Raw genomic sequence first — 57,671 nt, 5'->3', positions numbered from 1 at the left:
GTCTCACCATGGATACCACCGCCAGTAACTTTGCCAATGCCCAGAGCGATGCCTCTAAGGAGGATATTGCTGCCGGACTCATCCACATGGTGCTACAGTCTATCGGTTCTGCCGCATGGCTTGCCTCATTAGGCAGCGATATACGCGATTTCGTGCTCATTGGCAACCTCTCCCTGCTTCCGCAGTGCAAAGAGGTGTTCCCTGCCTTGGAAACGCTCTATAACATCCGTTTCCACATCCCCAAGTATTCGCAGTACTGCACTGCTATCGGTGCCGCCCTCGATTACACCACCAAACGCTAATAGATATATGGAACAGAAAAGAGTAACCCCTGAGCGTATTACAGAACTCGCCGAGAACGAAGTGTTTGTATTTGGTAGCAATCTGGCAGGTGCACATGGCGGTGGCGCGGCCCTGTTGGCCTATCGTAAGTTTGGTGCCATCTGGGGCCAGGGCGTAGGTCTGCAAGGTCAGAGCTATGGCATCCCCACCATGCATGGTGGTGTTGATGTTATCAAACCCTATGTCGATGAGTTCATCGAGTTTGCTAAGACCCGTCCCGACCTCACCTTCTTAGTTACCCGTGTCGGTTGTGGCATCGCCGGCTTCACTAACGAGGAAATATCACCCCTCTTCGCCAAGGCCCACGATGTAGAGAACATCGTCCTCCCCGCAGGGTGGTAATACGGTGTTTTGTGAAATCAGGAAAAGTCAAGCCAAAAATAGGTACCCTCCGCATGAGCTAGCTCGATTCATGAATCGAGCTAGCTCAATCGATGATTTGAGTTAACTCACGGTTTTTGGGGGCATTTGAAAGTATCTATTATGGCTCTGGGGGCTGTACAGGTTCTGAGGCTATCATAGGCTCATATTCATAGTCAGGATATTTTACTTCCTGATGTACCACTTGTAAGATAGGGGCGTCGAGGGTGTTTTCAATAGATACAAGCGTCTCTATCGTAAAATTATGAGTACCGCGCATCCACTTGCTGATTTCAGCCTCTTTCTTACCGAGCATCATAGCCAAGTCTTTCTGCTTAAGCCCCATTGCTTCGAGTATCTCATGAATGCGGTCCACAATTTGGAACGAGAGTTCTACTTTCTGACGTACCGCAGGATTAACCTGCTTACGTCTCGCTTCAATAATACTACTTTTCTTCATCTCGCGAAAAAATATAATAACCTCGGTGCGAAGATAAGAACTATTTTCGAAAGGACCAAATAATTAACTTAGAAATTAAGTTGCCGTCGTAATTTTTTTTCTCCCCGCCCCCTTTGTCATGTCATCCCTCTCACCATTGGTTTTAGTAATGTACCTATGTACCAATGTACCAGAAATCCATTTTTTTTATCTAAATCCTTTTCTATTTCAGAAAAAGTTGTATCTTTGCAAACGAATAAAGTGATATTAATATGTTAGAGCTTCAAGATTGTATCAACAAGTTAGCAGATTTCAAGAGCGCATTCGCACAGAAATTTGGCATAACAAAACTCGGCATTTTTGGTTCTGTAGCCAGGAAAGAGAATACCGAGAATAGCGATATTGATATCGTGGTCGAAGTGCAGAAGCCGTCATTGCAGTTGATGTATGAGCTTAAAGAAGCCTTGAAGCAACTATTCAATTGCGAGGTAGATCTGGTAAGATTCCGCGATTCGCTACGTCCTCTCTTTAAGTCTAACATTGAAAGAGATGCTATCTATGTCTGATAATCAACTAACCATCCACGACAGACTCGAAGATGTTCTGGAATCCATCAACCTTATACAAGAATGGAGTGATGGAAGAAATACTGTAAATGATTTTATGTCGTCATCTACAGGAGTTATGGCATTTAATGCCTGTGTTATGAGGCTCCAAGTAATAGGCGAGCACATTGGCAAACTCCTTAAGAGCGAAGATAAACCACTAGACTCATTCCCCTCAATCCCTTGGAATGCCATATATGGATTACGTAATATTATATCTCATGAATACGCTAACATCGACGAAGATATAATCGTATCCGTTATCAATGACGATCTACAACCATTGAAGGATGCTATAGAGCAATTGATGCAAAAGTATTAATCATTAATGTATCTCCCATAACCTCGTCATTACTCCCCAATCAATGGGTAATGGCGTTTTTTAATATGCTTTATCCACAAGCCTTGTGAAATACAACTTTTTTCTTTAAATCCTTTTCTATTCAAGAAAAAGTTGTATATTTGCACCATCGATAACTAAGAGTCATATAATAGTATGAATTTGAAAAAGTATCTATTTGTTGTAATTTTGATTGTTTTATCAATTAATCAAGTTCTTTCTCAGAATTCTAATGTACTTTCTAGAAAGAGTACTGAAATAGAAAAACTTGAATCAGTTATCGTTAAATCAGCAGTTTATTTAGATAAAGGCGATTATTATAGGGCCATCGAGGGACTAAAGGAATCAATTGAATTGTCCAAACATATTAATTCTGGATTCCATTTTGGTTTTTCAATAAAACTTTTAGCACAATGTCATTTTGGCCTTGGAAATTATACTCAGGCTTTAGAGTATAATAAAATAGCGTTGTCTACTTTCGAGTATAATGCTAAAGATTCAATCTACAGAAGTGTTCTAATTAATATTTCAGATTGTTACAACAAATTAGGTGAGTACGATAAGGCGTTATTAGTAATGCAGGATTATTTTTCACTATTAAAGAATCAATATGGAGAATATATGGATAAGGATAAATATAATAGTGAGTATTATCCTAGTCTTCTTTCTCTGTCTTCCTGTTATTATTATTTGGGAGATTATTATAAATCCATAATGATATTAGAGGAATTATCAGAATACGAAGTTAAAAGAAATAGCGGTATAAGTGAAACTTACGCATATACATTGGAAAATATATCCATGGATTATCTTAGACTTGGTAGATTAAGAGACGCACTTTATTATGAAGAGAATGCATTAGATATAATTGTAAAATTGTATGGTTATAATGATATTCGATGTGCAAAAATGATGTATTATCTGGGCCATTTATATAATGTTTTGGGCAATAATGAAAAAGCAAGAGAACTTATAAAAAAGTCAATTCGAATAATAAAAAACGAAATGGGTGAGTTTAATATAGATCATATTTCAGCATTGAGGGCCCTGTCGTTAACTTATGCGGATTTAAAAAAAAGAATTGAAACGCTAGAAGAAATTCAAGGGATTTTGCGAGAAGGAAATATCAATGATTATGAATCGTATGTATATACATATAGGAATTTGGCAAATACTTATGCAGAACTGGGAGAAAAAGAAATGTTTTATGATATTGAACAAAGGGTTCATTTTAATAAGAAAATTCAGGATTATTTCCAAAAGAATAAAAGAGCATATGCGGACTACATGCAATCAATCTTTGATAGTTATTTGAAATTGGGAGATTATTCAAAAGCTATAAATGTTGGTAAACAAACTTGGGATATATATAAAATATTGTACGGAGATGATATTACGAGTTATTCTACATTTATACTAGAATTGTTTATTTGTTACGTAAAATTAAAAGATTACGTTAACGCTGTAAAAATAATCAAGGATAATAATGTTTTTAATAAGATTAAAGAAGATTTGTTGTCTAGTATAGATTTACTTCCATATTGCCATAGAGTAAATTATTGGAATAGTAGTTTGCGTAATGTTTTTTGCAATTTCCTGCCGTTATTAGCCTATTCTGGTGAAGAAGATTATTTTATTACGCAAGCATATGATAATTCCGCTCTATTCGCTAAAGGTTTTATGTTAAATACAGAAATGAATATGTCTAATATGATTGATAATCATGGTGATAAAATGTTAAAAGAATTGTATTATTCATATTTGTTAAATAGGTCAAAGGTTGTTCGAGCTTATGATAAGCATGTAAAGGATTCTCTTTCAACATTGATAACAAATCAAGAAGATCAAATATGGCAAACACTGAAGAAACAACATCTGACAAAAAGAACGAATGTTACATGGAAAGACATACAGAAAAGGCTTACCAAGTATGATGTCGCAATTGAATTCTTGTCTTTTTTTGATGATAATTTTAAACAATATAATGTAGCACTATTGTTGAAAAAAGATTATGTGTTGCCCAAAATTTTTGCACTTGGTGACTTCCAAAAAATGAAACTATATTCAATAAGCAATAAAAATGATTCACTTTATGAGTTAGTCTGGCAGCCAATGGAAAAGGAGTTAAAAGACATAAAGAATATTTATTTTTCTCCTGCGGGGCAAATATATAATTGTCCTATTGAATATTTGGTCGATAAAAACGGGACATATATGTGTGATAAATATAATATATATAGATTGTCTTCAACTAAAATGATATTAGCCCCTGCTGCTAAACGTAACTATAAGAAATCTGTCTTGTATGGGGGGCTAGACTATAATTATGATACTATTCCTACATTTCAAAAGAATTGCGATGTAGAGGATATCTACTTTCCACCTATTGAAAGAGGGTTACTCGATTCTTTATCAAATAGAAGTGGTTTTGAATCATTACCAAATACTTCAATTGAGATATCTGAAATATCTAAGTTACTATCTTATTCTAATGTTGATTGTATAACGTATATGGGGATGAATGGCTTAGAAGAATCTTTTAAGAAACTTTCTGGCTCTTTATTAGATATTATACATCTTTCAACACACGGTATGTATATAGAGAATAGTGCAGACTCGGTATATTTGAATAATAAGAATCTAAAATTTGTAGATGAAACATTATATATTTCTCCAGAGGATGCAGCACTAGCTCGTTCTTTTCTTGTTATGTCACGGGGTAATATGTTACCTCAGCATTATAAAATTCCGCATGGTGTTGATGATGGAATTTTAACAGCTCAAGAAATATCTAATATAGACTTAAAAAATGTTGACTTGGTTGTTCTGTCTGCATGCCAAACAGCTTTGGGCGATATTGATTATGATGGAGTTTATGGTCTGCAAAGAGGATTTAAAAAAGCTGGTGCCAATACGATTCTTATGAGTCTAGACAAAGTTGATGATGAAGCGACTCGAATTCTTATGGTTGAGTTCTATAGAAACCTAATGTCAGGAAAGTCAAAGTACCAATCACTCAAAGACGCTCAGAGGCATCTACGCCAAATTGATAACGGCAAATATGACAAATATGAGTATTGGGCTTCGTTTATACTATTAGACGGCTTATGATTGTAAACTCTTCACACATAAGTATTACGATGTTACCAGATTATTCGTAAATTACGATATTATTATTATCACATCAGAGTCCACAAATGTCCAGCAATCAATATGAAATAAAGTTATTAGGATGAGAAAATATTCTTTATTAGTTATCGTTGCTTTATGTATGCATTGCATAGCACAAACTATCGTAAATCCTGTTTTTGATAGAAGTGACACTCCATCTTTTTATATCAAAAAGATAGAGATAACAAAGGATACCACATTTATAACGTGTTCATTTTATGCTGAAGCAGGGTTATGGGCAAGCATATCAAAAGAAACATATTTGCGTGACTCAAAGTCCCACAGGATATTCCCGATACAGAGATGTGAAGGTTTGCCATATGCTCCAGAAGAGAGAATCTTTACTCAAAATGAAAGTTGTGAACTGCTTTTTTGTTTCCCTTCGATAGCGGGGGGGGAACAATTTGATTTTATAGAAAGCGAAGACGAAAGAGGATTTAATATATATGGTATTTGCCTAAAAAAACAAATTAAAACTTCCTATTCAGATACGGAACTAAGGCATCTTTCAGAAATGGCATCGGCATATTATTCTTCTAATGCCACCGAAAAGGCTATGCAATTAAAAGAATACGCTACATCATTAAACAATCTCATAAGTTATAATGTAAGTAAGGGCAATTTTTCGGAGGCAATTCGTCTGGGGACAGTAGAGGCAAGAATAAAAGAGAAAGTATTTGGCAAAGAAGACTCAAGCTATATAGGATCCTTAGAAAACCTTACTGCCTTCAATATTGCTAAAGATAACTATGTAGAGGCGATACGGTTAAAAACGGAATTATCAAATGTGCTGAAAGAAACTATAGGAACGGACAATAATGCTTATGCTACATCTTTAGGTGAACTCGCCTCGTTTTATGCTCATATAGGCAACTATCTTGAGGCTAAGCGACTAGGAGCAGAGGTTGTTGAAATCTATAAAAAGTTTTTAGGGGCCAATCATATTCAATATGCAATAGCATTAGACAATTTGTCTGTATTTTATGCATATCTTGGTAACTATTCAGAGTCAATAGCTTTAGGAAAAGAATCATTGAAAATCAAAAGGGACGTTCTCGGTACCGAAAATTTTGACTATGCCCAATCTTTAAATAACCTCGCTAGTTATTATTCAAACATTGGTGATTATTCAGAATCAATAATGCTAGGGAAAGAAGCTGTGGATATTAAAAAAAATGTTCTTGGTATTGAGCATCCTGAATATGCTTTGTCTTTGAGAAATCTTGCACTATTTTATTCTGAGGTTGGTGACTATACAGAAGCTCTTAAACTTGGGAGAGAAGTTTTAGATATTAGGAGAAAGGTTCTTGGTAAAGCCCATCCTGACTATGCGAGATCGTTACATGATTTGGCCGTAGTTTTTTCGTGTATCGGCAATGATGGCGAAGCGCTACGATTGTTGGCAGAAGCAACAAAGATAAGAAAAAACATTCTTGGTGCAAATCATCCCGATTATGCATTTTCGTTAAATGATCTTGCTTTATGTTACGCACGTACAGGTTACTATGCGGAAGGCATAAATAATGCGAAAGAAGCTTTGGAAATTAGAAAGATGTTTTTAGGTACAGAGCATCCAGACTATGCAAGCTCGTTAAATGATCTTGCAGAGTGTTATTTGCGAGGAGGCAATTTTGACGAGGCTGTAAAAACAGAAAAAGCAGCAGTAGAACTGAGAAAGAATATTTTAGGGTCTGCCAATCCTTATTACACAAGATCATTACTTAACCTAACAATATATTATTTTTATCATGGGGACTTTTTGAAAGCTTACAATTGTGCTACCCAATATATTGAGGGCTCTAAATCGTTAATACATAATAATTTTAGCGAATTGTCTTCGCATTTCCAAGAGACATTATGGAAGAGTAGTTATGCATATCCATTTGTTTGCGTATTACCTAGTGTTTTCTACAAAATCAGGCACAAAGAATCTGCTTCGGAGTTATATGACAATGCATGTCTATTTGCCAAAGGTTTACTTCTGAATACTAGTTTAGAAATGCGCAGATTAATACTCGAAGGTGGCGATTCTGTTATAATAAACAAGTACAATGCTCTTTCTTCTAATATCAACCTTTACAACAAACTTATTGAAAAGCCAATAAAAGAACGCTTTATGAATGCCGATTCTTTGAACAGAGTTATAGAACAACAGGAGATTGAACTTGCTCGAGAATCAAAAGTATATGGTGATTACGCACACAATTTAACCATAAGTTGGAAAGATGTGCAGAGTAAACTTGGAGATAATGACATTGCTGTTGAGTTTTTAGATTTCCCCGTTTTGAATTCAGATAGCACAGTGTATGTGGCTCTTACCTTGAAAAGAGAGTATGATTGTCCTCACATTGTGGTGCTATTTGAAAAAAAACAGCTTAAAGCTATACCAGGGAATTCCTATTATACTCAATCTGACGTTTCTGATTTAATCTGGAAACCGCTAGTGGAAGAACTTAATGGCGTTAAGAATATCTACTTTGCGCCATCGGGAGAAATACATAGGATTGGTATAGAAAACCTTCCTTTCAACAAATCAAAGACTATGAGCGATGTTTATTCACTTCATCGTTTATCTTCGACAAGACAGCTTGCTGTTATTCAGGATGAGTCCCAAGGACAGAATACTATTCTTTATGGAGGTATAAACTATGATGAGAAGTCATATGCTGTTACAACAGATTCATCCTCTACAAAGAAAACAGATTTAAGATCTGCTTTTACTTATAGGGCTAATGTAGATTCGTTATCATTAAGGAACTCCTATGATTATCTTGAGGGTACAAAGAAAGAGGCAGACCTAATAGCAGAAGGCTTGAAGCTGCGTAATGTACCTTATCATTATTATAGTGGCACGGATGCCACAGAAGAGTCCGTCAAGAACTTGAATGGTACATATCCAAAGGTGATTCATATTGCCACTCATGGTTTCTACATAACCGAAGAAGAGGCTAATAAATTGAAATTTGCTCGTTCTGAAAGAGAAGAGTCGATAGGAAATGATCATAAGATTGCTCAGCAAGAATATAAGCCTATGACTCGCTCTGGTTTGCTGTTTTCTGGTTGTAATCATATCATTCGGCACGAGCAAATTCCTGATGGAGAGGAGGATGGTATCTTAACTGCGCAAGAAATTTCTACTTTAGACCTGCGAGGTCTGGACCTCGTTGTTCTTTCTGCCTGCCAAACTGGTCTTGGCGATATTGTTTCCGGAGAAGGAGTGTTCGGTCTACAAAGAGGATTCAAGATGGCAGGTGCTAAGACTATTGTTATGAGTTTATGGAATGTAAATGATGAATCCACAATGAAGATGATGACCAGCTTCTATCGCCACTATCTTGAAGGCATGTCGAAAGAAGAAGCATTTCGTGTTGCACAAGATGAATTGAGGAAGACTTGTCTTTCAAAGCAGGAGCGACCTGATTGGGCAGCATTTATAATGTTGGATGGCTTGAATTAAAAAAACAGAGGCAGGTTAACCTGCCTCTGACGACTTACTTTTTCGTAACCATATCATAACACTCTTAATAACGACTTCCACATCTTTTGAAATGCTGGCATAAAAGTCTGGAGTCTATAGCCATCCCAATTGATATAAGATGTAGCCTCTGTAGGCTAAGTCAGCAAGTGCAAAAAGCACATCGTGGTGGCGGATTACGAAACACCCAATCTTTGATAAACTAGACTGAGCTTTTCTAAAAAACTCAGCCTATAAAAAGTTTTTAAAAAACATAGTTATAATTTGTGTTTGTTAGATAATAAGTCTGATTAAGAGGACTCGAACCTCTCGGATGCTAACCCGGCAAGCCTGCTAACTGAGTGCAAAGTTATGAAAATCTTTCTTTTGTTGTACTTCTATCCGTAATTATTTAATTTCTTTTAGGATAACATGAGCGTGACACGTAGACTGCTTCAGATTGCGAAAGGATTATGGGACACGTTTGCCTAAGGCAATTCAGCCAGCACCATTGGAAAGTGCTGGCTGTTTAAGTTCATTCTTTTGGTTTGTGATGCCAAACATTACTACATTCAGGATCTGAACAACTGTAGACTTCGATGTACTCTCCTTCTGATCCTACATAAGAGTTATTTTTTGCCATTGGCATCCCGCATTGCGGACATTTTTTCTCTTTCATAATTATTTTTTTTGTTAGGCTTTCCTCAAGCCATTGTTAAACATAAACAGTTATTTTCGATTGGCTCAGAGGCTCGGTTAGAACCGATAATAAAAGGAGAATGAGATTATTCTCGTGTGCAAAGTTATGAAGAAATCTCATTCATTGTACTTCCATCCCCTACTTTTTAATTTCTTTTAGGAGTTCCTGTGCTTTGGTAGCGATAGGAGTATCTGGATTATCCTTCTCCAACTTTTCCAGAACAGGGATTGCCTTTTCTATCTGATCATCCTTGATATACGCCAGTGCAAGATTCATTGCAATATCGTTGGCATAGAAAGTATATGTGGCATCAATATCCAGACTGGCATAGATGGGCTCCAGTTCCTCTATGACCTTACTCATATTACGCTGCTCCTTTATATTATTAAATAAGGCGTATAGATGAGCAACGGCAATAGAATCGACATCACCACGAGAATAATCACTCATGCTATACTCAGAATAGTATGGTGATACGATAGCGGATAGTTCGTTGTATCGTTTATCTTTAGAGTAACCAAAGAAGATGGCAAAAACTGCAGCGATAGATGTTGCCCACCACAGAAGCGTACGAACCTTATCCTTTACGTTATTCTGGATAAGCACTCGCTCTTTTTCAGCCTCTTGGGTTCGGATGCCTTTGATGAGAGATAACGTAGCCAACACTTGTGCACGAAGCTCTGGATCAGCTTTTATCTCCTGTTTTAAAGCGGATTCTTCCTCTTCTGTCATCATACCACGAACGAAAGCATCAATGCGATCGTCAATAGTCTGCTGCATTATATCATTAATCTTATCCATAAATCTTCCCTTTTAGTTCGTTATACTTATCTCTGAACTTCTTTACACACTTATACTTCTGCGCCTTCACTGAATTGGCATCAGAAAAACCAAACATATCTGCAATGGTTGACGTAGAAAGGTCGTTCCAATAATAGCCTTGGAGTATATTCTTACAAGTATCTGTCATAGATGCTATGATATTATTAACAAGCAGCTCCATACGAATCTTTCTATCCTCTTCCTCTGTATCCATACAGAAACCATAGAGTTCGTCTATCTTATCATCTCGAACAATATTTCCATTTGAAATTCTGCTTTCATCTACTAGCGGAACAACCTTGCTACTCTTGCCTAAGAATTTTAAGGTCTGATTAATACAAACCTTCATGAAATAGGTGCCAAGAGAACTTGTAAGGTTCGAGAGTTTCCCATCACGTATATTCAGGTACAAAGCCATTGAGGATTCCTGAAAGATATCGTCAATATCATCATCCGATACTGAGTAATTCTTTCTCAGATATGTAAGAATCTTACCTTTCTCGCCAGAGATAAAACGATTCAAATCCTGATTCTTCAATGATACTATTTCCGCCATATTAGAAACTTGTTTCTGTTACCAGGTTCTGATTATTAGGCCAGTGCCCACTATTCATAATAGATGTTTTGACGTAGCTTAAGAACTCATTCGCATTAGTGGATATAGGTTTAGCCAGAAGTGCTTGAGCAATATTATACGAAAGCGGCCCATACCGCTTATCCTTCACCTTGATCTCCATGTTTACCTGCTCAGGGCGACATGCTTCAAGATACATAACGTGCGACATTTTAGCGGATGTCTCAACCTTATAATGTGACGTTTTCTGCCCAGTTGGCTTGAAAACCTTATTTGTATAAGTAAAGCCGACCTTGGTGCCACGAACAGTTTCGTCGTTTGCTCTGGATGATGTGCCAGCATGGCAAGCATCTATTACAACATAGAGAAAGCCTTGGGGACCAATCCTAGTTCTCAGTTTCTTAATATAAACGTTCAACTGATCATCCAACAAATGCTTTTTCCCCTCATATACACCTTTCTTATATAGTTTATAGGCATCTATCGGAACAATGGCTTCATCCCAACCATCAGCCTCATCGCCATTAAGATCCTCTACAGGCTGCCCATGGGTAGAGAAATGAAGATATACTATATCACCCTTCTTGGTCTGGTTAGTAAAGGTGGCTAGTTTCGAGGTAATATTCTGATATGTTGCCTGTTCATCAAGAAGCGTGGTTAAATAAAAACCTTGTTTTTTCAGAATGGGGGCCAAAAGATTGACATCTTCTGTACCATTTATGTTATTCCACTGATAACCTGTTAAAACTGTATCATAGTGAGACGCTCCCACCATGAAAGCCCTCTTCCGCTGGGCGTTTCCAGCGATTGCGACTGCAAGAAACAGGCCAATTATCAGTAGTAATTTACGCATTATAAAGAATATTTTTCGGCAAATATACAATTTTTTTTTTTGAATAAGCGGTTACCTTTTAGTTTTTTCGAGTATAAAGAGGCAAAGAAACAAAAAAGTAGTAACAATTTAAAAAACAAAACATTATGAAACGAGTAATTTTACATTCAAAGAAAGTGATCAGAAATCATTGGTTTATCATCTGTATCGCAGGAGCAGTGTCTTTCGTATACGGGATTATCGCTTTCCTGGCATTTCTTATCTACTCTATGAATTTCACAGAAGATCCAGTAGATGTAAACGATATAATGGAAGAGTTTACTGAAGAGGAACTGGGAATAGTATTATCAGATACTATGGACGAAAATGTCTCAGACGAAGAGTATTTCACTCTTTTAGCAAGATATCAGTCATACTTCTGCCCCAAGAAAGTGGATCGAGTTACGACATGGGTAGGTTCTGAGGTAACAGAAGACTCGTATATTATGAGCTACGAAATAAAGAAAGAGATTGATGGATTCAGTGCTGACAAACTGAAAGACAATATTCTGAAAGAGATTAATCCCAACTGTGTACAGACCATACGTTTGGTTCGCTCAGGCAAGAATATGGTATTCAGATATACTAATACTAGCACCTACGATTCTTTTGATATCGTAATCACTCCAAACGACCTCAAAGCTTAGAAAGAAGAAAAAAGTAATAACAATTAAAAATTATAAGATTATGACACTATTTAGTTTATTCAACAGCAAGAAGGTTGCTAACAGCGACTTAGATCCTGTAAACATTGACAAAGAACAGGATGTGAATGATGAGGAGCAGAGCCCAATGGAGGAGACAAAGGACGAGGATAAGAAAAACCTCATTACAATCACCTGGGGAACAGGGATGCCTATCGACGTAATCTTTAACTTCATCCACAAGAACTTTGAGGAAGAAGGGTTCCAGGATGCTCTCGTAAACACGGACATCGCTTATCGTGACACTAAGGAAAAGATTATCCGCTACGATCTCGAGATGCTATTTACAAGAATAACATTACGCTACAAGAGTGATATCAGGATGGTTGATTCCAAAATGGACAATGCTCGTGAAGCCTTTGCTCTAGGTGCAGTCGCAAAATTAGATTCGTTGAAGCGTACCTACGAAGAGCATCTGGCCGAGATAGAGGACATGAAAGAACTTCTGGATGCTGACGATCCCAAAATGACAACTATGATTGAATCATATCGTAGAGGATTTATGAAGGGTGTAACAGCTGCTACTTTAAATTTCATTGAAAACAAATAAAAACAGAAAGATTATGAAAACGTTAACAAACATAGGATGTTTCCTGATTGGTTGGAACAAGGAAATATTGAACGAGTGTGGTGAGGCTAGCCATCGTCAATTTAGAAAATTGCTTTCTGCCATCTGTATAATGATGGCGCTCTGGGGGACTATAGGATATTGCTTTGCTGAAAGATATATCAATATTGAATCGACAACACTTAAAGTTATGGTTTCAATGATGTTTATGCTCATAGTGCTTTGTGTGGAGCGTGTGATTATCCTAACAGTTGGTAAGGCTCGACTTATGACATTAATGAGAGTAATGCTTGCTTTATGCATGGCTGTTCTGGGATCGTGTATCTTCGACCAGATAATCTTCAGTAATGATATCCGCCAAGCAATACAGGAACGGAGAGAAGATGTTATCAAAGAAACCATCCTAAAGCGAATGTCAATATTTGATAATGACGAAAAACGTATTACTCAGGAAATGGATTCGCTGAACAAAGCAACCATTGCATTAGGCGAAGAACTGATGAAAAAGCCAACAATTAAGAGTGTAAACGTTTCGACTCAGGAACAGGTTGTTGGTGTGGATGAAAACGGTAATCCTAAAAAAGCTCGCATAAGAAACACAGAGATTGTAAATGTCGCTAATCCGTTGGCAGAACAGCTTAAGTCCAATAATAGCCAAATTGAGATATATCAGAACCAACTAGAACAGTTACGCCAGGACAAAAAAGATATTGCCAAGAAGGTGACAGAGGAAGTAAGCATGCGCCCATTGGGATTCATCGAAGAATTAGAAGCAACTCTGTCTGTGGTTTCCAAGAGCGTTGTTTCGCTAGTATTCTACATCGTTCTCTTCTGCTTCTTGACATTTCTGGAGTTATTTGTTCTTACAATAAAGATGGGGGACACGAAGTGCGATTACGATCTGATTGTTGAGAATCAGCTGAGATTAAAGAGGACTCTAATGGACCAGACTTCGCAAAGTCTGATTACTAAGAGAGTAGCATAGTATTAACAATTTAAATCATTACAATTATGGCAAGAGATTTTTATGACGATTCTTATGAGTGCGAAGGTTACGAGTGGACAGAAGAAGATTCATGGGACGCTCTGACAGATGGTATGTACGGCGATATGCCAAGTAACCCTTGGGACTATGATGCGATGATGGATGCCATGGGATTCTAAAACCGCTGAAAATGGAAAATGAGATTAAACAACTGGTTTCAAAAGAATTGGAGCGTTTTCACTGCTCCATTCTTTTGGACGAAGTTAGGGAGAGGGTACGCAAACTAAAGGCGTATGGCATAGATGATACGGAAATCGCTGCAGCTATGAACGAGGAAGAACTATTCCCTCAACTAATTGTGACAGAAGATTACAAGATCGTATTAGCAGGCGAAAAGCCAATTGAGGTGGATATGGAGCCTCTGGTAAAGGCTGTATACCTACTGTTCCTCTCGCATCCAGAAGGGATAATTCTGAAATATCTTCCTGATTATCGCAAAGAATTAACCGAGTTATATCTGCTGTTGCGCCCACATGGTTTAACAGACAGAGTCAAGAAGAGTATTTTAGATGTGACAAATTCCACCCAAAACTCAATAAATGAGAAATGTACAAGGATAAGAAAAGTCTTTTCAACTCTTCTACCAAGAAGTGTAGCCAGATACTATGCTATATCAGGCAAACGTGGAGAAGCCAAGAAAATTGACCTAGTTAGAGCCAATGTGATATGGAAATGCAAATTGCCTAGTTCACAAGGCTTGTGATTAACAAATGCTTGATTGAACCGAAATAATAGATTAACTTTGCAAACAAAAGATGGAGGATTCTTTATGATTCATGTTGTTATATGGCTGATTATTTTTGCCATTTATTACTTCTATCATGTCTATAAGGCAAGCGTAGAAGAGAAAGAGGCTGAGGAAGAACAGTTCTTCCATGATTTGATGAATGACGAACAAAACAAAGAGGATGATATTTCTATCGCTGAATTGGTGTTGACAACGTTGCGTAAGATAGGATGTACTCCTGAGACTGAAAAACGTAATAGTTTGAACTATGCATATTTTACGTATCAAGGCGAAAAATTTACTATAGAGAGTAATGATAAATGTTTCTTCATCACTATCTATGATACCTGGTGGCATAGCATATCTATATATAGCGATGTTGAAGATATAGCAAATCTTCATAAGACAATCAATATGGTAAATCAGTATGTAAACTGTACATTAGTATATACCACTAACAAAGAGATAGAGGAGATAGGCGTGCATAGCAAAAGAACGGTATTATTTGTTAAAGAGATACCTGAAATTGACAAATACCTGTTATGTATACTGAACGATTTCTTCAAGGCTCAGAGATTGGCTATGACAGAATTAGAGAAATGTAAAGTAATAGAAAACAAAATAAAAAAAAATATGAGAAAGAAGGTATACATCATTGGGATGATAGTGTTGGTATTGATTGTCATAGCTGAAGGTTTTGTGATTTATAATCTATACGCTTTCATTAAAAAGGAGGAGAATATGTATGCTCATTATGAGAAAGAATACATAAAGCGACTTAGCGATGAATTAAAACTTGAACGTAAGGGGCTAAGGCATGATACCAGAGGTGGAGATTTCTGTCCTGCCTGCGATAGTAAGGATGTTGCAGAAATCCGATATGGCTTATATGATTCGAAGAATGATGTGTGGAAGGAGGAAATAGAAAGTGGAAAAGTGGTTTTGGGAGGCTGTATGGTTGGTGAAGATTCTAAACGATTCTACTGCAATGATTGTGGATATAAGTGGGGAGCGTTAGAGCTGAATGAGGCACAATAAAATCTTTTTGCTTAATATAAATATTGTATTATGGGAATTATTTCGTATTTTTGCAAACGTAAAGGAGAAAAGAACATGGAACAAGTGAGAATGTTAGGTGCACTGGTGGGCGATATCGTGGGATCAGTTTATGAGTTCAACAACACGAAGAGGACTGATTTTAAGTTACTCTGCGACGAAAACGTTTTTACAGACGATTCTGTAATGACGTTAGCTGTGGCTAAGTGGCTACTGGAAGACGAGACTCATACCATACATTATTTAATATACTGTATGCAGGAGTTAGGCAAAAGATACTCCAATGCTGGTTATGGAGCGCGTTTTGGATGGTGGCTTGAAGAAGACGATCCTCAGCCTTACAATAGCTGGGGTAATGGCGCTGGTATGCGCGTGAGTCCAGTGGGACTTTATGCAAAGACGCTCGATGAAGCTCTTGCACTTGCAGCATTAACGGCATCAGTAACGCATAATCATCCAGAAGGAGTGAAAGGAGCGCAGGCTATTGCAACAAGCGTGTTTCTATGTAAACAAGGAAAAACGAAACAGGAAATAAAGGAGTATATAGAAAAGACATTTGACTACAATCTTAATCGTACCATAGCAGAGATTCGTCCACGATATGAGTTTGATGTTTCGTGTCAGGGCAGTGTGCCTGAAGCTATCATTGCATTCCTTGAGGGCAATTCGTTCGAAGAAGTAATTCGTTTGGCAATCTCGCTTGGTGGTGATTCTGATACGATCGGAGCAATGGCTGGTGCCATCGCAGCCTGCATGTATCCGATACCAGATGATATCGCAAAACGATGCAATGATATTTTGACGGATGACCTCAGAGAGATTAAGGACAAGTTTATAACAATGATAGAAGAGAGATGAAGAAGTATTTGTGGTTAACTATTGCTGTTGTGGGCGTTGTATTGATGGTGATGTCATGCTCAACGAGAGACCATAAGGCTGGTTCGCAAGTGACTCAGGAGAAAGAGATGATTACCTGGGAGAAGTTGGATACGTTTGTATTTGACAATCCTGCTTATAAGGTGCTGTATCCTGATAATTTCGTGCCAGATAGCTCGCTTCTGGATAATCGTAACATGAGATTTGACTATTCGTTTGCTGGGTATGAAGTGTTTTTGAAATGTTTCTCTTATCCGAATGATGCCAATATGACTGACAGTGCGGCGGTAGAGTTTTCTGTGGGCTTAAGAAAGATAAATGAGGACTCGATCACTTTGGTAGATAAACATCCAGGTTACTTTTATCTGGAAGGAATGGATGGATATTATAAATTCTACGAGCAGTATGTAGTAGATAAAAATTATATCTGTGTACTGGGATTATTCTATTCGCCTGAACTTGGGGAAGAAAAGGTAAAAAACCTAAAGGCGCTGGTACATGAGTGGAGCCCTAAATAAGAAACGTCGCAGACTTAGGATAATGCTTATAACGATAGCAGTTATTGCCTCACTCATTATCGTAAAGATGCTATGGGTGGCGTGTGCCACTAGCGGGCTTGGTGATTGGGATAGTGAAAGGAAGGATATTATCCGCAGGGCGAATTATCTGACAGAGAGGGTGGCAACTTCACCACAACAACTGTTGAATGAGATGCCTAGTGGTATTGGTGAACAGTTTCGGGGGGAGTGGGCCTTATATACATGCTCGATGACATCTGCTGCGTTGGCTAATATTGCCTTGCTGTATCCTCAGAATAAAGAGGTGTCGCTGAAGTTCATAGACAAGATTATTGATATCGCCTTGTCGGAAGATATTCGAGAATACGATGCATTGCGCTGGAGCGAGGATCCGATGGATGGAATCTATGGCGACCTGAGTCACATATCTTATTATAGTCATTTGGCATGGATGATTAGTAGGTATAAGGAAATTGGGGGAGACAATAAGTATGATATGGAGTACCACACTCTATGCAAAGCGATGAACCGCAGAATTCGTGAGAGCTATTATCTGAATCTTCCTACTTATCCTGGAGAGTGTGTCTATGTGCCAGATATGCTTGTAGCGATTGTGGCGCTTAACTATTATGCGAAGCAGAATGGCGGGAAATATTCAGAAACGGTGAAGCTGTGGATAGAGAGGGCTAAACGAGAGTGGACAGACAAAGAGACTGGGATGTTGGCGTCGTTTATGGAAGTGAATGGTGACAGCTTGAAGATTGCACCCCCGATTAAGGGTTCATATTCTGCACTTAACTGCTACTATCTGTCCCTGGTTGACAGGGAGTTTGCCAAGGAGCAATATGAACTACTGAAGAGGCACTTCAAACAGACATTCCCTGTTACGGGAATCAAGGAATATCACGACCATAGTTGCTGGTTTGGTGTGGATATTGATGCGGGGCCTGTCATTATGAATCTTAGTCCATCGGGTACTGGTTTTGCAATAGGATGTGCCACAAGTCTGGGTGATATGGAATTCCGCAACCAACTGCTAAAGACTGCAGAAATTGGTGGTAGTACCGTAAGTTGGCTTGGCCAGAACCACTACCTAATCGCTAACATTGCCTTAGTTGGCGAAGCCATAATATTGGCAATGAGAACTACTCAACAGAAATAATTAATCTTCGCAAGGCTTGCGAGGGGGGGATTATTAGCAGGTTTGAGATTTTATTTGTATCTTTGCGGCAGAAATAGTTTTAGGCATGGGTGAAGAGATATTAGACTTTGGTCCTGTAAAGGATACGATGCAGGGCATCATCAAGGTGATTGGTGTTGGCGGAGGTGGTTGTAATGCTGTAAGCAATATGTATAAAGAGGGCATTACAGGAGTGACATATGCCGTATGTAATACTGATAGCCAATCGTTGTCACGCTATCCTGTACCAGTAAAAATCTTGCTTGGTGAGAGTGGTCTTGGTGCTGGCGGAAATCCTACTGTTGGCAAAAAAGAAGCAGAAAGCAATATTAACGATATTGTAAAGTTACTTAGCGATGGCACTAAAATGGTGTTTGTAACTGCAGGAATGGGTGGCGGAACTGGTACTGGTGCAGCACCTGTAGTGGCTGGTGTAGCTAAGGATATGGGGCTACTCACGGTAGGCGTGGTTACAATACCATTCAGTTTTGAGAAGAAACGTAAGATCATCAAAGCTCTGAAGGGTGTCGATGAGTTGCGAAAGAATGTAGATGCATTGCTGATAGTGAACAATGAGCGCCTTTGCGACGTATATGCTGATTCTGAACTTTCTGTAAAAGAGGCGTTCCTGAGGGCTGATGGCATTTTGATGAATGCTGTAAAAGGTATCTCGGAACTGATTACATTGCCAAGTGATGGAGGTATCAAGAGTGACTTCCGCGATGTAGAAACAACCATGCGAGATGGTGGTGGTGCCATCATGGCCATGGGGCGTGCGAGTGGTGAAAAGCGTGTGCAGAGGGCTATCGTCGATGCGCTTGATTCGCCTTTGCTATATGGAAATGACATAGGTAAGGCAAAACGCATACTGTTCAATATCTATGCAAGTGATGAGCGTCCGATATTCGTGAAAGAGTTGCAGGAGATAGACGATTTCTTCGACCAACTTGATCCTAACATTGAAGTGATTTGGGGTACGGCTACTGACGATACTCTTGGCGAGGATGCAAAGGTTACGATACTGGCAACAGGTTTGGAGGATGATTTCAGTAATGAGGTGAAGAAAGAAGTACACCACGATGAAGATGATTACTATGAAAGTCTGATATCAGGCTTGTATAAGCCCAAGAAGAACACTATTGGTGAGGTGATAGCTGTAGAACAGAAGATTCCATTTGAGGTAGAGCAGGCACCTGAGCCAGAACCAGCACCTACACCTGAACCAATAGTGGTTGTTGAACCAGAGCCAGAAACTGAGCCTTACAAGCTAACGGCGCTTGATGGGTTTAAAAGCTGGCTTAAAAAGGTGATGAAAGAAGTTTCAGAATGAGTGAGCTGATGGCACCTGAGCAGACTGTCCAAGAGATTAAGCGACTTGTGAGGCAGTTGCAAGCAGAGGGTAGGAGTGACCTTCTGCTTAAGGCTATTGGTGTGCCATTACTTGAAGAGCTACGCATCGAGGCTGCTAAGAGTAAACTAAGCAGACTCGTCATCACAGAAGATTATCGCTTTATTTTAGCTGATTATCATAAAGAGGTAGAACTACAACCAGTGCACAAGGCGGTGTATCTGTTGTTCTTGGCTCATCCTGAGGGTATCGAATTTAAGCGATTGGCTGATTATCGCGAAGAGCTAACTAAGTATTATACTGCTACTGCCAAAGGGGCGGATCGGGATAAGATTATTGAAGGTGTGGATCATTTGGTGAATCCACTGGATAATGCGATTAATGAGAAGTGCTCGCGTATTAAAAAGACGTTCTTGGATATGATGGATGAATACACTGCCAGCTACTACATTATCAGTAGTCACACGCAGAAACACTTTGAAGGTTCAACTCGTATCTGGTATGAACGCCTGAAGATTATCACCCTGCCCAGGGAGTTGGTCATCTCTACCGCACGGTGGGGTTGAGATTGCGGCGGGTGAAGAAGGCACGGGTAGCAAGGAAGAAAGTGGTGACACCAGTAGCGTTGATAAGCACCACGGTCCAGAAGGCTGCGCTGTAGCTGATAAGCTCGGAAACGATACCGCCTACGAGGATGCCGAGCCCCATGCCTATGTCCCACGAGATAAGAATGGTGCTGTTGGCGGTGCCACGCTGGTTGTTAGTGGCTACGTTGATGGTCATATTCTGGAAGGCGGGCCACATGTGTCCGTTGCCTAAGCCAATCAACAAAGCAGAGCCGTAATAGCCAAGCATGATAGGGACATGCTGATGGGGGAACAGGGTGGGCATCAGGATAAAGAGGGTGTAGCCTACTAATGAGATGACCATGCCTGTGGCGGCATTGTGGGTGACGCGGCCATTGCGGAGCGCCTTGCCGCCTTGCAAGCGTGATAGGATGAGACCTACCGAACAGAGCATGAAGTAGGTGCCGGTGCCGCCGGTGATACCCATCACCTCCTTGCCGTAGATGGCGAGGTAGTTGCTGAGAACACCGAAACTGAAACCGAAGGCTACCATGTTGAGGCCGAGCAGCCAGCCACGAGTCAGGAAGAATCGGTCGAGCGATAAAGCGGATTTCTCGCGTACAATCTCCTTCTTAGGCAGTTTCACCGTTGAGTCGATGAGCCAGCCGAGGCATGCCACGATGAGGGCGAGCCAGAATAGGAACTCGAAACTATCGGTGAGCTGATAGATAAAGATACCGATGGTGGGCGCAATAGCCATGGCGAGATTGTTGCTCAGCCCGTAATAGCCGATGCCTTCGGTGCGGCGACTGCTTGGTAGCACATCGATGGCCACCGTAGAATTAGATACGGTGAGGGCACCGAAGGGACCGCCATGCAGCGTGCGGACAATGGTGAACAACAGTAGGGTAGAGGCTGCCAGATAGCCGGCAAAGAAGATAGCGAAGGCTCCGAAGCTGATCATCAGCACCGTTTTGCGAGGGAATGAGTCGACCACATAGCCGCTGAACGGACGGAACAGCAGGGCGGTGATAGTATAGCCTGACAGCACCAGTCCGATGACGTCCTTGGTGGCACCGAAGTGTTCGCTCAGATAGAGTGGCAACAGCGGTGTGAGCACGTAGAAGGCGAAAAACAACGTGAAGTTGGCCGCCATTACCTTGCAGTAATTCCTATTCCAAAGTTTCTCCATTGTGGGTGCAAAGGTACGATTAAGCGAGCATAAAACAAAAGAACTAACGTTAACGAAGTATAATGCGACTTAACTTTTGACCTCTGTATACGTCTAACATCAAAAATAGCACTATCAACTATAAGTATGAAACGAACTGTATTACTATCCGCCATGGCGATGCTGATGTCATCGGCCGTGATGGCACAGAACAGAGAAGTGAAAGTGGGCGACGTGACGATGACCATCAACCCCGAGAAGGGTGCGAAGATACTGTCGCTCAAGTATCAGGACAAGGAAGTGATTTCCCAGTTGCGCTGGCCGGAATCGTTCGGCAGCACCTTCTGGACCAGTCCGCAGAAGGAGTGGTACTGGCCGCCTGTACCCGAAATTGACAAGGGTAACTACGAGGTGGTAGAGAAGGACGGACACCTGGTGATGACCAGTCCTGTATCCGAGAAACTCAAGTACCGCATCCGTAAGGACTTCAGTACCGATGCGAAGGATGGCGCCATTGTGATAACCTATTCGATTATCAACGAGAGCGACGAGGAACGCAAGGTAGCTCCATGGGAGATTACCCGTGTGCCCAACGAGGGCGTCATTTTCTTTGATGCTCCATTAGAGAGTATCACGCCTGCCGGGCTGCTGAAGTTTGAACAGAAGGATGGCGTGGTATGCTATCAGGCCGATGAAGCGCCCGAGAACCGAAAGATAAACGCTGATGGTAAGGGATGGCTGAGTTACAAGAACAACGGGCTGGTGCTGACCAAGAAGTTTGCCGATCTGCAAGCCGGACAGCCTGCACCCAACGAAGCTGAGATTCAGGTTTACGTGAACCGTGGCAAGACGTATATAGAAATCGAGAGCCAAGGTGCATACACAACCTTGGCTCCCGGTGAATCGCTTGATTGGACGGTTCGCTGGTATCTGAAACCGGCTAAATAACGTGTAGTCCGAGGAATACCATCAGGCCGTTCATCAATATCCAGAAGATAGCGAACGGCATGGTCTTACGCATAATGTCGCCATCCTGCCCCTCCATATCACATGCTGCGGTAGCGATGGCGATACTTTGTGGAGACAGCAGCTTACCTCCCTCACTACCGGCACAGTTGGCAGCAGCCAGCCAGTTGGTTTCGTTACCACTCACACCGAAGAATTGGGCATCGTTGACCAGCCCTAACTGACCAGCGGCAGCAGCCTGCAGCTTGCCGAACAGAATGTTGGCCGATGTAGCCGAGCCTGTGACGAAGGTGCCGATAGAACCGATGAGTGGGGCGAAGAATGGGAAAGCTACACCCGTCAAAGCTACCAGACCAGTGGCGATGGCCAGCGTCATACCGGTATTGTTCATCAGCATGGCCAGTGCTACCAGACAGCAGATGGTGATAGCTGTCTTCTGCAGGTTGATGGTGGTTTTGGCCAGCATCTTCATCAGCTTGCCGAAACTCAGTCCCTGAATCAGACCGCCAATCATGGCGCCGAGGAATATCATCAGTCCGGCATTCGATAGCCAGCCGAACGAGAAGGTGTTGCCAATCACGGGGATATCAAACTTGGTGACCAGCGTGGATTTGAGCAACTCGTTCATAGCTGGTACAATCTTACTTGAAATCAGGATGAAGAAGATAATCAGACCGTACACACTCCAAGCTTTCAGCGTCTTGGCGATGCCGAACTTCTTCTTCTCAATATGTACCTCGTCGTTAGGATTCTCATCACGGATAAACAGCTTGTTGTAGATGAGCATGGCGATGATAGCCGCTACCGAACCTAAGATGGCTGGTGTTTCGGGACCTAAGAAGTGGGCACAGCAGAACTGTACGAGGATAGAGAATGTGCCTACAAACAGTGCCAGCGTGATATTCTTCATCACCTTGGTGCGGTCGGTCATCATCAGGATAAGGAACGGCGTGATGTAGAACATCAGCGAGAGCTGCAGGATGATAAAGGTGGCCACCTCGCACAGCATCTCGGGCGAAGCGGTTCCATCGGCTACCTGATTGGCCAGAGTGGTGGCAGGCAGACCTACGGCACCGAAACCTACGGCTACCGTATTGGCTACCAGACAGATAACGGCTGAGAACATCGGCTTGAAGCCCAATCCGATCAGAATGGCAGCGGGAATTGCCACGGCTGTTCCGAATCCGGCCATACCTTCGAGCACTCCGCCAAAGCCCCATGTGAGCAACAGTACCAGCAGACCCTTGTCGCTGGTCAGTTGGATAAACTGGGTCTTGATGGTCTCAATTTCCTTGGTCTCCACCAGAATATTATAGCTGAAAATCGCACAGATGATAATCAGGATAATGGGGAAACAAGCCTTGAGACAGCCCTCGACCACTGACCAGAAGGTGATGCCATAGATGGATGTGCCCGAGTATTTTTCAGGAACGATGCCCATCGACGGAGCAACAAGTACTGCCAGCAGGATGGTTACTATCAGTGTGATTAACGCGCTCTTCCAGCCTGACATCTTGAGACCCATCATTAATACGAAGAGCAGAATAATAGGGATAACAGATACAATTGCTGCCATAGGTTTTAGTTATTCGTTTTAAATATATAAGTTCTGCGGACAAATATACGAAATATTCTTAAATCATATTCAATATTTTAGTGAAAAAATCAAAAATGGCCTTCGATTGTTGGTATGCAGTTGCGAATTTCGATAGGAATGGTCTCTGTTTCTACTTTGTGAGGCGTCACTTTCAGTCTGACAACACAGCCTTTGGTGTTGAGTGGTTTGGATAGGTCGAAGATGAAATTGCCGATGCTGTAGTATATCTTTTTGCCTTGGAACTCCTCGATGCTCTGCAGGGTGTGGGTGTGATGACAGATCAGCGCATCGGCACCGGCACGTATCAGCTGGTGGGCATCCCACCGCTGTCGGTTGATGGGGTTCAGCGTATGTTCGCCGCCCCAGTGTAGCGAAACGATGATGACGGCAGTCGAGTCGGATTGGCGCAAGCGGTGTACCCGATTGAGCAGCGAGTCCATCGGTTCCTGACTCACGCAGGGCTTGTCGGGCAGATAGGCGTAGTTTTCGAGTGCCAGACGGAGCGAGGATATCAGCCATACTTTGCGTGGACTCGATGCCAGCAGAACGGGTTCTGCGGCCTCTGACATGTTGCGACCGGCACCTATCGGCACCATGCCGGTCTCAATGATGTGGCGGCGGGTGTCCATCAGGCCCTCGCGTCCTTGGTCGATACTGTGGTTGTTGGCCAGGTTCAGGTGGGTGATGCCATGCTGGTGGAGGGCTTCGAGCCATTCGGGTTCGCTACGGAAGATGAATAGTTTCTGTACGGGAGCAATCCGTTTGGTTGTCGGACACTCCAGATTGCCCACCACCACCTGTGACGACTGGAACAAGGAGTCGATGCTTTTGGAAAACAGATGGTCGATGCCTTTTCTCTCAATCACTCGTCGCACCCCGCGGTCGAGCAGGATGTCGCCTGTGAATACGATGCTAAGTGTGTCGGCACCCAAGGCCGGTACACTCAGTATACTAACAACCAGAGCTATAAAATACCTCTTCATTGGGTTGTGGCTTCTTGTTGAGTGGCACGATGATACGTTTCATCCATTCGGGTGTACCCTTGCGTGGGTTCTTTCCCAGTTGCTGTTGCCACTCCTCGTCGGTCAGACGAGGCTCGTTGATGGGCTGGATAAACTCGCGATAACTCAGCACTGCGCCACGAGTCAGATACAAATAGCCGCCAATCTCCACCACGACGTAGATTTCGTCGGCATCGCCTACTCCCTCGAAGAGGATGGATTTCTTGTCGTTGTTGTCGGCATTGGCTGTATATACATCGGCTACGATTGCCACCTTGCGGTCGGCTCCCTCTATATCGGTCCAGCCGTACAGCTCATGATCGGGCGAGCGGAGCAGTTCAAGTGAGATATTCTCGAAGACGGCGCCGATATAGCCTATCTGGTCGTACTCCTCGTCGGTGAGTTCCTGACCAGCCAGTTCCTTCTCGCTTGCACGTAGCAGGAAAGTCACTTCGTCGCTGATACGTTCGGTTACGGTTTGTATCTTCTCCGTCATCATGTGCTGATCCTCCAGTAGCTTAGCGGTATTCTTTAACAGGTCGGCGGCTTTCTGCCAGAACTTGACGTTGGGTTCCACGTAGCCCTTGACGACAGGATCGGGCACATTTTCGCCACCACCGCATTCGGCACCCATTGGCTGTTTGGCGTAGAGGATTGCGTCGTGTTTCAGCTCTGCCCACGAGGCCAAGGCGGCATTCAGGTCTTTCTTGCCCCAGGCGGGATTCTGCATAAAGTAAGGCAGGGCGGTGGCTTGCGTATTCTCCGAGTTGATTGTTGCGGCATTGGCTACACACATATCTTTCAGGGTGGCCATCCATTGGGTGGCGATGGTTTCCTGCCAGTTGATCTCACCCATACGGCTCTTCATCTTGTCGAGGGTGGGCAGCAGGAACTTCCAGTCGGTCTTTTCTTCCTTCAGGATCTGTTCGGCAGCCGTGACACCCATGGCTGCCATCACATCGAGTCCCTTTGGGGTGGCACGCTGGGGCGGACAGTTCTGATAGTCAACCATCTCCTGTAACACCTCGGCATCGGGCTGATAGCGCTGTGGCATCACACATATCTTATTATGACTGGTCTTCTCGTATTTCGGACGGATACGGGTCTGCTTGTTGCCGATGTCGTTCAGCTTGTCTGTGATAGCCTTCATCGCCTGATCGTCGTTCAGGAGTTTCTCCATTGCCATACCTGTCTTATCGACTTCGGCCAAGACCTGTGGCAGACTCAGATTGTCAGGTTGTCCCATCAGCAGGGTTATCAACTCGTTTATCTGGTCGTACTTCTGGCGCATGTTCTTATTCTGTTTCAGCATATAAGCCATCTGCACCGCTTGCTTTACTTCGGTATCGTGATCCATACCCATGGGGGCCGACTGTAACCACATCATGCCTCGGAAGTAGCGCTTCAGCGCATCGTTGCGGGTGTAGTGTCCACGAGCACGGAACAGACTGTATGGAAAATTCACGTCGCCCATGTAATCCATCAGCATGCCGCTACGGGCATTTGTGGCCTCTATGCAATGGTTCACCTCTTCGGCCACTGTGCGGTTGAGTGATGCATTGGCAACCGGCTGACCAGTAAATAAGTGCAGGGCCACATCGAAGAACTGGATGTTACGACCTGCGATACGGATGGTCTCTGCATCGCCATTGGCATGACGGATGATAGTGGTCAGCGCCTCCTTCATATCCTGTGTGAATGCCGTCATCAAAGGCAGTAACTGGTATTCCTCCAGTTCGCGAAACATACAGTCGATATACAGATGATAGAGCTGCAGATAGAGGTCGGTAGTAACGAAGTTGGGAAAGTTGTTGTAGTCGTTCTGCTCGTAGATATGGAACAGTTGTGCGTGGTTCGACGGTACAATGGCAAATCCTTCCTCACCGAGCTTCTGACAGAGTGTGGAGTCAAAATCTTTCAACTGCTTCGGGTTCAGCAGGTTCGCCATGTTCACCAATAAGCCTTCGCCTACTTCAAAGTTCTGCTTGGCCAACTCGTCCTCGCGGTCTTTCAGTCGCTGGATAAAGTTCTTCTCTTCATCGGTATAGCTGATGAGCTGCTGCTCGTCGATGGTGCGCATATAGGCATCTCGCCAGCTTTCGTTCTGTTTGCACTTGACATCAGGCATCTTCTCATCGAATTTCCAAACCAACGAGTCGTACCAAGAGGTGGTTTCGTAGATGCCTCGCAGATATGAGTCCTTGAAGGGATAGCCCCTCTGTGCTGCAGGTGCGTTACGTAGCAGGCGCACATCGCTGAGGTTCAGCCCGCTTACGTCCATGTTATAATCGATACTGTCGCCCAGTTTCTCGGCATCAATGGTCGATACTGGCATGACTACATTCTGTTTCTGACTGCAGCCGGCTATCAAGCCTGCCACACATACCCATACGAATACTTTACTTTTCATTGATTGAAGGTACTTATTGCTGTTTCTTTGTTTACTCCTTTTACGATATAGTGGTCGAAAACCATGCCGAAGCCGCCCCAATGATAGTCGGATACAACATAGTGCTCGTCGGTTGTCTTCTCTATGGCTCGTATCTTCCCATCGACATAGCGGAAGTCCTCGAGTATGCCGCCCAGCTTTGAGCCGAGCCACAGGGGGCGTGCCTTACCATTCACGGATTTGAAGATAAAGATACGGCGCCCCTTTTCAGGATAGAATCGCGTGCCTTTCACTACGCCTACGATGGCATCCTGTTGGCCGTCGCCATCCACATCGCCCGTCTGGAACTGATATACGGGGTAGGGCAGGCGCCAGTCATTCAAGAAAAACAGACTGTCGTGTTCTTTCTTCAGTTCGAAGTTCTGCGCATTACAACATAGGGCGCAAAACCACATGGTTAGTATGGGCAATAGTCGATAGTACATAACGCCGTTAGACATTTATTGGGGGCAAAGATACGTTTTTTTTCTTAATTTGTGCATTGGTAATAAAAAATTTTGTATATTTGCTCACAAAATTAAAATTCTAACTAAATACTTACGTGCCCTATGCTGAAACAATTCCTTTCTGAACTGCGGCAATTCTTGCCTTCAGACCGTATTTATACCGATGAGCTTCGTACCTTAGGATGGGGTACCGATGCCAGTTTCTATCGTCAGATTCCGAAGGTCATTATCCGTAGCGATGGCGAGGAGGAAATATCGCAGATCGTCAAGTTGTGCCAGCAGCACCAGCTGCCGTTCACCTTCCGTGCGGCAGGCACATCGCTGAGCGGACAGAGTTGTACCGACTCGGTGCTCATTGTGGCTGGTAAGCATTGGGAGCAGTATGAGCTGGGGCAGAATCTGGAGTCGATCAAGCTGCAACCGGGTATCGTAGGTGCAAGGGTAAATCAGATATTGAAGCCTTTCGGGCGTGTGTTCCCGCCAGATCCCGCTTCTATCGGCTCGGCGATGGTAGGTGGTATCGTGGTGAATAATGCTTCGGGTATGAACTGCGGCGTGCATGCCAATAGCGACCGCATGCTGATTTCGGCTCGTATCATCCTGACCGACGGTACCGTTCTGGATACTGGCGATGAGAAGAGTCGCGAGGCTTTCCGGAAGTCGCATCCGGAATTCCTGCAGAAGATTGAGGCGCTGCGTGATAAGGTTCGTGCCGACCAGGAGCTGGCCGACCGTATCACGAAGAAATACAGTATCAAGAATGTGACTGGATTGAACCTGCGTCCGCTGGTGGCATACGATGACCCGTTTGACATCATTGCCCACTCGATGGTTGGTTCTGAGGGTACACTCGCCTTCCTTTCGGAGGTGACGATGAAGACGCTGAAGGACTATCCGTTCAAGGCTTCGGCCATGGTTTACTTCCTGACCATGAAGGAGAGTTGCGAGGCTGTGGTGGCCATGAAGAAACTGCAGGCTGGCGATGAGGATATCGAGATGAGTGCCGAGAACCTGATGGTAAAGAGTGCCGAGATGCTCGACTATAAGTCGCTATCATCTGTAGATGATCCGGTATATCTGCAGTACAAGCAGGATGTGGATGCCGGTAAGATAGAGGGCGTGGAGCCAGGCGACTATCACAACCTGACCGCCATCCTGACAGAGACCAAGGGCATCACCCACGAGCAGCTGCTCCAGAAGATAGAGAAGATTAAGGCATGCTTAGGCGCATTCCGACTCTATATCCCAGCCGAGTTTACCGAAGATCCTGCTGTGTATGGCAAGTACTGGGCTATCCGAAGCGGTATCTTCCCATCGGTAGGCGGTACCCGTCCGGTAGGCACCTCATGCCTGATTGAGGATGTGGCATTCCCTATCGAGTCGCTACCTGAGGCCACGGTGAAGTTACAGAAACTCATTGCCGACCATGGCTACGACGATGCCTGTATCTATGGTCACGCCTTTGAGGGTAATTACCACTTTATCCTGAACCAGAGCTTTGCCGATGAGCATGAGGTGGCACGCTATGCCGAGATGATGCGCGATGTGGCTAAGTTGGTGGTTGAGGGGTACGACGGTTCGCTGAAAGCTGAGCATGGTACAGGTCGTAATATGGCACCATTCGTGAAGTACGAGTGGGGCGAGAAGGCTTATGAGGTGATGCGGGAACTGAAGGCTATCTTCGATCCGGATGGATTGCTGAACCAGGGCGTGATCTTCAACGATGATCCCGATTGTTTCATCAAGTGTCTGAAACCGTTGCCTGTGCTTGACTTCGATTTCGACAGCGTGCCTGATGGTGGGCATTATCTGATGGATGCTTCGCTCTCTACAGCCAAGGAAACTATCGAGCAGGTGAAGCGTGCCAACAAGTGTATTGAGTGCGGCTTCTGCGAGGTGAACTGTATGTCGTGCGGACTCACACTGTCGAGCCGTATGCGTATTGCTGTTCAGCGCGAAATCCGTTATCTTACCAAGACGGGCTCCGATCTTGTGCGTTTGGCCACGCTGAAGAAACAATATAAGTATTACGGTGACCAGACCTGCGCTACCGATGGCTTGTGTTCAACCTCGTGCCCGATGAAGATCAATACGGGTGAGTTGACCCACCTGATTCGTCAGATGGATATGAACGAGAGCCCGATGGGCTATAAGCTGGGCGAGTTTGCCGCTAACCACATGGCGGGTATCAAGAGTGGACTGCGTGTCGTTCTCGATGTGGCGCATGCTGCCCACGTCACCCTCGGTCCTACGCTGATGACGACCGTCTGCCGTACCATGAACAAGATGGGACTGCCGCTATGGACTACCGCTATGCCGAAAAAGCATCGCCAGCCGAAGAAGAGCGACCTGACACAATTTATTATTGAAAAGTCAATTCCGCATAAGGAGGAAGAACACTCTGAATACAAGGTGGTTTACTTCCCCAGCTGTATCAATCAGACCATGGGACAGTCGAGGGGAGGTGGTAAGATTCACGACCTGGTGGATGAGGTGATCCAGCTGATGGCTAAGGCCGGCTACGAGGTCATCTTCCCAGAGGGCATGGAGCGTATGTGCTGCGGTCAGATATGGGAGTCGAAGGGTATGCTCGATATTGCCGACCGTAAGAGTGCCGAACTTGAGGCTGCTCTGTGGAAGGCCTCCGAAGAGGGTAAGTATCCGGTTCTCTGTGCGCAGAGCCCGTGTCTGCACCGTATGAAAAAGGTGATGCATAAGATGAAACTCTACGAACCCGCTGAATTTATCATGAAGTATCTGGTGCCCCGATTGGAGTTCCATCCTATCCATCGGCCTATCGCACTGCATATCACCTGTTCTACCCGTCAGATGGGTGTGGCCGACGATCTGATCAATCTGGCAAAGATGTGTTCAACCCAGGTATATCTGCCTGAGGGTGTGGGCTGTTGCGGCTTTGCCGGCGATCGTGGATTTACTTTCCCCGAGTTGAATAAGTATGGCTTGCGCAAGCTTCGCCCACAGATTGAGGCCAATCATATTGAGGTAGGCTACTCGAATAGCCGTACTTGCGAGATTGGTCTCGAAACGAATACGGGTATTCCTTATATGAGTATTGTTTATCTGGTCAATGAATGTACAACAACTAAAAAATAATTATTAAAGAAAACGATTTATGAATCTGTTACTTAGAAAACTTGTGCTGTGTGCCATTGTGATGGCAGCAGTCGGTGTGCAGGCTCAGAAAGCTTGCTGTAAACAGGAGCAGCCACTATTGGCTACCCATGTAGAAACTGGTGATGTACAGGGTGTTCTCGACGAAGGTCTGGCCGTGTACAAGGCTATTCCTTATGCTGCTCCCCCTGTTGGTAATCTGCGTTGGCGTGCACCTCAGCCTGCTAAGGCTTGGGAGGGTGTACGTGTGTGCGACAAGTTCGGACCACTGCCTCCGCAACCCACACGTCCTGGTCGTACTGCCGATATGATGAGCGAGGACTGTCTCTATCTCGGTATCGCTACGCCGGCCAAGGCCAAGTGTGAGAAACTGCCAGTGATGGTATGGATCCATGGCGGTAGCTTCCAGACCGAATGGTATGGTGGCGACTTGTGGAAACGTCTGGCTCAGCGCGGTGTCGTTATCGTCAGCATCGAGTATCGTACAGGTGCCTTAGGTTTTATGGCGCATCCCGAACTCTCTAAGGAGGACAAGGAAGGTCATTCCGGCAACTACGGTATCCTCGACCAGATCTTTGCCCTGCAGTGGGTTCAGCGTAACATTGAGCAGTTTGGTGGCGATCCTTCGAAGGTGACTATCTTCGGTGAATCGGCAGGTGCCATCAGCTGTAGCATGCTCTGTGCCTCGCCCTTGGCTAAGGGCCTGTTCCGTGCCTGCATCAGTCATAGTGGAGGCTCGTTTGCACCTTGGAGCGATCAGCCCCGTTCGTTAGGTCTCGATGCTTCGCAGAAGGGCGCAGAGAGTCAAGGCGTTGCTTTTATGAAGCATCTTAAAAAGAAGAGTATTAAGCAGTTACGACAGATGGATGCTATGCAGCTTTGCGATGGAAATGTGGGCTTTGCCGGTTTCTGGCCTTGTGTGGATGGCTACGTGATTTGCGACGATCAGTACCGTCTGTACGAGCGTGGCGAGTATAATGATGTGCCTGTGATTGTGATGACAAACAGTGATGAGGGTGCGCTCTTTACTCCGGGTAATATCAAGGCTGAGCAGTATCAGAAACAGGTACGCCACATCTTCGGTTCATGGGCCGATGAGGCATTGAAGGTGTATCCTGGTTCGACCGATGATGAGGCTTGGCATGGTAATGGTGATGCCTTCCGCGATATGGGATTTGCCTGGCCATCGTATGCCTGGGTAAGTCTGCAGGCCAAGACTGGTAAGAGTCCTGCCTATGCAGCCTATCTGGCTCAGCCTTCAGAGGTAAGTTTCTCTCGCGATCCGCGTCGTAAGGGTGTGGCTCATGCCGATGATATCATGTATCTGAACGGTACGTTCTTCGACCAGCCTCAGAAGTATCCTGCCGAGAGTGCTGTGGCAGAAATCATCCAGCAGTATTGGGTGAACTTTGCCAAGACCTGCAATCCTAATGGTAAGGGACTGCCTTACTGGCCATCGTTCGACGATGCGAAGCCCACTACCATGCAGTTCAGCAATGGCGCCTCGCTGATTATGCGTCCCAACCGCGAGCAGGTGGATTTCGTGGATCGTTACTACAAAGCCAAACGCGAAGAAACAGAATCAAGCAGACATTAAATAACAAACGCTACTAATGAAAGTATTAAGTAAACTCATGCTGGTTGCCCTTGTTGTGGCAGCCAGCATTACTGCACAGGCCCAGAATCTCTACGTGGGCAGTTATAATATCAGAAATCAGAATAATGGTGATGTGAAGGCTGGTAATGGCTGGCAACAGCGCATGCCGGTGTTATGTGGTCAGATTCTCTTTGAGCATCCCGATATCTTCGGTGCACAGGAAGTGCTGGAATCGCAACGCCAGGACATGTTGAAGCAGCTTACTGATTATGACTGTATCGGTCTGGGCCGCGACGACGGCAAGCATGGTGGCGAGCATTCCAATATTTTCTATGATCGCAACAAGGTGAAAATACTGGATCATGGTGACTTCTGGCTATCGGAAACGCCCGATAAGCCTGGCTTAGGATGGGATGCTGCCTGCATACGTATCTGCTCGTGGGGCTACTTCCAACTCAAAGGTACCAGCTTGAAGTTCTATTATTTCAATCTGCATATGGATCACGTAGGTACTGTGGCCCGTCGCGAAGGTGCCAAGCTCGTTGTGCAGCGCATCAAGGAGATTGCAAAGGGTAAGCCCGTGATATTGACTGGCGACTTTAATGTGGACCAGACCAACGAGATCTATACCATCTTTACGCAGTCGGGCGTACTCGATGATAGCTTTGAGAAAGCTAAATTGCGCTTTGCCGAGAACGGAACCTTCAATAGCTGGGATCCGGAACTCAAGACCGATAGTCGTATTGACCATGTGTTTGTATCGCCCTGTTTCACGGTAGAACGTTACGGCGTGCTTACCAACAGCTACTGGGCTGAGGGTCAGCAACAGGGTGAGGCACTGAAAGGCATCGACGCTCCTCAGGAAATCTCGTTCAAGAAATACCAGAAGCGTCTTCCTTCTGATCACTATCCGGTATTCGTACGATTACGTAAATAGCTACCCTAACACTAACTCCCCTCTACCCTTATACTAACTATGCTTTAGTGTTAGGGTAGAGGGGAGTTAGTATGATACTTTCTTTTTGGTTACTTGATAGCTACCTTTATCTTCTTCAGGTCGCTATCGGCACTTGATGTGCCCACCATGATCTCATATCTGCCAGGCACCACTCGCATGGTGTTGGTCTTCACATCCCAACCCTCAAAGCGCTCGCGAGGCAGGTCGATGCTAACCGTCTTCGTCTCGCCAGGATTCAACTCAACCTGACTATAACCACGCAGTGTCTTCAGAGGTCCTTCCTGGTCGGCTGTGTTACGGATGTAAACCTGAACCGTCTCCAAGCCTTTGCAGTTGCCGGTATTCTTAACTTGTACCTGCAACTTGCCGTTCTTATAGGTTGGCTTGCTGATGGCAAAGGTGGTGTAGCTCAGACCATAGCCGAAGGGGAAGAGCGCCTCACCTTTGAAATAGCGATAGGTACGGCCTGTCATCTTATAGTCGAGGAAGTCGGGCAGGTCGTCGGTGCTCTTATAGAAGGTTACAGGCAACTTGCCGCTGGGGTTATACTGTCCGAACAGTACCTCGGCCAAGGCTGTACCACCCTGTTCGCCTGCGTACCACCATTGTAGGATGGCATCGCATGATTCCAGTTCAGGCACCATGGCGATAGCCGAGCCGGAACAGTTCACAAAGATGACCTTCTTTCCTGCTTGATGAAGCATGGCCAGTACATCGCGCTGCGATTGTGGCAGTTCTATGCTGGTGCGGTCGCCACCCTTGAAGCCTGGCTCGCTCACCTTCATCTCTTCACCCTCGAGGGTAGGAGCGATGCCGCCTACGAAGACTACTGTCTCGGCGTTGCCCACTTGTGCCAGCAGTTCCTGATAAGTAGGCGCAATCTTGCTTTGGATATCGAAATCGATAGCAGCGTAGCCGCTTTCCTGTGCATAGTCTATTTGTATGCGGTAGTGTTTACCCGCCTCTACAGCCAGTTCGGTTTTGCCGCCCTGTATGCGATGACGCACTTTCCATACGTCAACAATGGTGTCGCTATTTACTATCAGGCGCAGCATATCATCGGCCTTGATGTCGAAGATGAGCGTCTCATTGCGAGTGGGCTTGAAGGTTCCATCGAAACGGGCAGAGAAATGCTCCAGATTGACGCCTGGCGCAAACACTGTGTTACCGCCGTTGTTCAGGTGGATAGGTTGTTTGATGACGGTTGTAGCTACGGGGACTCCCTTCATCTCCATATTGTTCCAATAGGCCACCTGCATACCGCGGTTGCCTAATGGGTCGATAATCTCGTTGAAACGACTCTCGAAACTCTCGTTACGGGTCAGACCGCAGCCGGCGATGAGTTTCGCATGGGGAGCGATAGCGCGGATACCATCGATAGCGGTGATGGTCTCGGTGGCTGAACCGGCATAGTTACCCCACTGCATGATGGCATCGTTGGCGTTTGGTCCCATCACCACGATGTTTGATGCGGCTGTTGACAGGGGCAGTACCCCATTGTTTTTCAGCAGTACGATGCTCTTGCGGGCCATGTCGAGGGCCAGCTGCTTGTGTTGTTTCGAAGCCACCACCTCTTCAGGTATTTGTGTCCAGGGGTTCAAGTCGTCGGGATCCAGGTCGCCCAATTCGAAACGGGCTATGAGCAGGCGACGCAGACTACGGTCGATAGCCTCCTCCTTGATGTCGCCACGTTTCACTGCCTCGGGCAGCCGCTTGTATTCCGATCCGCACTCCACGTCCGTACCAGCCAGTACCGCCTTGGCTGATGCCTCAGCACCATCCTTGGCCACATTGTGCCAACGGGGCAGGAAGTCGCGGATGGCACCGCAGTCGCTGGTGATGAGGCCGTCGAAACCCCATTCATCGCGTAGTATCTGTTGCTCGTAGCGTGTCTGTGCGCAGCAGGCCTGTCCGTCTATACGCTGATAGGCGCACATCACCTCAGCCACCTTACCCTGTTGTACCAGAGCCTTGAAAGCCGGCAGATAGGTCTCCCAGAGGTCGCGCTCAGGCAGGTTCTCAATGTTGAACTCATGTCGGTTCCACTCCGGTCCGCTATGTACGGCAAAGTGCTTGGCGCATGCCAGCAGCTTGCGATAGGGGCTCACCCCCAGGTCTTCGCCATGGTAGCCCACACCCTGCAGACCGCGCACCACAGCCAGTCCCATCTTAGCGGTGAGGTAGGGGTCTTCGCCATAGGTCTCCTGTCCGCGTCCCCATCGGGGATCACGGAAGATATTGATATTAGGTGTCCAGAACGACAGACTCTGATAGCGTTTGATGTCGCCGGAGCGTTTCGCTTGCTGGGCTTTCACGCGTGCCTCGTCGCTCACGGCAGTAAACACCTGGTGCAACAGGGCATCGTCCCATGAGGCCGCCATCGCCATGGTGATAGGAAACACGGTGGCGAAGCCATTGCGGCCAATGCCGTGCAGCGCCTCGTTCCACCACTGGAACTGCGGGATGCCTAAGCGGGGAATGGCGGGCGATGTGTCCATCATTAACGAAACCTTCTCTTCAAGTGTGAGTCGGCCCAGCAGGTCATCAGCACGCTCGGCTGCCGAGAGGTTCGGATTCTGGTAGGGTAATGACTGTGCGCAGGTAGATACGGCGCAAAAACATAGCACTGAGGCTAAAAGCGTTCTAATTTGTTTCAGTTTCATATTGTTTTAATTTCGTTTTCTGGCAGCAAAGATAAAAAGAATAATTGAAATAGACAATTTACTATATATATATTGTGTACGAAAACGTTAACGTTCGAAAACGTTTACGTGGGTTTTTGCGCACTTTTTGAACAGAAATAGACGCTTTTTTGGATTTTTTTTACTAAATTTGCACCAATTTAATGACTAATCTCAAGAAGTTGTATAACTTACTATTATAATTAATAACTTAAACATCAAAGTATGAATCAAGCAATGAGAAGATTGTGCAAACTTTGCCTCTTAGCCGCATTCTTTGTACTGGCTCCCCCTGAGGTGCTGGCTCAGACGATTGCCAAAGGCCAGGTTTTTGACTCAACCAACGAGCCCGTTATCGGTGCAACAGTTGTAGAAAAGGGTAGTCCTAAAAACGCTACCGTAACTGATTTCGATGGTAACTTCGAGCTGAAGCTGCATAGCAGCAAGCAGGTGGTAATTACCTACATCGGAATGAAACCTAAAACCGTTACTGCCAGCAACGACATGAAGGTGGTGATGGAAGACGACAACAACACGCTGAACGAACTGGTGGTTATCGGTTATGGTGCCGTTCGTAAAAAAGACCTGACAGGTTCGGTTGTTACCGTAGCAGGACAGGATCTGGCTAAGGTGCCAGTATCAAACGTAACCGAGGCACTGACTGGTAAGATGGCCGGTGTGAACATTACAACTACCGACGGTTCGCCCGATGCCGATGTGCTTATCCGTGTTCGTGGTGGTGGTTCAATTACTGGTGACAACAGCCCTCTGGTTGTAATCGACGGATTCCAGGGTGGTAAGCTTACCGATCTCTCGCCTAACGATATCGAGGATATCACTGTTCTGAAAGATGCATCTTCTACTGCTATCTACGGTTCAGAAGGTGCTAATGGTGTTATCTTGATTACCACCAAGAATGCCAAAGGTGGCAAGACTCAGGTAAGCTATAACGGCTATCTGCAGACCAAGAAGGTGTCTAAGCGTCTGGACGTACTTGATACCTATCAGTATGTTATGTCGAACTATGAATATGCTGCACTGCGCGGCGAGAGCGCACTGAACTCTTTCTACAGACAGTTCGGTGTGTTCGACGATCTGTATCTCTACAAGAGTCAGGAGGCTATCGACTGGCAGGACGACCTGTTTGGTGCCAACACCATCTCGCAGAGCCACAACCTGAGTCTGCAGGGAGGTACTGATAAAACCAAGTTCAACCTCTCAGGTACCTACGACTACAATGCAGGTTTGATGCCCAACAACGACTTCTCACGTTTCGCATTCCTCTTTAAGATGAATCACGACATCAATAAGAGCCTGAAGTTCTCGATGACTGCTCGTGTTAACGATCAGACAGCTAACGGACAGGGAACTCAGGGTGGTACTTATAAGGTGCGTACAGAACAGGCCCTCTATGGTGTTGCCACTAAGGGTCTCTCTGGTATGATTACACCTGACTTCTCAACCATGTCGGACGATGAAATCGTTGAATGGCAGCGCTCCAACATGTCGTTGGCAGAGCAGTCAGAACAATACTGGCGTCGCCGTAACAATCGTGGTTTCATCTTCAATGGAGCTTTGGATTGGAAGACTCCTCTGAAGGGCTTGACTGCTCATCTTGAAGGAGGTTATACTTATGGATTCAACGAGGTAAAGAACTGGTATGGTTCTACAACCACACAGGCTTCGTATGTAGGTGGTAAACCTCTGGCCGACTGGACCAAGACTAATACCAACAGTTTCCGTGAGAGCTTCACACTGACCTACGATACCAAGATTAATAAGATTCATCACTTGAATGTGATGGGAGGTCAGGAAATCCGCTCAAGCCGCTCTAACTACAGCGCTATGAGTGCCAATAACTTCAGTGAGGCATTTACTGCTGAGCAGGTATTCGCTAACTTTGGTCTGGGCACGATGCAGACCATGACTGGTAATGTCTCTGCCAATCAGAATAAGGTATCATTCTTTGGTCGTATCAACTATACTCTGCTCGACCGCTATTTGCTCACTGTTACTCTGCGTGAGGATGGTAGCTCGCAGTTCGGCAGTGGCCACCAGTGGGGCTTCTTCCCCGCAGCTGCTGCTTCATGGCGTATCATCGATGAGCCATGGATGGAGGCTACACACAGCTGGTTGTCTAACCTGAAACTCCGTGTATCTTACGGTAAGGTTGGTAACGATAAGATTGGTAACACTCAGTATGTACAACTTTACGACACCAATAGTGGTGTAAAGCGTTATGGAGTAGGCGAGGTGGCAGGCTCACATCAGGCCGTTTCTACCACTCTGGCCAACCCATTGCTCACCTGGGAGAAGCGTACCACTCGTAACCTCGGTTTGGACTTCGGTTTCTTCAACGAGCGACTCTCTGGTAATATCGATGTTTACTGGAACAGCACCGACGACCTGCTGATTAACCACAACATCGCAGCACCTGGTTATACCTCTGTTTGGGAGAACTCTGCTTCAACCAGCAACAAGGGTGTTGAAGTTACCCTGAATGCAGCCATCATCCAGAGCAAGAACTTCAAACTGAATGCCAACTTCAACATCGGTTTCGACAAGTCGAACGTTAAGAGTCTGGCCAACGGTTTGCAGGAAATGACATTTGCATCAGGTTGGGCCAGCACCGACAATAAGAACCAGCAGGACTACATTGTACGCATCGGTGATCCTATTGGACTGGTTTACGGTTGGAAGAGCGATGGTTATTATACCACCGACGACTTCGCCAGCTATGACGAGGTGAAGGGTGTCTATACACTGAAGGAAGGTGTTCCAACAACTTCACTGCTGGGTGGTACTATCGGTATCCGTCCAGGTACCATGAAGCTGAAGGATCTGAATAACGATGGTGTGGTTGATGCAAAGGATATCACTGTGATTGGTGACACCAACCCCGACTTCATGGGTGGTTTCGGATTCAATGGTGAGATTTACGACTTCGACTTCAATATTAACTTCACTTATAAGGTTGGCAACGACATCTACAATGCCAATAAGATTCAGACCTCATCACGCTATCGCGCGGGTACCTATCCAAATATGCGCGCAGAGATGAGCCAGAGCAATGCTTACTCTTACATCAACCCAGAGACAGGCGTACTGCTGAAGAGTCTGGAGGATCTGAAGTACTGGAACGAGGGTGGTAACGGCTTGGCAGCCAAGGCTATGTGGAGCCCATTCTCTACAGGCGATGCTGTAGTTGTTCCTACCGACTGGGCTATGGACGATGCTTCATTCCTGCGTTTGCAGAGCTTGACCATCGGTTACACTGTTCCTAACAAGATTACCAAGAAGTTTGGTGTACAGCGTCTGCGTGCTTATGTAACTGGTACAAACCTGTTTGTGATTACGAACTATCCAGGCTTCGACCCAGAAGTAAGTTCTTATGCCCGCAACAGCAGCTACTCTGGTCTGACCCCAGGTATCGACTTCTCTTCTTATCCAAAGAGCCGTGCATTTACCTTTGGTTTGAACGTAACGCTGTAATTTAACAACTAACAATCGATAAAGATATGAAATTCAAGAATAAATATATAGCAATTGCAGCTCTTGGAGTTATCGGTCTGACATCGTGTAACGACATGCTCGATGTAGAATCGCCATCGCAGATGGACCAGAATATGGTTTATGGCTCTACAGAGTTTGCGACCAACGCCATCAACGGCGTATATGTACTGTTCTGCGAAGACCCATTCACAAGCCGTATGTGCGGTGTTTGGATGCAGAACACCGACGTAGAGGCTATGGGTACTAGCGCTACTACAGCCACTAACCACCGAAATGCCGTATGGCCACTCCAGGGTGCAGGCAACGTGGGTTGGAGCGACGTTAAGAAAGTATGGGACAACAACCTGCAGGCCATCGAGCGTGCTAACCAGGTACGTGCCGGTATTGATGCCAGTTCTATCGGTAATACCGACGAGATGCAGCAGATTAAGGGTGAGGCAACCTGTTTGAAAGGTTACCGCTACTACCTGATGTGCAACTTCTTCGGCGATGTGCCTTACTATGATGAGGCTGCTAAGTGGGGTGATGAGATTGATAAGCCCCGTACTGACAAAAACGTAGTTTACAGCCGTGTATTGCAGCAGTTGGTTGACATCGAGCCCAACATGAAGTGGAGCGATGTAAACACTGGCGGTATCGAGCGTATGAACCGTGACTTCGCCATCGGTCTGATTGCCCGTCTGGCTCTGTTCCGTGGTGGTTATGGTATGACCAAGGACGGTACCATGAAGCGTGCCGACGACTATCTGAATGTAACAGCCGACTCGCTGACCGTTACCTATAAGGATGTAAACGGTGTGGAGAAGACTGCTCAGACCTATACACAGTACTACCAGATGGCTAAGGACTACTGCCAGAAGCTGATCCAGCTGAAGCCACGCGCCCTGTATGCCAACTTCGAGCAGTCGTTTATCAATGAGATGAACTATACCTGCGAGAACAACGCTGAGGTACTCTATGAGGTTGCCTTTGTACAGAACTATGGTGGTGATATTGGCTGGAGCTTCGGTGTGCCCAATACAGGTACTTGTGCTCAGGGTAACACCACTGCTCAGGTAGCTATGACTCCAACTTACTATATGTCGTTTGCCGACAATGATAGCCGTCGCGACGTGTGTGTAGCTAAGTATCAGCACGTTCAGGACACCGTTCAGGCTGTTGCCTCTACAGGTCTCTATGCTGGTAAGTGGGATCGCGCCCGTGCTGGTAAAGAGTTGGGTTCTGGTTCTTCAAAGGGTACAGGTATTAACTTCCCATTGATGCGCTACTCAGATGTTCTGCTGATGCTGGCCGAGGCTGAGAACGAACTGAACGGTCCTACTGCACTGGCAAAGGAGATGCTGACTACCGTTCGCGCCCGTGCTTTCGCTGGTAGCGCTACTTATGCTGACGATGTAACCAACTACGTAAGCAATCTGAATTCGAAAGAAGACTTCTTCAACGCTATTGTTAATGAGCGTGCATGGGAGTTTGGTAGTGAGGCTCTTCGTAAGTTCGATCTGGTTCGCTGGAATCTCTATGCCGAAAAGATAGAGGAAGCGATGTACACCGCTCTCTGCTGGGGTATTGCATGCAATGAGGATCTGATGAACGATCCAGATGTATTGGCACAGTATCCTGAGGCTGCCAATTATACCACATGGGCCAACAAACTGTGGTATGTAAAGGTAGGCAAGAATAACCTGAAGAGCGATATCAAGTGGTATAACCAGAAGTATCAGATTGAAGAAGATGATGCTACCATGCAAGCTAATGGCTGGCAGAGTGTAAACTGGGGTAGCAATATGCTGAAGCGCACTCGCACCTACATCTACGATGGTGTTGACTATGGTACCACTACACCTGTGAAGAAGGTTAATGGTGACGGTACAACAACCTATACATTGGGTGCAGCTCCTAACACCAAGACAGTGACTGTTATTGATGGCGAGGATACTGGCATTACCCGTAAGGATGTATATGCAGCCAGTGATTACTTCACTCGTCTGTATCGCGGTTACTCTAACGGTGCATTGAAGGGTAATGGTGTAGCTCCTTATCTGCTGCCTATCACTACTGAGACTATCTCAGCAAGTACGGTGCTGAACAACGACGGTTATCATATTCTCGATATGAATATGGGCGACGGTGTTAACGTAGAGGTTGCTACAGTTGAAAAAGAAAATTACAAATAAACAAGGAAACGCATTATGAAAAAGATATTTAAGACCATGTTGCTGCTCGGAGCAGTAACCACAGGAATGGGAACATTTGTCAGCTGTAGCAGTGACAATGACCTCCCTCAGGCCGATGCGCTGTTCCGTCCCATTATCAATGACGACGATAATCTGGAGGTGGGCTTGGATGACAACAATGTGCCATACATGGTTGTTAAGTGGGATAACTACACCAGCGCTAACCAGTACACGGTAAAGGCTGTTCCCGTTGATGCCAGTGTGCCAGCTAAGGAGATTACTACCTCTGACTTGACTTGCCGTTTCGAGGGACTGGAGTATGACAAGGAGTACTTCGTATATATCAGCTCGGCAAATACCAATACGGGACTCAAGTCTAAGGAGTACAATATCACAACCACTACTCCCGACTTCCCCACCAAGTTGATTAACCCTGCCGCTACCGACATTATCGACATCAAGGCACGTATCAAATGGGCAGAGGGTGTCAGCTACGACAAGCTGGTCATCATCAAGGACTCAGAAGACGAGATTGTTGCCGAGGTAGCAGTTTCCGAAGAGGAGAATGCTGCTTGTGAAAAGATTATCGGCGGTCTGGAACCAAAGACAACCTATCGTGTAGAAGCTTGGGCCAATGGTAGCTATCAGGGTAAGAAACGCCTTACAACTGCTGCTGCCGACAACTTCGAGGGTACTATTATTGACTTGCGCGGTTTGGATGAGGAAACAAGTCTCGCATACTTTGAGAACAATCTGACAAACTTGATTGATGTGGAATACCCCAATCAGGATATCACCATTATCCTTGAAGGTGGCATGACATATCGTCTGAAGGCCACCAAGCTGAATTCTACAACTGGTACCATCAAGTTTGTGACTGGTCAGTCTCTTGCTGGCTATGCCATCCTCAATGTTGTAAGTAACTTCGATACCAACGCAGATGCAGTGATTGGTGGCCTCGTATTCGATAAGATCAATGTATGGGGAAGTGAGCCATCTGCTACTGACGGTAACTTCGGTGGTCAGTATCTCTTCAATATTGCTGGTAAGAACTCTAAGATCGGACTGATTGAGTTTGATAACTGCGATATCAAGTGGAAACGTGGTCTTCTCAGACAAAAGGACAACGCCTCAACGGTTGAGAACTTTGTGATGCAGAATTGTACCGTTGACTCTATTGCAGGATATGGTGTTTGCAATTCTGACAAGGCTGGTGCTGTAGTCAGCAACATCAAGATTTCAAACTCTACATTCTCAACCTGTAAGGTTCTCTTTGTTAACACAAAGGGTGCTGCGCCTACATCTATAGTTGTTGAGAACTGTACATTTGTTAAGTGTCCTGACAATGGTAAGTTTGTCTTTGACTTCAAGGGCAAGGCTCCTTCTGGCGACTTCAAGATCAGCAAATGTATCTTTGGTCCTGGTCTGAAAAAGCTATCTATGTGGTCGGGTGATGTCAAGCCTGATGCAACCGACATCTATTATACTAGCGATGTTGAATGGACTCCTGTATCAGACGAAGATCCTTCACCTGCTGCAAAATTAGATGGAACTATTATATCCACAAACTTGGCAGAAACCTTTAAGGATTGGGCAAATGGTGACTTCACCATCCTTAATACTAAGGAGTTGAAGAATGTTGGTGATCCGCGCTGGTTGCCATAATAGTAAACATTATCTATACAAAGGGCGAATGCTAACCACAGTGTTCGCCCTTTATTAAAACAAAACAAATGAAAATCAAACTAAGTACTACAATTACAACGGTAGCTTTGCTGCTGATGAATTCCATTACCTTATCAGCACAAGTTATAGATTTCTCAATGGCAGAAGAGATTGCCGGAAAGAATACACCTGAAGGTTGGACAGAGGTGAACTTACCCCAAAGCCTGCCTACCTTTACAGATGCAAATACATTTTATATCACAGACTTTGGGGCAACAACCACTAATGCGGACAATACCCAAGCCATTCAGGATGCTCTCGATGCTGCCAACAATGCTGGTGGGGGCATGGTGGTAGTGCCAGCAGGCGAATGGTTGTTTGGTCGTATTACCATCGGTTCAAAAACAGTACTGCATCTCTGTGCACATGCCACCCTGAAGCTTTTGGCATACAGCGATCAACCAGACCACACTACCAAAGACCCATATATCAAAGGAAAAAACGGTGCTTCTGACATTGTTATAGAAGGAGAGAGTTCTGAAACTTCCATAATAGAAGGCCAAGGTGCCCCCTGGTGGGATGCCGTAGAACAGAAGGTGAGTGGTTTACAACGTGGATCAATCATCCGATTCTCACAAGGCCAGCGCTATCTTTTCCGTCACTTCTGTATACAGAATGCACCCGGTACCAATCTTACCTTAGGACAGTCGGGTAAAGGTGCGCACAATACGGTTCACGATGTACATATCTATGCGCCAGCCTCATCAGCATCCGATCCCTCACACAATACCGATGGTATCCCCATCTGGACCCAATACTGCAATATCTATAACTGTTATATTGATACTGGCGACGATAATGTTGTGACTGATTCTGATGCCCAATATATCCACGTGTGGAACTGCGACTTCAAAGCCGGACATGGTGCTTCATTAGGCAGCTATACCCAAAACATGCATCACATCATCTACGAGGATCTGACTTTCGATGGTACAGACTGCGGTTTCCGTTTGAAGTCGAATACAGATCGTAGTGGCGATGTACACGACATCATCTTCCGTAATTGCACCATGCAGAATGTGGCTACACCAATCCAGATTACAGCTTGGTACGATAAGCTTCCCGATAGTCCGGAGGAGGCAGAAGCATCGCCAGGGACAAAGACCAGTAGCACCCCTGAGTTTCATAACATCCTGATACAGAACGTAACAGCTTCGGGCTATAACACTAAAAACAGCAACGACAAGAACTATAACGGTATCATGATTTACGGACGCCCCGAAAGCTACGTCTACGACGTGACATTCGACAATGTCAGGATATCACATCGTAATGGTGTCAGACTGTTCTTCTGCAAGGATATCCGCTTTATCAATGGTTGCACATTCACCAAGACCAGAACCAATAAGACGGTAGAAGCTACCGGTAACAACCTGAGCCCAGTCATGGAAAATTCGTACAAGGCAACCTATAGTTGGAATGACTCGTCGGATATCTCGACGCAGACCATATCCGACAACTCACAAACAAAGAACACCCACTTTTACACATTAATTGGTTGTCAAGTCATCGCTCCATCAAAAGGTATCTTTATACATCAAGGTAAAAAGATTGTTATTAAGTAAATTTGACGTGGATTTTTGGCTGTGTACGATAACATTGTTAAATCACGTAAACGTTTGCAGAAGATTTCCTTAAGAAAAGTATACGGTGTTTCACATTTTCTTATACTTTTGCAGCCGTAAAGTTCTCTCGGGAGCTTATGAAGCTAAAATTTTAACTCTATAAATTAATAAGTAACAAACTAAAACTAACATGAGTATGAATCATCAATTCAAAAGAGCCTCTATGGCTTTGCTTTTGTCTGTGTTCTGCTTTGTGGCCTATGCCCAGAAAGCGATTACAGGTACAGTGAAGGATGCCTCTGGTGAACCCATGATTGGTGTAAGTGTGATGGTCGACGGAACCAGCGTTGGCGCTGTGACCGATTTCGACGGTCGCTTTACCATTCAGAACGTTCCTGAGAAAGCCGTCCTGAAGATCTCTTACATCGGTTTCAAGGAGCAGAAAATCTCCGTAGCCGGTAAGAACAGTTTCAATGTAACCATGCAAGAAGATGCTGCTGCACTCGACGAGGTGGTAGTAGTAGGTTACGGCACCATGAAGAAGAAGGACCTGACCGGTTCGGTAGCTTCGGTGAAGACCGACGACCTGGCTAAGGTGGCCGGTGCCAACGCCCTCTCAGCCATGCAGGCCAAGGTGCCTGGTGTGGACCTCCAGCAGAGTGGTGGCGGTGAGGCCGGTGCCGGTGTGAGCATGACCCTGCGTGGTAACCGCTCATTGTTGGCTGGTAACGGTCCGCTGGTTATTGTGGATGGGGTAGAGTATGGCTCAACCCTCGATATTCCTGCTAGCGACATCGAGTCGATGGATATCCTGAAGGATGCCGCTTCTACCGCTATCTATGGTACCAAGGGTGCTAACGGTGTGATCCTGATCACCACCAAGCGCGGCTCAGCCGGAAAGACCAGAGTTAACTTTAACGGCTATCTCTCATTCAACGGTGCCACGGGTATCGTAAAGCCTATGTATGGCGATAAGGAGGTGCAGCGCCTGATCGACAAGAAAAACTACGAGACTGCTGCCGCCAACGGTTGGAATTTCAGCAACAGCGCTACTGCCGCTGACGTGCTGACATTCAACCTCGATGACGGTACACCAACACTGGATATATATAACGAAAAGAGCTATACCGACTGGCTCGACATAGTTCTCGACAACAGCGTATCTCAGAACTACGAGGTTTCTGTACAGGGCGGTAACGAGAAGACCAACTTCAACGTGTCATTAGCCGCTATGGACGACAAGGGTTTGATGAAGGGTGATGAGTTCAACCGCTACACCGGTCGCATCAACCTGGATCATCAGATCAACCGCATCGTGAAGATCGGTGCCAGCCTCTCTTACGCTTACAAGAGCAACGACAAGCGTAACGGTGGTGTTTATAACCAGGCACAGAAGATGACCACCATCACACACGCGTATCTGAAGGATGGTTCTATCAATGCTACGCCTAACCCCTGGTATGCAGCTCACTGTTCACCTCTGCTCGATGAGGATGGTGCTTATCAGCGCAACATCGAGAGCAGCCGTTTCTTCGGTAGTGGCTACGTGCAGCTCAATCCTATCAAGGGCTTGATGCTGAAGTCACAGTTCACACTCGACCGCAGCACCTCGCGCACGGGTACCTATCAGGATTACCACAGTCAGGCTCGCTACCAGTCGCCTACCACTACCTATATCGCTAACGACCGCAGCACTGGTACCAAGTATGTATGGCAGAACACTGCCAACTACAACAAGACCATTGCCAAGCACGATATGACTTTCCTGCTGGGTCACGAGATGTCACAGTACGTATCTGAGTCCAGCACCATCTCGGGTGTCGCTGGATCTGAGAGCTACAAGAAGAGCAGTTTCTATGATGTCAGTAAGATTCAGTCACCACTTGTCGCCACAGGCTACACCAAGAGCTCTATGCTGTCGTTCTTTGCTCGTGCCAACTACTCTTACGATGGTAAGTACCTGTTCCAGGCTTCGTTACGTGCTGATGGTTCTTCTGTACTCGCAGAGGGACATAAGTGGGGCTACTTCCCATCAGTTAGCGCTGGTTGGCGTATCTCTGAGGAAAAATTCATGCAGGGCACCAAGTCATGGCTCGACAACTTGAAGTTCCGTGTATCTTGGGGTCTCTCTGGCAACTCAGCCATCTCTGCCTACCAGACACTGGCTACCATCAAGAGCATCGTGCCAAACTCTACCGACAAGGCACCTATGACCATGGCTAATCCTAAGCTGACATGGGAGAAGACAGCTGCCCTCGACTTCGGTCTCGACTTCGCGTTCCTCAATGGCCGCATCTATGGTAGTATCGACTACTACAATAGCCATACCTATGATCTGCTGTACTACAAGACAGCTCCTGCCTCTTCGGTATTTACCAGCACCATCTCGAATGTGGGTAAGACCAAGGGCCACGGTTGGGAAATCTCACTGGGTGCACAGCCTGTGAAGACCCGCGACTTCACTTGGGATCTGAGCGCTTCTGCCACCTTCGCCCGCGACGAGGTGGATGAACTGGCTGACGGTATCGAGCAGGTAGTATCAGGCACCAGCATTCTGAAGATTGGCAAGCCTGTATCAGCTTTCTACACTTACGACATGGACGGCTGCTGGGGTATTGGCGAGTTCGACAAGTATCTGGCTGCTCACCCCAACTTCGAGAAGCCAATGGCCGACTACGGCGATCCTGGTACACCGAAGGTGATCGACGTGAACGGCGACGACAAGATTGACGATAGCGATAAGACTATCTACGACCGCTCACCAAAGGCTATCCTGGGTCTCAGCTCTACCTTTACTTATAAGGACTTCTCGCTGAGCATTCAGACCATGGCCCGCCTGGGTGGCTATCTGAGCTACAGCGGCTACGGCCTCTACCTGTATGACAATGCCAACTGGGGCGACCTGAGCTACTGGACACCAGAGAATCAGGGTGCCGACATCCCATCGCCAGGTGCTACAGGTACTTCACCTACATACTACAAGAACAACATCCAGATCCAGAAGGGCGACTACTTCAAGATCAAGGATATCACCCTGTCGTACAACCTGCCCAAGAACCTCGTCAAGAAGGTTTACATGAGCAATGTTCGAGTATATGGTTCGCTGAAGAACTACTTCACATTCAGTCATTTCGACAACTACGACCCAGAGCGTGGCGGTTCTGTGAACTTCCCACTGATGAAGCAGGTAGTAGTAGGTCTTAACGTAACTTTCTAATCACTTATAATGATCATCGATATGAAAAAGATATATAGCATGTTATTTGCGGCCGCTGCCTTCAGCTTCGCTGCAACCTCCTGCTCAGACTTCCTGGACGAGGAGAACAAGACCGGTGAGACTGCCGACCTGGCCTACAATACCGTTTCGGGTATCGACGGCCTCATCCAGTCGGCTTATACCTACACACACGGTTGGTGGGGTAAGGAGCCATCGCTGGGTCTTGCAGAAATGGGTTCAGACCTGTTCTATTTTGGCTACGACAACAAACAGAAGTCGCTGCTGAAGTACGACATCACGGCCGAAGCTCTTGGTAACAACGTAGCAGACAACCCCTGTCTGGATGAGTATTGGGAGATGTTCTACGCTGGTGTGGATGTATGTAACAACGCACTGAAGTATGTGCCTGACTGCACCGTGATCGACGATATCAAGAAGGCGGCCTATCTGGGCGATGCCTACTTCCTGCGTGCCCTCTACTATTCGCAGATGGTGGCTATGTGGGGACCAATCCCTTACAATGCCGAGCCTATCAACTCGATTAACAACAATCCTGTTCGTGTGCCCGAGGCTGAGGTCTATGGCCATATCCTCGACGACCTGAAACAGGCCATGAACAACTATAAGAAGGCTAACATCATGGATGGCAAGTCGGCCACCGCTACTGGTCGTGCCTACTACTATTCGGCAGAGGCCCTCTACGCCCGTGTAGCCCTCTATGCTGCCTCTTGGCTGGGCGCCAACGCAGTGAATGGCTATAGCAACCTCTACAACGAGGCCCTGACAGCTGCTACCGATGTGATCAACAACTCTGGCGCCAAGTTCTACAGCCGCTACAGCGACACTTGGAACATGAACAACGAGGAGGCTACTGCTAATACCGAGAACCTCTTTGCCGTTCACTATTCTAATGATCTGAATGCCGGTCGCGACAACTGCGTGCCTTACCGTTTCTCAAGCGAGGGTACAGGCAATTTCAACTCACTCATCACCCGTACCGGCTATGGCCGTAACGGTGGTAGTGCCTCTCTGCTGATGTTTGTATCACTCTGGAACAACGGTTGCGACGATATCGGTCCTAACGGACAGAAGAACAACTCTATCTTCTTCCGTATGGCTGCCGGTAAGACCACCATCAAGAGCAAGACCACTGGTAAGGATGTTGAGGTAGGCAAGTACTACTCACCTTATGGTCGTGGCTTCACCCGCTACCTGCCTTCACTCTATCTCTGGCAGACTCTCGACGAGATCAAGGAGACCGACCAGCGCTACAACGGTACCCTGCTCACTGCTTACCGTGTGCACCCCGACCTGGCTGGCAATGCCGCCAACTATCCAAACATGGGCGATCAGACTTACAAGACCTATGAGGAAGCTTATGCAGAGGATGGTAACTACTTCAATGGTGGTGTCATCGGTATCCAGTATGCGCTGATGGATGGTAATTCAGCTGAGGGTCAGGCTTTGCAGGAGCAGGCTAAGAATAAGTATCGTTTGCAGTTCGCATATGGTGGCGACATCCCTGTTTACACCTCTGGCGATCCTGCTACAGCCCTGCCTACCGAGGGTGGTAAGGCTGTGTCGGATGTCTATGGCGATGCCCGTTATAAGAGCGAGAAGATTGAAGGTCGCCGTTCGTTCCCTGGTATCAAGAAGTTCCTCGACGACCAGTATAACGAAGAATATCCTACCTTTGATATCTCTTACCGCGACATCATGGTGCTGCGATTGGCTGAGATGTACCTCATCAAGGCTGAGGCAGAGCTGGCTACTGGCGGCAATGCGCTGGCAACCCTCAATCAGCTGCGTGCTGCCCGTGCCATCGCTGGCAAGGACAACTCACTCAAAGGCACGGTTGATATCGAGACCATCCTCAAGGAGCGTGCCATCGAGCTCTGTGGTGAGTATCAGCGCTGGTTCGACCTGAAACGTACTCATACCCTGATCGACCACGTGAAGAAGTATAATGCACAGGCCAGTGGCAACATCGCCCTGAAGCACTACTATCGCCCCATTCCGCTGAGCGAGCTCGAGTCGGTAACCAACCGTAGTAACGAGGCTGTTCAGCAGGATGCTAACGGTGTGCTGCAGTACACTACCGCTACCGAGAACATGTGGCAGAATCCTGGTTATTAATCCGATAGCCTATACAACATAAAGAATGCGCTCCAAAATGGGGCGCATTCTTCTTTTTTTGATGATCTGTAGGAAGTTTACATATCCTCGTAGGTATCGAGGTAGGTGACGTGGGTGACGAGATATTCATCAACTCCGTGCTTACCATCGGCACCGCCGATACCAGATTTCTTCACACCAGCGTGGAAGCCCTGGATGGCTTCGAAATGCTCGCGATTCACATAGGTCTCGCCAAACTCGAGTTCACGGCATGCCTTTACGGCTACGTTCAGATCCTTGGTGAAGATGCTCGATGCCAGACCGTATTCGCAGTCGTTGGCATAGCCGATAACCTCATCAAGGGTTTCGAACTCAACCAATGGGATGACGGGACCAAAGGTCTCCTCGTGGATGATGTCCATATCCTGTGTGCAGTTGTCAAGTACCGTGGCGGCATAGAAGTAACCTTGATTGCCTACGCGATGACCACCACAGAGCAACTTGGCGCCTTGTTTGATGGCGCGTTCCACTTTTTCTGTTACACTCTCCAATGCGCGCTGTTCTACTAATGGACCCATATCTACGGTTTCGTCCTTGCAAACATCGCCTACCTTGACCTTTGACATTTTGTCGACGAGTATCTGGGTAAAGGCTGCCTTTATCTCTTTCTGTACATATACACGTTCTGCATTATTACAAATCTGACCGTTGTTACCGATGCGACTATCCACAATCCACTGGGCTGCGCGCTCCAAGTCGGCATCCTTCATGACGATGGCAGGAGCCTTTCCTCCTAACTCAAGTGATACTTTTGTAATATTCTTAGAAGCGGCTGCCATAATACTTTCGCCTGCACCTACAGAACCTGTTACGCTTACAATGTCGATCTTGGGCGAGCCTGCCATCTCGTTACCAATAACCGAACCCTTACCAGTTACGATATTGATGACACCTGCGGGTAAGTCGATCTCATCGACAATCTTGGCAAACTCTGTACAGTTCTCTGGGGTGAGTTGTGATGGCTTGATGACAATGGTACAGCCTGCAATGAGGGCAGCACCAGCTTTGCGGGCAATCAGGAAGAACGGGAAGTTCCAAGGCAGGATGCCTGCTACCACGCCGATAGGCTTCTTGGTGAGCAGAATGGTTTCGTTAGGACGGTCGCTTGGAATAATCTCGCCTTCTATGTGGCGTGCGAAGGTTGCCATGTATTCAAAATAGGCGATGGTGGCACCAACCTCGATGGAGGCCCAATTACGTGTCTTACCCTGCTCACGCATGATAATCTCGGTGAACTCTTTTTCGCGTTTCTTGATGCCTTCTGCCATTTTCAGTAGATAACCAGCACGCTCGATAGCGGGTGTCTTGGCCCAGGCCTTCTGAGCTGAACGGGCTGCATCAAGTGCGCGGTTTACATCCTCGATGGTTCCCTCGGGCTGACGAGAGATAACTTCCTCTGTCGAGGGGTTCAACACATCGATCCATTGGCCGTTAGAGCTCTCGCAGAACTGACCATTGATGTACATTTTTAAGTCCTTCATAATTGTTTGTTTTTAAAAAGTAATTAAGTTATTGGGAAATAGTTATAAGTCTGACTGTCGAGTTTAGACCGCTTGGCACGGGTGCCCAGTGATCGTATTTAGTGGTTTTGTAATTGATGTCGACCACGTTGATCTCGTTAAACTTGCGCCATTCTATGCCTTTACGATCCAGATCGGCTATACGGTTTGCGGGTAGGTTGGTCACTTCGATACGGAGTGTGTTCTTGCCCTTACGCAGCGTTTTACCGCAATCAAGGATAAAGGGTACAGCCCAGGCACAGCCAACGAACTGACCATTGATATACACACGGGCCGACTCTCGTACATCGCCTAAATCAATTTTCCATGATTGACGTGCCTCCTGAGCCGACAGACGGAAAGAAGTGGTATAAACACCTGTTCCCATGGTAACAGCGGCGCTGTCGCTCAATGTCTCCCATGTTTGGAGTTTTGCCAAACGGAAGGTTTTGCCCACCCTGGGCGTCTCGTCGGTAAACGAGAGCGCCCAAGGTCCCAGGAGCTCCTTCTCCTGGGTCTGCGGGGCCTTTTCAGGTACTATACTGGTTGAAACTAGTTGATCGGATGTTTGCAGGATTCGACTCTCGCCCGATTTCAAGGCAATATGCAACTGACCGTTGTTGACGCTTGCTGGCGTGATGTCGCCATTCATGGGGTTGAACCAGTGGGCGCCCTTGAAAGGAACTGCAAGAGAGACATCGCCTTCCACATCGTTTGGTGTAAGATTGACGATGAAGTAATGCCACTGGTTGCCCTGCTTGCGACGGATGGCACGCAGTCCTAACTGGGTTTTCATGGGTTCTGACTGAGCGAAATGCGCCATGAGTTCAGGTTGTTCGCCTTTGATCACGTAAGGATGCAGACGATCAATCTGTGCCTGCAGGGCTGCATCGATGGTGGTGCCACTGGGAATGATGAGGGCACGATAGCTGGTGCCGCCTTCGGTGACGAGTCGACCATCAGCAATGCGTAACTTTGCCAGTTGGCGGTCGCTGATATAGTCGCAGTCGTAGCCCAGACGGTCGATGGCAAGGATGCTTTTGATGAACTGAGGAGCTTTCTTGGCCATTGAGTGGATATCGAACTGCATCAGGATTTCGTTGCCAGTACGCTGACGCCACATATCACGAACGGGTAGATAGACTAAGAAATCGTTGTCGGGTTGTCCCAGTTGCAGGAAACTCTGACAGCGTTCGATATACTTCATGAGGTAAGGGGCATCGCGCCAGATGCTGTTGGTTGGGCTCATATCCACTGAGGCATAGAACTTCCAACCTGGCCACGCATCGTTCTTGGGTGTGTAGCATGAACCGTGGAAGAATACGTGATTCACACCACAGGTGAACATCAGGTCGAGATCGGGTTTCATCTGCGAGAGTGATGTGCGGAAGTGTTCTGTGAGCCAGGTAAATGTCTCGCTCGATGTGAACGGCTTACCCATGACGTGGGCGGCCGAAGATGCGTATTTCAGCATCGACACATCGCTGTCGTTCTTGCGGGTCATACCAGGATCGGTACGCAGACCACGAATGCCGAAATCAGAAAGTCCAAAGCCTTCAATCTCAGGGATATCGACAGCAGCGTAGAGATCAAGCAGGTTTGCAGGTGAACCGTGTGCCTGATTGCGCACCTTCACACCATGTTGGTGTGCCCATGCCACCCATTGTTGAGTGAAGTTCTCGAGCAACAGTTCACTCAGCGTTTCACGGTAGTCGCACAGCACTTGGTTGCCATCACCGCCATGCAGCAGTTCAGGTAACTTCTCACGCAGGTCGTAACCGCGACGTTTCTGGAACTCATAGAACAGGGTAGGGGTCCAGTTGGCCTTGTACACCTCATATGAGTCGTTGAAGAAGGTATGCGGGTAAGGCACGCCTGATGTGGCGAATGCCTGTGTGAAGCGGTCGAGATAGTGTGCTACAGCCTGGCGGTCGAAATGGTCAACTACCCAGCCTTCGCCACCAGGAGCTGCACGTTTCACCTTTTGTCGGGTACGACCAATCTCAACGTTATAGGTCTTGACACCTCCTATGATGGTATCTTTGAAAATGGCACGACAGGCAGCCTCGTCAAGCGCGATATGCGGACCGCCAAAAGGCCAACCTGTGCCACAGTTCATATCTACCTCGATGCCTAACGGACGGGCGATATCCTGCACCATCAGCAATGCCTGCATCCATTGAGGTGAGAGGAAGCTGATGTTCTGACTATCGTTGCCTTTTACTCCATAGAGTGGGGTAATTTCTACCGCACCGATACCGGCACGTGCATATTCTGAGAGGTTCCATTGCAGGTCCTCTTTATTAACAGCAGAACCCAGCCACCACCAACGGGTGCCGGGTTTTGCTTCAGGTTGTGCTGCAGGCCAGCTCTGAGCCAGCCCCGCTGTCGCTAAGCAACACGCTGTCAATAGGGTTAAGTATCGCCTCATTTCTGTATGAGTTTATAATATTCTGATGCGCCCAGTAGGAAACAGCCAGTGCCGTAGTCCTCGAAGTCGGGCACACTGGTGAAGGTGACAGGCTGTCCAGCTGATGGCTCCTTTCCTGTACCTTGGTTCCAGCCTAAGAAACCATCAGTGTGTACGCATGATTCAAGTGCCTGCCAGGCTTTATCGCAGGCAGGACGGTATATCTTCTCCTTGAGCAGTCCCTGCTGTATGCCCCATGCCATACCGTAGAGGAAGAGGGCTGTGCCTGTCATCTCAGGGGTGGGATAGTCGACATCCGAAACCAGACTGGCATGCCAGAATCCATCGTTATGCTGGCATTTCAGCAGGCCGGCACTCATCAGCACAAAGTCTTTTTTCAGTTCCTTATACTCCTTGCTCTTAGGTGAGAGCTGGTTCATGCAGCGCACCAAGGCGGCATAAACCCAGCCGTTGCCACGGCTCCAGTAACAGTCCTTACCATCTTTCTCCTTGTAAGGTGGTACGTAGTCGGCATCGCGCCACCACAAGCCATCTTTGGTGTTGAACAGACCGCCACCGCACTCGTTACGGGTCCAGCGGTACATCTGCATGGCGTGGTCGCGGTATTTCTGTTCGCCAGTGAGCTTACCCACTTGCATATAGAGCGGCATAGCCATCTGGATGGCATCAATCCAGGTCCACCAACCGTAAAGCGAGTTGACATTGGTCTTAGCCTTGGGGGTAGAGGTCTGCTGCTTGGTGTTGGGGGTAGCCATCTGGTGGTCTAAGTTGGCAATGACGTTAGCCAATAATGCTTTCTGATCTCCTCCTTTGAGAGCTGCCAGTTCCACGTAGGTCTGTCCGCAGCACTGGTCGTCGGCATCGCAGGTGTTCACACCATTGCGTGGGGTCCATTTGTGGAAATCGGCCCATGTCATGGCATAGTCGATGTAGCGCTGTTGTGGGGCGATGGCATTCAGGGCCATCAGTCCCTCATAGTACACGGCGCGTGTCCAGAGCGACGAGGGACGCACCTTCTTCACGTTGGTGGGCAGGGTAGGATCGCTATACTTCGCCATGAAATAGTCGTTGGCTTTCTGTGCTGTCGGCAGCACGTTGTTCTGAGCGGTAGCCGATTCAGAGAGGCTCATAAACGCTACCAGTGCAATCATAATTTTCTTCATTTCTATGTAGTTTATTTTGTTTCGAACTTGGTAATGACGGTTTTATATTTGTGGGATATTGTTTTCAGCGATATCTTCGATGGCTGTTGACCAGCACGTAGGATAACCATGGCCGAGCCTTGCCACAGACGGCGGTGGTTTGTCACGTTCAGTTCTTCGCTGGTGATGTCGCCATTGGTTACGGCAATGATGCGTGCATCGCCCTCCACTTCGAACTGTAGCTCATCGGTGGCAGCAAACACACGACGGCCTTTGCTGTCGACAGCGGTAATGCGGATGTGCTGCAGGTCCTGACCGTCGGCCTTCCACTGACTATTGTCAGGGCTCGCAATCAGTTTTACAGCCTTGCCTGTTGTTTCAATAGTGTGACGGGCTATCACCTTTCCCTGTTTGTAGGCCACAGCTTCTAACCGACCAGCCTGATAGGCTATATTCTTCCAAAGGATGCGATTACGATTCTCAGGATCAGTGGGATTGGTACGGCGCCCCAAACGTTTGCCGTTCAGTAGTAACTCTACTTCGTCGCCGTTTGTATATGTATATAGGTTGACTTTCGATCCTGCTGCACGATTCCAGTTTTCTGTCTCGATGTCGTTGCCTGTCTGTATGCCGTTCCACTCGATGTCGTTTTCTGTATCCTCAACCACAGCGATGCGTACCAATGGCTCGTTTTTCAGGAAACTCTTCATGAAGTAGGCCTTGGGCTTGGGTTCAAGAGCAATGTCGAACACACCTTGCGCCCATCCTTTAGCTGGCCAGCCTTGACTTTCGCCTAAATAGTCGATGGCACCCCAATAGGCCAGTCCAACTACTTTGTCAAGATCCATCTCGAACCAGTTGGGGCCCATCTTGTTGATGCTGGCTTCGCTCTGGTAAAATGTCATCCAAGGAAAACGGCGCCCGTCGCCTGGGAAGTACATATATCTATAGTTATACGCTTGGATGTCAGTCTGCATAGCCAGGTCGCATGGCAGTGAGTCGGTCTGCCAGTTACGGTAGCGCGGATGCATGGCTACGGTTATCTGACGGGTGGAATCGTAACGGTGTACCACAGGGCGCATCATCTTATAGCAGGTCACGCCGAAGTCGCCGAAAGGCTGGTTTGGGTCCTGTTGCAGTTCGTTGCCTAAGCTCCACATCACTACGCTGGGTGAGTTGCGGTCGCGTGTAATCCACTCCGTCACATCCTGAGCCCAATGGTTCATAAATGGTACGCGTCCGCCTGTATGCTGCTGGGTCCATTTATCATAGAGTTCATCCACCACCAGAATGCCGTATTTGTCGCACAGACGGATAAAGTCGCGGCTATAGGGGTTATGCGAGGTGCGGATATGGTTGATGCCGAACTGTTTCATCATCTGGATACGCTTCTCAATGGCACGTGGATAGGCTGCAGCACCTAAGGCGCCTAAGGTGTGGTGGTTGGCATAGCCCCTCAGGAGAACCTTCTGGCCGTTCAACTTCAAGCCGAAGGCGGGTCCGTACTCGATGGTGCGGATACCGAACTGCTCACTCACCTCATCGGCCACTGTCCCGTCCTGATACAGTAGCTCTACCTTGGCAGTATAGAGGTTAGGATGCTCAGTATCCCAGAGCTGTGGCTTGGGAATCTCTATCTCGGCCAAGCGGAGATTCTGTGTGCGTGACTGCGGATTGCCGCTACATGATGCAGTCTGCTTTACTATCTGCCGACCTTCCGGATCGTAGATAGTTACCCTTACAAGGGTTTGACGGTTCTTGGTACGATTGGTTACGTCGGCCGAGATGTTGACAAACTGATTATCGCGTGTGGTGATATACAGTGGATGGCGCTCGAAATACAGATCGGCAGAGGTGTTGATGAGCGATACATTACGAAACAGCCCCCCACCAGTGTACCAGCGCGAGTTGCGCTCTGTCATGGTATGTGCCTTAACAATGAGCTCGTTGGGCTGACCATAATGCA

The 57,671-nt window shown here is 46.3% G+C and carries 41 protein-coding genes (2 of these 41 cut by a window edge); 27 read left to right on the top strand and 14 right to left on the bottom strand.

What is annotated here, in order from left to right:
* Together coaW and T495_RS0109980 are read left to right on the top strand one after the other, a co-directional pair.
* Nucleotides 1–302, top strand: partial view of a type II pantothenate kinase gene (gene coaW / locus T495_RS0109985; RefSeq protein WP_028903255.1) — the end only. 523 nt of this gene lie to the left of the window's left edge; only the last 302 of its 825 coding nucleotides appear in the window; its start codon lies beyond the left edge, outside the window; it ends in the stop codon at nucleotides 300–302.
* 7 nt (nucleotides 303–309) lie between these two features.
* Nucleotides 310–684, top strand: a complete 375-nt coding sequence (locus tag T495_RS0109980) for a hypothetical protein (protein ID WP_033148558.1) — start codon at nucleotides 310–312, stop codon at nucleotides 682–684.
* A 139-nt stretch (nucleotides 685–823) separates the two neighbouring features.
* On the opposite strand, the gene T495_RS0109975 is transcribed toward T495_RS0109980, so the two are convergent.
* Nucleotides 824–1,162: a helix-turn-helix transcriptional regulator gene (locus tag T495_RS0109975; protein ID WP_051651989.1), complete on the bottom strand. Its 339-nt coding sequence runs from the start codon at nucleotides 1,160–1,162 to the stop codon at nucleotides 824–826.
* Between the two features lie 251 nt (nucleotides 1,163–1,413).
* On the opposite strand from T495_RS0109975, the gene T495_RS0109970 reads away from it, so the two are divergent.
* From T495_RS0109970 to T495_RS0109955, 4 genes are all read left to right on the top strand, one after another.
* Nucleotides 1,414–1,707, top strand: coding sequence for a nucleotidyltransferase family protein (locus T495_RS0109970; protein WP_028903252.1), 294 nt, complete (start codon nucleotides 1,414–1,416; stop codon nucleotides 1,705–1,707).
* Complete coding sequence (locus T495_RS0109965; protein ID WP_051651988.1) at nucleotides 1,700–2,068, top strand: DUF86 domain-containing protein; 369 nt, start codon at nucleotides 1,700–1,702, stop codon at nucleotides 2,066–2,068. Before T495_RS0109970 ends, T495_RS0109965 begins: the two co-directional genes overlap by 8 nt.
* Before the next feature lie 180 nt (nucleotides 2,069–2,248).
* Complete coding sequence (locus tag T495_RS15260) at nucleotides 2,249–5,197, top strand: CHAT domain-containing protein (RefSeq protein ID WP_197020383.1); 2,949 nt, start codon at nucleotides 2,249–2,251, stop codon at nucleotides 5,195–5,197.
* A gap of 121 nt (nucleotides 5,198–5,318) precedes the next feature.
* Nucleotides 5,319–8,714, top strand: coding sequence for a CHAT domain-containing tetratricopeptide repeat protein (locus tag T495_RS0109955; RefSeq protein ID WP_081832084.1), 3,396 nt, complete (start codon nucleotides 5,319–5,321; stop codon nucleotides 8,712–8,714).
* Nucleotides 8,715–9,549: 835 nt separating this feature from the next.
* Here T495_RS0109955 and T495_RS0109950 read toward each other — a convergent pair.
* The 3 genes from T495_RS0109950 to T495_RS0109940 are packed head-to-tail and all read right to left on the bottom strand — an operon-like array spanning nucleotide 9,550 to nucleotide 11,660.
* Complete coding sequence (locus T495_RS0109950; protein WP_033148555.1) at nucleotides 9,550–10,212, bottom strand: hypothetical protein; 663 nt, start codon at nucleotides 10,210–10,212, stop codon at nucleotides 9,550–9,552.
* Nucleotides 10,205–10,789, bottom strand: a complete 585-nt coding sequence (locus T495_RS0109945) for a sigma-70 family RNA polymerase sigma factor (RefSeq protein ID WP_033148554.1) — start codon at nucleotides 10,787–10,789, stop codon at nucleotides 10,205–10,207. The genes T495_RS0109950 and T495_RS0109945 overlap by 8 nt, the downstream gene beginning before the upstream one ends.
* Before the next feature lies 1 nt (nucleotide 10,790).
* Nucleotides 10,791–11,660 carry a caspase family protein gene (locus T495_RS0109940; protein WP_051651986.1) on the bottom strand — a complete coding sequence of 290 codons (870 nt, stop codon included), beginning with the start codon at nucleotides 11,658–11,660 and terminating at the stop codon, nucleotides 10,791–10,793.
* 287 nt (nucleotides 11,661–11,947) lie between these two features.
* Between T495_RS0109940 and T495_RS0109935 the strand changes: the two genes are divergently transcribed.
* From T495_RS0109935 to T495_RS0109890, 11 genes are all read left to right on the top strand, one after another.
* Nucleotides 11,948–12,325, top strand: coding sequence for a hypothetical protein (locus T495_RS0109935; protein WP_155993576.1), 378 nt, complete (start codon nucleotides 11,948–11,950; stop codon nucleotides 12,323–12,325).
* A gap of 40 nt (nucleotides 12,326–12,365) precedes the next feature.
* Entirely contained in the window at nucleotides 12,366–12,932 is a 567-nt protein-coding gene (locus T495_RS0109930; protein WP_033148552.1) for a hypothetical protein, read from the top strand.
* Nucleotides 12,933–12,945: 13 nt separating this feature from the next.
* Nucleotides 12,946–13,935: a DUF4407 domain-containing protein gene (locus T495_RS0109925; protein ID WP_033148551.1), complete on the top strand. Its 990-nt coding sequence runs from the start codon at nucleotides 12,946–12,948 to the stop codon at nucleotides 13,933–13,935.
* Between the two features lie 26 nt (nucleotides 13,936–13,961).
* A complete protein-coding gene (locus T495_RS15915; protein ID WP_155993574.1) occupies nucleotides 13,962–14,114 on the top strand; it encodes a hypothetical protein in 153 nt (50 codons plus the stop codon).
* Between the two features lie 11 nt (nucleotides 14,115–14,125).
* Complete coding sequence (locus T495_RS15255) at nucleotides 14,126–14,698, top strand: hypothetical protein (RefSeq protein ID WP_051651985.1); 573 nt, start codon at nucleotides 14,126–14,128, stop codon at nucleotides 14,696–14,698.
* Between the two features lie 39 nt (nucleotides 14,699–14,737).
* On the top strand, nucleotides 14,738–15,760 hold the full coding sequence (locus T495_RS0109915; RefSeq protein ID WP_155993572.1) for a hypothetical protein: 1,023 nt from the start codon (nucleotides 14,738–14,740) through the stop codon (nucleotides 15,758–15,760).
* 75 nt (nucleotides 15,761–15,835) lie between these two features.
* Nucleotides 15,836–16,636, top strand: a complete 801-nt coding sequence (locus T495_RS0109910; protein WP_231495086.1) for an ADP-ribosylglycohydrolase family protein — start codon at nucleotides 15,836–15,838, stop codon at nucleotides 16,634–16,636.
* On the top strand, nucleotides 16,633–17,172 hold the full coding sequence (locus T495_RS0109905; protein WP_033148549.1) for a hypothetical protein: 540 nt from the start codon (nucleotides 16,633–16,635) through the stop codon (nucleotides 17,170–17,172). The genes T495_RS0109910 and T495_RS0109905 overlap by 4 nt, the downstream gene beginning before the upstream one ends.
* A gap of 22 nt (nucleotides 17,173–17,194) precedes the next feature.
* On the top strand, nucleotides 17,195–18,334 hold the full coding sequence (locus T495_RS0109900) for a hypothetical protein (protein ID WP_155993570.1): 1,140 nt from the start codon (nucleotides 17,195–17,197) through the stop codon (nucleotides 18,332–18,334).
* An 85-nt stretch (nucleotides 18,335–18,419) separates the two neighbouring features.
* Complete coding sequence (ftsZ, locus tag T495_RS0109895; protein ID WP_033148548.1) at nucleotides 18,420–19,682, top strand: cell division protein FtsZ; 1,263 nt, start codon at nucleotides 18,420–18,422, stop codon at nucleotides 19,680–19,682.
* Nucleotides 19,679–20,266, top strand: coding sequence for a hypothetical protein (locus T495_RS0109890; RefSeq protein ID WP_033148547.1), 588 nt, complete (start codon nucleotides 19,679–19,681; stop codon nucleotides 20,264–20,266). The genes ftsZ and T495_RS0109890 overlap by 4 nt, the downstream gene beginning before the upstream one ends.
* Here the strand turns inward: T495_RS0109890 and T495_RS0109885 are convergent.
* Complete coding sequence (locus tag T495_RS0109885) at nucleotides 20,247–21,458, bottom strand: MFS transporter (RefSeq protein ID WP_033148546.1); 1,212 nt, start codon at nucleotides 21,456–21,458, stop codon at nucleotides 20,247–20,249. The genes T495_RS0109890 and T495_RS0109885 overlap by 20 nt on opposite strands.
* 126 nt (nucleotides 21,459–21,584) lie before the next feature.
* Here T495_RS0109885 and T495_RS0109880 point away from each other — a divergent pair, with 126 nt between their 5' ends.
* Nucleotides 21,585–22,385, top strand: coding sequence for a hypothetical protein (locus tag T495_RS0109880; protein ID WP_155993568.1), 801 nt, complete (start codon nucleotides 21,585–21,587; stop codon nucleotides 22,383–22,385).
* Here the strand turns inward: T495_RS0109880 and T495_RS0109875 are convergent.
* The 4 genes from T495_RS0109875 to T495_RS0109860 form a co-directional block, all read right to left on the bottom strand.
* Nucleotides 22,378–23,979, bottom strand: a complete 1,602-nt coding sequence (locus T495_RS0109875) for an L-lactate permease (protein ID WP_033148544.1) — start codon at nucleotides 23,977–23,979, stop codon at nucleotides 22,378–22,380. The genes T495_RS0109880 and T495_RS0109875 overlap by 8 nt on opposite strands.
* Nucleotides 23,980–24,068: 89 nt before the next feature.
* Complete coding sequence (locus T495_RS0109870) at nucleotides 24,069–24,983, bottom strand: CapA family protein (RefSeq protein ID WP_051651983.1); 915 nt, start codon at nucleotides 24,981–24,983, stop codon at nucleotides 24,069–24,071.
* The gene (locus T495_RS0109865) at nucleotides 24,952–27,411 is read right to left on the bottom strand and encodes a DUF3160 domain-containing protein (protein WP_033148543.1); all 2,460 of its coding nucleotides are present in this window, start codon (nucleotides 27,409–27,411) and stop codon (nucleotides 24,952–24,954) included. Before T495_RS0109865 ends, T495_RS0109870 begins: the two co-directional genes overlap by 32 nt.
* Nucleotides 27,408–27,875 (bottom strand): hypothetical protein, encoded by a 468-nt coding sequence (locus T495_RS0109860; protein ID WP_033148542.1) that lies wholly within the window; start codon nucleotides 27,873–27,875, stop codon nucleotides 27,408–27,410. Before T495_RS0109860 ends, T495_RS0109865 begins: the two co-directional genes overlap by 4 nt.
* Nucleotides 27,876–27,998: 123 nt before the next feature.
* On the opposite strand from T495_RS0109860, the gene T495_RS0109855 reads away from it, so the two are divergent.
* From T495_RS0109855 to T495_RS0109845, 3 genes are read left to right on the top strand one after another with little or no spacing between them, the layout of a single operon-like run.
* Nucleotides 27,999–31,010 (top strand): FAD-binding and (Fe-S)-binding domain-containing protein, encoded by a 3,012-nt coding sequence (locus T495_RS0109855; protein WP_033148541.1) that lies wholly within the window; start codon nucleotides 27,999–28,001, stop codon nucleotides 31,008–31,010.
* Nucleotides 31,011–31,029: 19 nt separating this feature from the next.
* The gene (locus T495_RS0109850) at nucleotides 31,030–32,625 is read left to right on the top strand and encodes a carboxylesterase/lipase family protein (RefSeq protein WP_231495085.1); all 1,596 of its coding nucleotides are present in this window, start codon (nucleotides 31,030–31,032) and stop codon (nucleotides 32,623–32,625) included.
* Nucleotides 32,626–32,641: 16 nt separating this feature from the next.
* Nucleotides 32,642–33,562: an endonuclease/exonuclease/phosphatase family protein gene (locus tag T495_RS0109845; protein WP_231495084.1), complete on the top strand. Its 921-nt coding sequence runs from the start codon at nucleotides 32,642–32,644 to the stop codon at nucleotides 33,560–33,562.
* Between the two features lie 89 nt (nucleotides 33,563–33,651).
* Here T495_RS0109845 and xyl3A read toward each other — a convergent pair whose 3' ends face one another.
* A complete protein-coding gene (xyl3A, locus tag T495_RS0109840) occupies nucleotides 33,652–36,246 on the bottom strand; it encodes a xylan 1,4-beta-xylosidase (protein ID WP_033148539.1) in 2,595 nt (864 codons plus the stop codon).
* Between the two features lie 255 nt (nucleotides 36,247–36,501).
* Between xyl3A and T495_RS0109835 the strand changes: the two genes are divergently transcribed.
* The 6 genes from T495_RS0109835 (at nucleotide 36,502) to T495_RS0109810 (ending at nucleotide 50,594) form a co-directional block, all read left to right on the top strand.
* Nucleotides 36,502–39,756, top strand: a complete 3,255-nt coding sequence (locus tag T495_RS0109835) for a TonB-dependent receptor (protein WP_028903236.1) — start codon at nucleotides 36,502–36,504, stop codon at nucleotides 39,754–39,756.
* Nucleotides 39,757–39,782: 26 nt separating this feature from the next.
* Complete coding sequence (locus tag T495_RS0109830; protein WP_051651981.1) at nucleotides 39,783–41,951, top strand: RagB/SusD family nutrient uptake outer membrane protein; 2,169 nt, start codon at nucleotides 39,783–39,785, stop codon at nucleotides 41,949–41,951.
* 15 nt (nucleotides 41,952–41,966) lie between these two features.
* Nucleotides 41,967–43,616, top strand: coding sequence for a DUF5123 domain-containing protein (locus tag T495_RS0109825; protein ID WP_033148538.1), 1,650 nt, complete (start codon nucleotides 41,967–41,969; stop codon nucleotides 43,614–43,616).
* A 68-nt stretch (nucleotides 43,617–43,684) separates the two neighbouring features.
* Nucleotides 43,685–45,241: a glycoside hydrolase family 28 protein gene (locus T495_RS0109820; RefSeq protein ID WP_081832083.1), complete on the top strand. Its 1,557-nt coding sequence runs from the start codon at nucleotides 43,685–43,687 to the stop codon at nucleotides 45,239–45,241.
* A gap of 196 nt (nucleotides 45,242–45,437) precedes the next feature.
* Complete coding sequence (locus T495_RS0109815) at nucleotides 45,438–48,458, top strand: TonB-dependent receptor (RefSeq protein WP_033148673.1); 3,021 nt, start codon at nucleotides 45,438–45,440, stop codon at nucleotides 48,456–48,458.
* A gap of 21 nt (nucleotides 48,459–48,479) precedes the next feature.
* A complete protein-coding gene (locus T495_RS0109810) occupies nucleotides 48,480–50,594 on the top strand; it encodes a RagB/SusD family nutrient uptake outer membrane protein (RefSeq protein WP_033148672.1) in 2,115 nt (704 codons plus the stop codon).
* Between the two features lie 77 nt (nucleotides 50,595–50,671).
* On the opposite strand, the gene aldA is transcribed toward T495_RS0109810, so the two are convergent.
* The 4 genes in view from aldA to T495_RS0109790 are tightly spaced (at most 28 nt apart) and all read right to left on the bottom strand, a layout consistent with a single transcriptional unit that may run on beyond the window.
* Complete coding sequence (gene aldA, locus T495_RS0109805) at nucleotides 50,672–52,114, bottom strand: aldehyde dehydrogenase (protein ID WP_033148536.1); 1,443 nt, start codon at nucleotides 52,112–52,114, stop codon at nucleotides 50,672–50,674.
* Nucleotides 52,115–52,142: 28 nt separating this feature from the next.
* Nucleotides 52,143–54,563 (bottom strand): glycosyl hydrolase, encoded by a 2,421-nt coding sequence (locus T495_RS0109800; RefSeq protein ID WP_033148535.1) that lies wholly within the window; start codon nucleotides 54,561–54,563, stop codon nucleotides 52,143–52,145.
* Nucleotides 54,560–55,726: a glycoside hydrolase family 105 protein gene (locus T495_RS0109795; RefSeq protein ID WP_033148534.1), complete on the bottom strand. Its 1,167-nt coding sequence runs from the start codon at nucleotides 55,724–55,726 to the stop codon at nucleotides 54,560–54,562. Before T495_RS0109795 ends, T495_RS0109800 begins: the two co-directional genes overlap by 4 nt.
* Before the next feature lie 11 nt (nucleotides 55,727–55,737).
* Nucleotides 55,738–57,671, bottom strand: the 3' portion of a protein-coding gene (locus tag T495_RS0109790) for a glycoside hydrolase family 2 TIM barrel-domain containing protein (RefSeq protein WP_081832082.1). It continues 439 nt past the right edge of the window; the window shows 1,934 of its 2,373 coding nt (coding positions 440–2,373); the start codon falls outside the window, past its right edge; the stop codon is at nucleotides 55,738–55,740.

The organism is Prevotella sp. P6B1, from assembly GCF_000702825.1.
Classification (GTDB): Bacteria; Bacteroidota; Bacteroidia; order Bacteroidales; family Bacteroidaceae; genus Prevotella.
This window is presented reverse-complemented; position numbering and strand designations above follow the sequence as displayed.

Excerpts from the sequence above, each read along its gene's own strand:
- T495_RS0109800 (WP_033148535.1), bottom strand. The coding sequence starts at position 54,563 with ATGAGGCGATACTTAACCCTATTGACAGCGTGTTGCTTAGCGACAGCG.
- T495_RS0109980 (WP_033148558.1), top strand. The coding sequence starts at position 310 with ATGGAACAGAAAAGAGTAACCCCTGAGCGTATTACAGAACTCGCCGAG.
- T495_RS0109810 (WP_033148672.1), top strand. The coding sequence starts at position 48,480 with ATGAAAAAGATATATAGCATGTTATTTGCGGCCGCTGCCTTCAGCTTC.
- T495_RS0109865 (WP_033148543.1), bottom strand. The coding sequence starts at position 27,411 with ATGAAAAGTAAAGTATTCGTATGGGTATGTGTGGCAGGCTTGATAGCC.
- T495_RS0109845 (WP_231495084.1), top strand. The coding sequence starts at position 32,642 with ATGAAAGTATTAAGTAAACTCATGCTGGTTGCCCTTGTTGTGGCAGCC.
- T495_RS0109825 (WP_033148538.1), top strand. The coding sequence starts at position 41,967 with ATGAAAAAGATATTTAAGACCATGTTGCTGCTCGGAGCAGTAACCACA.
- T495_RS0109945 (WP_033148554.1), bottom strand. The coding sequence starts at position 10,789 with ATGGCGGAAATAGTATCATTGAAGAATCAGGATTTGAATCGTTTTATC.
- T495_RS0109910 (WP_231495086.1), top strand. The coding sequence starts at position 15,836 with ATGGAACAAGTGAGAATGTTAGGTGCACTGGTGGGCGATATCGTGGGA.
- T495_RS0109815 (WP_033148673.1), top strand. The coding sequence starts at position 45,438 with ATGAATCATCAATTCAAAAGAGCCTCTATGGCTTTGCTTTTGTCTGTG.
- T495_RS0109900 (WP_155993570.1), top strand. The coding sequence starts at position 17,195 with ATGCTTATAACGATAGCAGTTATTGCCTCACTCATTATCGTAAAGATG.
- T495_RS0109860 (WP_033148542.1), bottom strand. The coding sequence starts at position 27,875 with ATGTACTATCGACTATTGCCCATACTAACCATGTGGTTTTGCGCCCTA.
- T495_RS0109905 (WP_033148549.1), top strand. The coding sequence starts at position 16,633 with ATGAAGAAGTATTTGTGGTTAACTATTGCTGTTGTGGGCGTTGTATTG.
- T495_RS0109940 (WP_051651986.1), bottom strand. The coding sequence starts at position 11,660 with ATGCGTAAATTACTACTGATAATTGGCCTGTTTCTTGCAGTCGCAATC.
- T495_RS0109930 (WP_033148552.1), top strand. The coding sequence starts at position 12,366 with ATGACACTATTTAGTTTATTCAACAGCAAGAAGGTTGCTAACAGCGAC.
- T495_RS0109885 (WP_033148546.1), bottom strand. The coding sequence starts at position 21,458 with ATGGAGAAACTTTGGAATAGGAATTACTGCAAGGTAATGGCGGCCAAC.
- T495_RS0109935 (WP_155993576.1), top strand. The coding sequence starts at position 11,948 with ATGGAAGAGTTTACTGAAGAGGAACTGGGAATAGTATTATCAGATACT.
- T495_RS0109830 (WP_051651981.1), top strand. The coding sequence starts at position 39,783 with ATGAAATTCAAGAATAAATATATAGCAATTGCAGCTCTTGGAGTTATC.
- T495_RS15255 (WP_051651985.1), top strand. The coding sequence starts at position 14,126 with ATGGAAAATGAGATTAAACAACTGGTTTCAAAAGAATTGGAGCGTTTT.
- aldA (WP_033148536.1), bottom strand. The coding sequence starts at position 52,114 with ATGAAGGACTTAAAAATGTACATCAATGGTCAGTTCTGCGAGAGCTCT.
- T495_RS0109955 (WP_081832084.1), top strand. The coding sequence starts at position 5,319 with ATGAGAAAATATTCTTTATTAGTTATCGTTGCTTTATGTATGCATTGC.
- T495_RS0109970 (WP_028903252.1), top strand. The coding sequence starts at position 1,414 with ATGTTAGAGCTTCAAGATTGTATCAACAAGTTAGCAGATTTCAAGAGC.
- T495_RS0109850 (WP_231495085.1), top strand. The coding sequence starts at position 31,030 with ATGAATCTGTTACTTAGAAAACTTGTGCTGTGTGCCATTGTGATGGCA.
- T495_RS0109965 (WP_051651988.1), top strand. The coding sequence starts at position 1,700 with ATGTCTGATAATCAACTAACCATCCACGACAGACTCGAAGATGTTCTG.
- T495_RS0109925 (WP_033148551.1), top strand. The coding sequence starts at position 12,946 with ATGAAAACGTTAACAAACATAGGATGTTTCCTGATTGGTTGGAACAAG.
- T495_RS0109855 (WP_033148541.1), top strand. The coding sequence starts at position 27,999 with ATGCTGAAACAATTCCTTTCTGAACTGCGGCAATTCTTGCCTTCAGAC.
- T495_RS0109835 (WP_028903236.1), top strand. The coding sequence starts at position 36,502 with ATGAGAAGATTGTGCAAACTTTGCCTCTTAGCCGCATTCTTTGTACTG.
- T495_RS0109880 (WP_155993568.1), top strand. The coding sequence starts at position 21,585 with ATGAAACGAACTGTATTACTATCCGCCATGGCGATGCTGATGTCATCG.
- T495_RS0109795 (WP_033148534.1), bottom strand. The coding sequence starts at position 55,726 with ATGAAGAAAATTATGATTGCACTGGTAGCGTTTATGAGCCTCTCTGAA.
- T495_RS0109950 (WP_033148555.1), bottom strand. The coding sequence starts at position 10,212 with ATGGATAAGATTAATGATATAATGCAGCAGACTATTGACGATCGCATT.
- T495_RS0109975 (WP_051651989.1), bottom strand. The coding sequence starts at position 1,162 with ATGAAGAAAAGTAGTATTATTGAAGCGAGACGTAAGCAGGTTAATCCT.
- ftsZ (WP_033148548.1), top strand. The coding sequence starts at position 18,420 with ATGGGTGAAGAGATATTAGACTTTGGTCCTGTAAAGGATACGATGCAG.
- T495_RS0109890 (WP_033148547.1), top strand. The coding sequence starts at position 19,679 with ATGAGTGAGCTGATGGCACCTGAGCAGACTGTCCAAGAGATTAAGCGA.
- T495_RS0109870 (WP_051651983.1), bottom strand. The coding sequence starts at position 24,983 with ATGAAGAGGTATTTTATAGCTCTGGTTGTTAGTATACTGAGTGTACCG.
- xyl3A (WP_033148539.1), bottom strand. The coding sequence starts at position 36,246 with ATGAAACTGAAACAAATTAGAACGCTTTTAGCCTCAGTGCTATGTTTT.
- T495_RS0109820 (WP_081832083.1), top strand. The coding sequence starts at position 43,685 with ATGAAAATCAAACTAAGTACTACAATTACAACGGTAGCTTTGCTGCTG.
- T495_RS0109875 (WP_033148544.1), bottom strand. The coding sequence starts at position 23,979 with ATGGCAGCAATTGTATCTGTTATCCCTATTATTCTGCTCTTCGTATTA.
- T495_RS15915 (WP_155993574.1), top strand. The coding sequence starts at position 13,962 with ATGGCAAGAGATTTTTATGACGATTCTTATGAGTGCGAAGGTTACGAG.